Genomic DNA, 56,046 nt, shown 5'->3' with positions numbered 1-56,046 from the left:
GCCGCGCGCTGCTGATCGTCGCTGAAGGTGATTTTGGCAATCAACTCGTCGCGTGTGGCGTAGGCAAAGTCATCGTGCAGGTACTGATCGCCATCGAGGTTGATCTGGGTCGTCAGGTGGCGATGATCCGCTGCGGAAATGAAGAAGTGCACGTGCGCCGGGCGCTGGCCGTGACGGCCCAGTTGATCGAGCAGTTGCTGGGTCGGACCGTCCGGCGGGCAGCCATAACCCGACGGCACGATGCTGCGGAAACGGTAGCGGCCTTCGGCGTCGGTGACGATACGGCGACGCAGATTGAATTCCGATTGCGTGGTATCGAAGTAAGAGTAGGTACCACCGGTGTTGGCGTGCCAGACGTCAACGACAGCGCCGGCCAGGGGTTCACCCGCAGTGTTGAACACGCGGCCTTGCATGAACAGGGGCACGCCCGGATCGACGCCATCGTCGAGGCGCGCTTCGCCGACCGACAGTGGCGCGCCCGCCACATACAGCGGGCCTTCAATGGTACGCGGTGTGCCGCCGGACTTGCCGGCCTGTTCGTCTTCGGCGTCCATCAGCAGGTCGAGGTAATGCTCCAGACCGAGCCCGGCCACCATCAGCCCGGCCTCCTGGCGCGCACCCAGCACGTTGAGGTAGTTGACGGCTTTCCAGAACTCTTCCGGGGTCACCGCCAGGTCTTCGATGATGTTCACCGAGTCACGCAGGATGCGGTACACCAGCGCCTTGGTCCGCGGGTTGCCGGCGTCATTGAGCAGGCCGCTGGCCTCTTCGAGAAATTTCTGGACTTCGGCAGTGTGGGAAATCTTGACGTTCATTTTGCAGGTTCCTCATCTTGTAATTATTAGCGTAGCGCTGAGCAGGCTGGGCTCAGCGATCATCGTCACGGATGGAAGAAGGGTGCCGGCACATCGCGTCGATTTCGATGGCCATGTACGGAAACAGTGGCAATTGCATCAGCAGGTCATGCAGTTCCTGAACGCTGTCGACATCGAACACGCTGTAGTTGGCGTAGTGCCCGGCGATGCGCCACAGGTGGCGCCACTTGCCCTGCTCTTGCAGGCGCTGTGCCAGGGCCTTTTCGTCAGCCTTGAGTCTGGCGGCCGCTTCAGGATTCATGTCGACCGGCAGGTTCACGGTCATTTTTACGTGGAACAGCATAATGCTCTCCTCAGGCTTGATGAATGGTCTTGTCGCGGCGGAAGAACGCCAGGCGCTCTTCATCCAGGCTCAGGCCCAGGCCCGGCGTTTTCGGCACGTGCAGTTCAAAATCGCGATACACCAGCGGTTCGCTGAGAATGTCTTCGGTCAGCAGCAACGGGCCGAACAGCTCGGTGTCCCACGCCAGTTTGTTCAGGGTGACAAAGGCATGGGCCGAAGCCATGGTGCCCAAGCCGCCTTCAAGCATGGTGCCGCCGTACAGGGCGATGCCGGCCGCTTCAGCGATGGAGGCGGTGCGCAGCACGGCGCGTGGGCCACCGTTCTTGGCGATTTTCAGGGCGAACACCGAGGCCGCACCTTCGCGGGCCAGGTTGAACGCATCTTCCACGCTTTCGATGGATTCGTCGGCCATGATCGGCGCCGGGCTCATGGCGTTCAGGCGGGCCATGCCAGCGCGGTTGTTGCGTGAGATCGGCTGTTCGATCAGGTCGATTCCGTTGGTACCGAGGATTCGGCAGGCGCGTATCGCGACGGCTTCGTCCCACGCCTGGTTGACGTCTACCCGCACGCTGGCGCGATCACCCAGGGCTTTCTTGATGGCAATCACATGGGCCAGATCGCGATTGACCTCACCGGCACCGATCTTCAGTTTGAAGATGCGATGGCGGCGCAGGTCGAGCATTTTTTCCGCTTCGGCGATGTCTTTTTCGGTGTCACCGCTGGCCAGGGTCCAGGCCACGGGCAGCGAGTCGCGAACACGGCCACCGAGCAATTCGCTGACCGGCAGGCCGAGGCGTTTGCCCTGGGCGTCGAGCAGCGCGGTTTCGATACCGGATTTGGCAAAGGTGTTGCCACGGATGCTGCGTTCCAGACGCAACATGGCGGCGTTGACGTTGCCGCTGTCCTGGCCGATCAACAGCGGCGCGAAGTGCGTATCGATGTTGGTCTTGATGCTGTCCGGGCTTTCATTGCCGTAGGCCAGGCCACCGATGGTGGTGGACTCGCCGATACCTTCGATACCGTCGGCGCAACGCACGCGAATGATCACCAGGGTCTGGTTCTGCATGGTGTGCATCGCCAGCTTGTGCGGGCGGATGGTCGGCAGATCGACGATGATCGTCTCGATCGACTCAATGGCGGTTGCTAGCATTTCGATACCCGTCAGGTTCTTGAAGTTCTGAGTCGGATTCTCATACGGCTTTTTCCGGGCGGCCAATATAGAATTGGTCTTGTTTAATACCTTAAAGGTATTCAATTGAAAATCCGGAGGTCCCATGGAACTGCGTCACCTGCGTTACTTTCAGGTGCTGGCTCAAACCCTCAACTTCACCCGCGCCGCCGAGCGCCTGCACATTGCCCAACCGCCGTTGAGCCGGCAGATCCAGCAACTGGAGGACGAACTGGGGGTGATGCTGCTGGAGCGCGGCCGACCGCTGAAGCTGACTGACGCCGGGCGATTTTTCCATGAGCACTCCACCGCCCTGCTCGAACAACTGAACAAGGTCTGCGACAACACGCGGCGTATCGGCTCGGGTGAGAAAACCTGGCTGGGCATCGGCTTTGCGCCATCGACACTGTATGGCGTGCTGCCGGAACTGATCCGACGGTTACGCAGTGGCGAGCCGCTGGAGCTGGAATTGGGCCTGTCGGAAATGACCACCCTGCAACAGGTGCAGGCATTGAAGGCCGGGCGCATCGACATTGGTTTCGGCCGAATCCGTATTGACGACCCGGCCATCGTCCAGACCGTGCTCACCGAAGACCGCCTGGTCGCCGCCCTGCCCGCCGGGCACCCGTTGCTCGCAGGTCCCATCAGCCTGCGGGAACTGGCAAAGGAACCCTTTGTGCTGTACCCCGGCAATCCACGGCCGAGTTACGCCGACCATGTGATTGCCCTGTTTGAGTCCTACGGCGTGAGCATCCACGTCGCGCAATGGACCAACGAGCTGCAAACGGCGATCGGTCTGGTGGGGGCAGGAATCGGGGTTACGCTGGTGCCGGCCTCGGTGCAGTTGCTGCACCGCGACGACATCGGCTTCACCCCGCTGCTGGAAGACAACGCCACCTCGCCGATCATTCTCAGCCGACGGGTGGGCGATGTGTCGCCGGGGTTGAACCATTGTTTACGGATGATTGATGAACTGCTGCCGCCAGCGACTTGAGGCAATGAATACCTGTGGCGAGGGAGCTTGCTCCCTCGCCACAGAGCCAGTGTTGCCATCGGATCAGCGAGGTATCAGCCCGCAAAGATCCGGCGCCCTGCCTTCAGCTTGGTACGCAACTCGCCGACTAAATCGGAGACGGCGCGCACGCTGGTCAGTTCGGCTGTCGAAACACCGCTGACCAACAGCTCCACCCGCCTGGTGACAGGGTCGTAGACTTCGATGCGCAGCAATCCGAGACTCTCCGTGCACTCGCACGATAACGGCGCAAACCCGGACTCTACGATGTTGCAAAGAACTGAAATCGGAAGCATGGCCGGTCCCTCGGGCAACAGTCATTTCGATTCGTTTCAGGATAGATACACTTTGCCGATCCTGCTCCGGAAATCATTCGCAATGAGAGTTGTCCAGCACTCAAGCCTGCACGTATTCAATGGGTGTTTGCACCCCAGATCCAGTTCCAGAACCCCGGCAACTCGACAGGTTGCGAATCGTCGCGCACGGTTCGCGCCATGGCAGCCCGCAGCAACGCGGCCTGATCGTCGTAAAACGGCTTGTCCGCGGTTTTCACTCCGGTCTCCCGGGCGCTGTCGAGCAGTATCTGCAGGTACTCGCGGGTATGCCGGGCGGTATAACGGTTGAGGTCGTGGAAGGTCACCACCACCGGAATCACGCCATCGACCACCGGCAATTCGCCGCGGGCAATGCGCTCGCGAACTTCGGACATCGAGCGCAGCATGTGCGACCGGCGTCGGGGGCTGGCGTTGAAGCCCCAGATCTTGCCGTCATTGGCGCTCAAGTCCGTCAGCAGTACATGCAGGCCATGCTGCTGGTAGGCGGCGAAAGTGCGTTTGTCGTAGTTCCAGAATGGCGGGCGCAGCAGGATTGGGCGGGCGCCGGTGATCGCCGCTATGTCGACGCTGCCATCGGTCAGGGCCTGCTCCAGCGCTTGTGGCTCCAGAGAGCGATGGTTGGTGTGCCAGGGCGTCGCCGTGTGGAAGCCCAGAATGTGACCTTCGGCGTGTTCACGCCGCATGATGTCCCGGCCCAACTCGCTGCCGCCGGCTCGCGGTGCACGGGTTTGCACGAAGAACACGGCTTTGATGCCCAGTTGCAGCGGGTTTTGCGCCAGGCTCTCAAGCACTGTGACGGTCGGATTCCACCAACTCGATGCGCTGGGGCCGTCATCGAAGGTCAGCAGAAACCGGATGGGAGGTTGCTCGCGCAAACGCTGTTCGGTCTGCGGAGTCATTTCTATCGGTGCTGCGATACAGCCCAGCAGACCCACTGCCAGGGCGCACACCGTTAAACACTTGAACAACTGTTTCATCTTCTGCCTTGGGCCAGACCATCACGGTCGATACGTCAACTGGCAAGAATCCTTCGCCCGTTCATCCGTCGTCAGCTCACATCGAGACGGCGAGCCGAGGTTGGATAAGGTACACAGAGTTTGGTTCCAGTGCTTGCCAGCCCGTTTCGTCGCCACCGACTAAACTGAAAAAAATGCTCAACCAGAGTGTCAGGCCATGTGCGGACGACTGTCGCAATACCGTGGAATCCACGATTTCGTGAAGGTGCTGAGCATCCCCGACGCGCTGGTCAACCGCGTCGGCAACGAACCCCTGGCGCACTATAACGCCGCGCCCACCACGCAACTCGCCCTGTTGCACCTGGAAAATGAGCGGCTGCACGCCGACGCCGTGTGCTGGGGTTGGCGCCCGCACTGGGCGACCGATCGCGTGGCGCCGATCAATGCCCGGGTCGAGAAAGTCGCCCACGGCCCGTACTTCCGGGCGATCTGGCCCCATCGCGCGATCTGCCCGATTGATAACTGGTTCGAATGGGTCGACGCCGGTGACGGCGACAAACAACCGTGGCTGATTCGGCGACGGAACCGGGCGCCGGTTTTTTGCGCGGCCATCGGCCAGTACCCCATCGGCGGAGCCCCTCACAGAGAGCACGACGGTTTCGTCATCCTGACGGCCGACAGCGCGGGCGGGATGCTTGACGTGCATGACCGGCGCCCGGTGGTGTTCTCGCCCGAGCTGGCGCGGGAATGGCTGGACCCGGCCACACCCAAGGAACGAGCCGAGGAAATGGCGCTGTCCCAGGGCGAGGTCAGTAACGCATTTGAGTGGTACAAGGTCGACAAGGCCGTTGGCAATGTCAGGAACCAGGGCGCCGCACTGATTAAAGAAGTTCCATGAACCGATCAATAACGACAGTTGTGTCTACAAACTGAAATTCCAGGACGTCACATGACAAAGCCCCGCTCAATGGCGAGGCCTTGTGGTATTCGCACGCTGCTCAGAACTTGCGGTCTGGCTCTGACAATTCCTTGCCGTCGTCAGGATGCTTCCAGTCCGGTACCGAACGCTTCTGTTGCTCAATCTCTTCTTCCGTGGGTTCGTCCTCTTCTTCTTCCGGGTCCAGACGCTTGGGGTCATTGGCCATGTTCACCTCTCTTCCTGAAGGGATCGGTCATCCACTTTAAGCGTAGAACAGTTTCCGTCGACCGGCTCACAGCCACCAGCGCAGCAAAAAGAAGAACCCCATGCTCAACAGCATGCTGAGCAAGGTGTTGCGGGTGTAGAGCACCAGACCAACGGCGACCAGTGAGCTGATCAGATAAGGGTTGTCCCATTGCAGGTTCAGCTGTTTTTCCGGCATGAACACAATCGGCCCGCAGATGGCGGTCAACATGCCCGGTACGGCAAACCCGAGGAATTGCCGGGCATTGCTGCTCAGGCGCACCGGCAGTCGCGGTTCCAGAAAAACATAGCGGTTGAGGAACACCAACACGCCCATTCCGAAAATCACTGCCCAGACCATCATGTGCGTCCACCGTAGAATTTATTGCAGACAAACCCGGCGGTCATGCCCGCCAACCCCGACAGCACCAGCGCCGAGCCCCATTGCCAGTAGCTGAACAGCACCGAGCAGAACAGCGAGACTGCCACGCACACCACGGTCGGCACGTTGCGGACCACCGGGGTGATCAGGGCAATGAAGGTGGCCGCGATGGAGAAATCCAGGCCCAGATGTTCGAGGCCCGGAATGCTGCTGCCGAGCACAATGCCCGCCAGGGTGAACAGGTTCCAGGCGATGTAGAACGTCAGGCCCACGCCCAAGGCGTACCAACGGTTGAATTGCTGCTTGTCGTGCTGGCAGGTCAAGGCGAACAACTCATCGGTGAGCAAAAAACCCAGGCCTGCACGCCAGTGCCCCGGCAACGGAGAAATCACCGAGCGCATGCTCATGCCGTAAAGCAGATGCTGGGAGGTCAGCAGCAACGTGGTGAGCAAAATCGAAAAGATCCCGGCACCGCCCTTGAGCATGCCAATGGCCACCAGTTGCGCGGCCCCGGCAAACACGATGCTCGACAGCCCCTGGCCTTGCAGGGGCGTGAGGTTGGCCTCGATGGCCATGGAGCCGGCCAGCAAACCCCAGGGCGCAGTGGCCAGGGACAGCGGCATGATCGCCGCGGCGCCACGCAGAAAGGCACTGCGCGGCATCATTGAGTTGGACATGACGTTCTACAGACAGGGAAAGACCCCAGACTTTGCCAGCTATGGCGGCCAATGGCTTGAACAATCTTGCTCACTGATACGACGGCGTGCCATTCATCGGCTGCCCGCTTGATTCGGCAAAGTGACAGCAACATGATGGCGCTGCATTTTCATCGAGGCCAGGCCCTTCATGAGTTCAGTCGAAACCGACAGCGACGTTTACAAAACCCTGCTTGAGTCGACCAAAGCCATTCCCTGGCGCATCGACTGGAAAACCATGACTTTCAGCTACATCGGGCCACAGATCGAGGAACTGCTGGGCTGGAAGCAGGACAGCTGGACCACGGTCAACGACTGGGTCGAACGCATGCACCCGGATGACCGCGACTACGTGATGGACTTTTGCGTCTCGCAATCGCGGGCCGGTCTCGATCATGAGGCCGACTACCGGGCGCTGACCGACAGCGGCGAGTACGTGTGGATTCGCGATGTGGTGCACGTGGTGCGCAAGGACGGCGAAGTCGAAGCGCTGGTGGGTTTCATGTTCGATATCAGCGAGCGCAAGAAAACCGAAGAACACCTGATCCGCCTGCAAAAGCAACTCGAAGAGTATTCCTTCCAGGACGGCCTGACCGGCATCGCCAACCGGCGCATGTTCGACACCGTGCTGGAACGCGAGTGGACCAATGCCCAGCGCACGGGCTCGCCGTTGTCGGTGATCGTGCTGGATATCGATTACTTCAAGCAGTACAACGACCATTACGGCCACATCAAGGGCGACGAATGCCTGCGCCGCGTCGCGCAAACCCTGTCCCTGGCGGCGAACCGGCCACGGGACTTCATCGCCCGGATCGGCGGCGAAGAGTTCGTCTGGCTACTGCCGCAAAGCGATGCCGAGTCCGCCAGGCTGGTGGCGAACAAATGCCTGCACCTGATTCGCCAGCAGCAGATCCCCCATGAATTCTCGAACGTGTCGAACCTGCTGAGCGTCAGCCTGGGCGTCGGCACCACCGCCGCTTCTGAACATGCCACGGCGCTGGAATTCGTCGACCAGGTCGATCAATTGCTCTACAAGGCCAAGCACAAGGGGCGGATGCGCGCCGAGTTCGCTGATTTTCGTGATTGACAAACAGCGCGCCGGCTTTTAAAACTGGGCGCCTCACTCAGGGTGTAAGCAAGTATGTCCGCAACCTTCAACTTCAACTTTTCCGTCTTTGGCTTGATTGCCAAGGCGCAAGGTTGCGTTGCGCACACCCTCAAATCGAAGAAACAGTCGCTCATGTGACCGGGGCGCGCTGTCCCGTCAGATGAGCTGACTGGACATTGAGCGCGACGGACCACCCTCCCCTTGCTTACTCTCCTTCTACGCTCCTGACGGTGACGACATCGGTCAACCATCAGGAGAAAGTGCATGTCCGCGTTTCAAGGTATCTGGGTTCCACTGGTCACACCGTTCCACAACGGTGCCATCGATTTCGTAGGCCTGCGGCGGCTGGTCAGCCATCTGCTGGAAAAAGGCGTCGACGGCCTGATCGTTTGCGGCACCACCGGCGAACCGGCGGCGATGGGCAAACATGAGCAACTGGCGGTGCTCGATGCGGTGCTGGAACAGGCGCCAGCGCAACAGGTGGTCATGGGCCTGGCGGGTAACAACCTGACCGAGTTGTTGCAGTTCCAGAGCGAGATTCTCAAGCGCCCGGTGGCTGGCCTGCTGGTGCCGGCGCCGTATTACATCCGCCCTTCCCAGGCTGGCCTCGAAGCGTTTTTCCGCACGGTTGCCGATGCCTCCAGCGTGCCGCTGATCCTCTACGACATCCCCTACCGTACCGGCGTGGCCTTCGAACAGGCGACCCTGCTCAACATCGTCACCCACGAGCGCATCGTCGCCATCAAGGATTGCGGCGGCAATTTTTCGAACACCCTGGCCCTGCTCGATAGCGGCCATGTCGACGTGCTGTGCGGTGAAGACAACCAGATCTTCAATGCCCTGTGCCTGGGCGCCAAAGGCGCGATTGCCGCGTCGGCGCATGTCCATCCCGAACTGTTCGTGCAGTTGTACCGGCAGATCCGCGACAACCGGCTGGCGGACGGCCGCGCCACGTTTTTCCGTTTGCTGCCGTTGGTCAACAGCCTGTTCCTGGAGCCCAACCCGGCCCCGGTGAAAACCGCGCTGGCCCTGGAAGGCTTGATCGGTGACGAACTGCGTGCGCCGATGCAACGCAGCAGTGAATCGATGACCCTGCGTTTGAAAGGTGTGCTCAGCGCATTGGGCCGCGACAATCGATAGAGCGCCCGCCACCGGTCCGAGTACCATGGAGCGATTCGTTCAGCCTTCAGGGGCACCGATATGCTGTACCGAATCGCAGCCGATGGGCTGATGCTGTTTCACTTGTTGTTCATTGTGTTTGTGTTGTTCGGCGGGTTGCTGGTGCTCAAATGGCGCCACCTGATCTGGTGGCATCCGCCCGCAGCGCTGTGGGGTATGGCGGTGGAGTTCCTCCACTTGCCCTGCCCGCTGACCGACTGGGAAAACCGTCTGCGCCACGGGGCCGGGCAATCCGGCTATGGGGGTGGATTCATCGAGCATTACCTCTGGCCGGTCATCTACCCCGCCGGCCTGACACCCGGCATTCAGTTGGGATTGGGCGCCGTGGTGCTGGTGATCAACGTGCTGGTCTATCTTCGATTGATCCGGCAATGGGCCGCCTGACTCTTCAACCACCCGCCAAGGACTGAACACATGTTGTCGACCGAAGACCTGGCGCTGCTCGAAGCCATCCGCGAAACCGGCAGTCTGTCGCGGGCGGCGGCCCACCTGGGCAAGGCGCCGTCGACCGTGTCCTATGCGGCGCGGCAACTGGAGGAGCGTTTCGATGCATTGCTGTTCGACCGCCGCCGCTACCGTTTGCAACTGACCCCGGCGGGTGAGTTGCTGGTCAACGAAGCGGCGCGATTGATGCAGGACGTCTCGCGCCTGACCCAGCGGGTCCGGCAAGTCGCCAACGGCTGGGAGAGTCGCTTGTGGATAGTGACCGACGAACTGCTGGAGTTCGAAACCTTGATCCCGGTGATCGACGAATTCGATGCACTGCAATCCGGTGTACCGCTGCGCATCACCCAGGAAGTGCTCAAAGGGGTCTGGGAAGCCCTGCGCGAAGGCCGCGCAGACCTGATCATCGGCGCCACCAACGAGCCTCCGGCGATCCCGTCCTTGCGCTGGATGCAACTGGGTGAAATGGAATGGGTGTTTGCGGTGTCGCCCAAACACCCGCTGGCCAAGGCCAAAGGCCCGATTACCCGGGCCATGGTCGCGCAGCATCGGGCGATTGTGGTGGCCGATTCATCCAGAGCCACCGAGGGCAGCACCTACGGCGTCACCGGGGGGCAACCGGTGCTGGCCGTGCCGACCATGCGCGCGAAAATCCTCGCTCAGTGCAATGCGCTGGGGGTGGGTTGGCTGCCACGACACCGGGTTGGCTCGCTGTTGAAAAACGGCACGCTGATTGAAAAACCGATGGCCGACCCGCGCGAACCGAACATTCTGTACGCCGGCTGGCGTGGCGATCATGACGGTCGCGCCCTGGGCTGGTGGCTGGAGCAGCTTGAAAAACCCAACCTGGCTACCCGGCTGGTTCAGGGAACGGACCGGTTTGTCTGACGCCAGACGTTCAGTTGGCGATCACGCTCATGTTGCGCCCACTGGCCTTGGCCACGTACAGCGCCTTGTCTGCCGCACCAATCAGGTCTTCAGGGCGAACCTGGGAAGCGGCATTGCTGGCACACACGCCAACACTGACCGTCACGCTGCCTTCCGGGCTGTCGCTGTGGGCAAATTCAGCCTGTAGCACCGCGCGGCGGATTTTCTCCGCCATCAGAAATGCCCCCACGTAGTCGGTGTCGGGCAGCACCACGGCAAACTCTTCGCCACCATAACGGGCGGCCAGGTCAACGGGGTGCTTGATGTTGTCCGTGATGATCGCACCGACCTTGCGCAAACACTCATCACCGGCCAGGTGGCCGTAGCGGTCATTGAACGGTTTGAAATGGTCGACATCAATCATCAGCAGCGCCAACCCGGTCTGGCTGCGCCGGGCATGCCCCATTTCCGCATCGATGTACGCGTCGAACTGACGCCGGTTGGCCAGCCCCGTCAGCGCATCCTTGAGGGCCAGGCCTTCGAGGTTGCGATTGACCTCCAGGAGCTTGTCCTGGGTGTCCAGCAACTCGACCTGCACCAGATTCTGCTGCTTCATCAACTTGATAAGCCGCAACCCCAGCACCCCGAGAACACTTAGCAACAGCGTGACGATGCACACGCTGAGCAGGGTTTCCCGGCGCCAACTGGCCAGCACTTCATCCTTGTTCAACGCGGCAAAAACGATGAGCGGATAGCCCTCGACCCGGCGGTACCCCGTCACCCGCTCGACACCGTCGACGACCGAAGTGATCGTGGCCGTGCCCGCGTCGCCCTTGGGCAACAACCGGGTGAACAACGGGCTTTTGGCAAGGCTGGTGCCGATATCCGTCTCCTTGAAGGGTCTGCGAATGACAATGCTGGCATTGTCGGCGATCAGGTTGATCACGCCGTTACTGCCCATGTCGATGCTGTCGTAGAGTTGCAGGAAGTGGCTGAGGTAAATCGACGCCAGTGCCACGCCGGCAAAGCTGCCATCGGGATGATTGAGCCGGCGTGAAACCGTCACGATCCATTCACCGCTCGAACGGCTCTTGATCGACGGCCCGATGTGTGGCCCGCGGCTGGGGTTGTCGCGATGGAAGATGAAGTATTCGCGGTCGGCGTTATTGACACCGGTTTGGCCGACGCCATTGGAATTGGCGACCCACCGCCCTTTTTCGTCGAAAACGAACAGGCCGTGGAGCTGGCTCAACTCGCTGCGCTGGGCATTGAGCAACAGTGGCAGCCGGGACCGATCCATCCCGTCGTGCTCCAGACGATCGACCAGCGTGAACAGCAGCGTGTCGGCCTGCTTGATCGTTGCCTGCGCTTGCGAAGCCAGGGTCTGAGCAAGGTTGGACATCACCACTTCCTTGTCATGCAGACGGTACTGGCGTGAGCTCCAGGCTTCCCAGATCACGATAATCACCATCGACAGGCACACAGCGACCAGCAGGATCACCGCCGAGCGGACCTTGAGCCGGGGCACCACTGGCCGGAGCATTTCAATATGATCGTTGATCGACGGATGTCCCATGGTGCTCCCTGATTGTCTGTGACAGGGCGAGTCTTCCTGATCGCCGCTTTTGTTCACTATGCCTGATACAGGCTCGCAATGATGCTAGCGCGACGCCTGCTTTACCGCCTCCAGCCACGCCGGATCCAGCCGCGTCTGCCCGGTTTCGATGCCCAGCGCCTGCATCCGTTCACTGTGCTGATCCATTTCGCGGATCAACTGGCTGTGGTCACTGGAGTTGCCGTCCAGCTGATGCATCTGGTTCAACCCCAAATGGTAGAAACGCAACAGTTTCATGGCCACCGGATCATGCTTTTCCACGGCTGCGGTGACATGATGCATGACATTGGTGACGCTCATCAGGCTGCGCTTGAGCTGCCAACCGTAGACCGCCGACGCCATCCACTCCTGGTGCCAGAACACTTTGCGCATCAGCGCCGCCATCGCCAGCACCGCAACAAACACGCCACCGACGTTGAAGCGCAGATTGTCGCCCCCTGCCGTGCCGAACAGAGCCACCGCCGCCGTAGACAGGCCCATCGCCAGCGCCAGAAAGATCAGGGCAATGATGACCGTGCTGCGCCGCGTCTGTTGCCGGTAGGTATCGGCGTTCATCGGCTGGATTTCGAACATCGCGTCGGGTTTCCTGAGCTTCAATGGTAAAAAGGGGTCTGAGGCAAAAAGACTGCGGGCCATTATCGCCTCTGCGAGGGATTTAGCTATGCTGGGGCTCCTTTTCATCTTTTCATCGTCAAGCGGGGACATGGCGAGACCGTGCAGTTCGTGCCATCTTCTTTCATGAATACACATTATTCGGATGCCATTCGTGGTTGCTTTGTGAATGACATCGTTTTAAGGATCATTGAATGACCCAACGCCAAGTTATCAACGCCTCCGTCAGCCCCAAAGGCAGCCTGGAAACGCTCTCGCAACGGGAAGTCCAGCAATTGAGCGAAGCCGGTTCCGGCAGCACCTACACCCTCTTCCGCCAGTGCGCCCTGGCCATCCTCAATACCGGCGCCCATGTCGACAACGCCAAGACCATTCTTGAAGCCTATAAAGATTTTGAAATCCGCATTCACCAGCAGGACCGCGGCGTACGCCTGGAGCTGCTGAACGCCCCGGCCGATGCCTTCGTTGACGGCGAAATGATCGCCAGCACCCGGGAAATGCTGTTCAGCGCCCTGCGTGACATCGTCTACACCGAAAACGAACTCGACAGCCAACGCATCGACCTGAGCAACTCCCAGGGCATCAGCGACTACGTCTTCCACCTGCTGCGCAACGCCCGCACCCTGCGCCCCGGCGTCGAGCCGAAGATCGTGGTGTGCTGGGGCGGGCACTCGATCAACACCGAAGAATACAAATACACCAAGAAAGTCGGCCACGAACTGGGCCTGCGCAGCCTGGACATCTGCACCGGTTGCGGCCCCGGCGTGATGAAAGGCCCGATGAAAGGCGCGACCATCGCCCACGCCAAGCAACGCATCCACGGCGGCCGCTACCTGGGCCTGACCGAACCCGGAATCATCGCCGCCGAAGCGCCGAACCCGATCGTCAACGAACTGGTGATCCTGCCGGACATCGAAAAACGCCTGGAAGCCTTCGTCCGCGTCGGTCATGGCATCATCATCTTCCCGGGTGGCGCCGGGACGGCCGAAGAGTTCCTGTACCTGCTCGGCATCCTGATGCACCCGGGCAATGAAGGCCTGCCCTTCCCGGTCATCCTCACCGGGCCGAAACATGCCGCGCCGTACCTGGAACAACTGGACGCGTTCGTCGGCGCCACCCTGGGGGACGCCGCCAAGCAGCACTACCAGATCATCATCGATAACCCGGCCGAAGTGGCGCGGCAAATGACCCTGGGCCTCAAAGCGGTCAAGCAGTTCCGCCGCGAGCGCAACGATGCATTCCACTTCAACTGGCTGCTGAAAATCGACGAAGGCTTCCAGCGCCCGTTCGACCCGACCCACGAAAACATGGCCAACCTGAAACTCAGCCTCGACCTGCCATCCCATGAACTGGCGGCCAACCTGCGCCGCGCGTTTTCCGGCATCGTCGCCGGCAACGTCAAGGACAAGGGCATCCGCCTGATCGAAGAACACGGGCCGTACCAGATCCGCGGCGACGCGGCGATCATGCAGCCGCTGGACCTGCTGCTCAAGGCCTTCGTCGCCCAACACCGGATGAAACTGCCGGGCGGCGCGGCGTATGTGCCGTGTTATCGGGTGGTGGCGTAACAAAATCTGTGTAACAACACCAACATGAGCTTTACCGTCGCGAACCGCAGTGAAAGCTGCGGTTCGCGGCACTCTATGGAAAGAAAAAATGCGCCAACGCAAATCCGCCAGACTGCTGGTGATCAATCCCTCGCAACAGGTTCTGTTGTTTCACTTCCAGCACACAAATGATGCCCTCGCCGGCCAAAGTCACTGGGCGACACCCGGTGGTGGGCTCGAGCAGGGTGAATCCTTTGAGGCTGCGGCGGTTCGTGAACTGTTTGAAGAAACGGGCCTGCACGTCGACACCATAGGTTCGAGCGTTGCCGATCGCAGTTTTCCAATGATGCTGCCAAGCGGCGAAACGGTGTTGTCCGTTGAGCGCTATTTCGTGGTTCATACCGACAGTGAACGCCTGTCCCGTGAGGGGTGGACGGCTCACGAGGTTCGGGTGATGGCGGACCATAAATGGTGGTCGGTGGCAGAGCTACGGGAGACCCGCGAAACGGTGTGGCCGGAGCAGTTGATCGAAATGCTGGAAAGCGTCTGAAGATCGTACAGACATCCCCAACCTCAGTGGCGAGGGAGCTTGAAGATTTTCGTTAGATGCCAGGCCGCCTTCGCGAGCAAGCCTGCTCGTGATGGCGGGGTGTTGGGTGACGTGTCTTTTACCGGTGTACATATCCGTTTCTGCGGTCACGGCCACCTATGGTTCCGCCCTTACGGCGGGTTACTTGGAAAAGCCCCAAGTAACCAAGGGCTCTTGCCCCTTTCGTTCGGTGCCTCGCCAAGGCTCGGCATTCCCTTGCTCCGGTCCTGCTCCGTGGGCCCGCCGCGATCGGCCATCCATGGCCGTACGCGGCTAACCCGGCATCCATGCCGGGTTGCCCACTACGCAGAACCTGCGCTCAGCCTCTCGAGGGGGCAAGAAGATCAAAAGCCAAAGCCAAAGCCAAAGCCAAAGCCAAAGCCAAAGCCAAAGCCAAAGCCAAAGCCAAAGCAAAAGCAAAAGCAAAAGCAAAAGCAAAAGCAAAAGCAAGGCGGCCTGCTGGCCGGCCTGATCGCAATTGAACGCGTTTCCCTGTAAGAGCGAGCTTGCTCGCGAAAAACGCCAGGACACCGCGGGGATTCAGACAGCCCGCGTCATCGTTGACGTCCATCGCGAGCAAGCTCGCTCCCACAGAAGAGCAGAGCAAAGGAAGGGCGGCGTACACCCACGCTCTTCACCACTCAACAGGCCGAGCGTTAGCTCGCCTGCCGCTCTTGATCTTGATCCACCCGCCCCCTCGGCAGGCTGAGTGGAGGTGTTCATCCGGGGATGGGCGCGCAGCGCCGTTCGACGCAGTCGAACACATTGCATGTAGGTGCAGCGAAGCCAACCGGAGGGCAATGCCCCCGGATGAATGCCGGAGCGAAGGAACCCCGAGCCTTGGCGAGGGGCCGGACGTTCGGGGCGAGACCTTTGGTTCCTTTGGGGCGTTTGCCAAAGGGACTCGCCGTAAGGGCGAAACCGCCAGTCGCCGTTACCAAAAAAACGGATATGTACTCAGTCAGGCCGCCTTCGCGGGCAAGCCCGCTCCCACAGAAGAGCAGAGCAAAGGCAGATCGGCGTACACCAATGCCGCCAACCAGTGACGATTCATGGCTGCAATGCCTGGGGCCCGGTGGACTGTGCTTTCGGCGGCCCCTCGGTGTCCTCGATGGAGGCATTCTCGGCCACGAACTGCCAGTCCTTGTAGCTGGCCATGCCGTTGAAATCCGACCACTGGCTGGGAAAATTCACCTGCTTGAGCGGCTTCTCTGTGGAGGGGCAGTACACACCGCTGATACGTCCGTCGATACCGCGAATCAGCTCCCATTCGCCACCTGTCATCGGCTCCGGGTACAACTGCCGGATATGATGCCTGGCCGACGGGAAACGCTCGTCCTGCAACAGGTCCGCGAGTTCTTTCGGGTACTGGGCCACTCCGGGCGAACTGCGGTAATAGCTGCGCAGCGCCTGGGCATACTGCGTACCGACCCAGAGCAACTGGTTTTCGCGATCCCGGCGCGCGGCGGTGGCCCACAACTCGCCGGCACTGGCCAGGCCCATGCCCATCACGACGATCAGAAACAGCACGCCCAGGTAGGTGAAGCCGTCCTGGCCCGAAGGCTTACCACTGGGAATAAAGGCTGCCATCACGTGCCCTCCCTGAGGCCCCACTCTTGATATCGGCCACCCCGCCCGCCACGCCATCCGGTGGCGCGACCACGACCCAGGCGTCCTTGCGCTCGACAATCGGGTCCAGCGGCAGGTTACGCAGGTAGCGCAGTTCGACCAGCTGTTCGATGGAGTCGGGATAACGCCCGGTGTCCCCGTAATAGTGATCCAGCGCCTCGCGCATGGACGACAGGCTCTGGTGCAGGGTGGTCTCTTTCGAGGCCTCCAGGCTGGTGAAGTAGCGTGGCAAGGCAATCGTCATCAGGGTCGCGATGATTGCCAGGACCACCATCAGTTCAATCAGGGTAAAACCCTTTTGCCGACGCATATGCTCACCACTCTCGATAGGCGACGCCGTTGAGCCCCTTGCCCCGGGCCTTGGAGTAAACGTCAAAGACGTCCTGGCCCTCCCGCGGGTTCTCAGCCGAACTGTCATAGGAACGCAGACCCCAGCCACCATCGTCGTCACGCTTGACGGTGGCCAGCGGGTCACGAGGGATGCGCCGCAGGAAATAGAACTTGGCCCCCTTGGCGCTGCGCACGTCACGCACACCGTCGACCAGCACTTTCAGGTTCGGCGGATAACCGTTGCTGTCGAGTGACTTCTCGATGTAGCCGGCATCGAAAGCGCGTTTGTAGGCATCGATGCCATCGCGGATCTGGTACAGCGCCGTCCGCAGTTCCTGCTCTTTGCCCCGACGCACCACGGTCTCGGTCAGCGGTGCGGCCATGCTGGCCAGCAAGCCCACCAGGGCGAGTGTCACCACGACTTCGATCAGGCTGAAACCGCGTTGCGAGGCGTTCATGATCAAGGCTTCCCGACAGTGACCGTGGTGGCGATCGGTGCGCTCATGGGGTTGCTCACGGGGGCAGCCTGAACCGTCGTGCTCATCGAACGGTCCGGTGCCTGGATGTGCATGCTGGTTTCGGTACCGGTCGAGAACTCCATGTCCGACGGGCTCTGGTACGGCAGGTTGCGCACGATCCGCGGAGTGATCGACAGCACCAGTTCGGATTTGCTGACGTCGTCCTTGTTGCTGCCGAACAGACGGCCCAGGCCAGGAATGTCGCCAAGGCCAGGGATCTTGTTACCGCTGGCGCCGTGGTCGTTGCGCACCAGACCGGCGAGGATCTGGGTTTCGCCATCATGCAGACGCAAGGTGGTCTGGGCATTGCAGTATCGACCTGGACTGGAATGGTGCCCTGAGCGGTCGGCGTCAGCGGCGTGGCGTTACTGACTTCCAGCGCGACCTTGATCGCCACTTCGTTGTTCAGGTGCACGATCGGTTGCACTTCGAGCTTGAGACCGACGTCGAGGTAGGTCACGCTTTCGGTGATCACCGGGCCCTGGGTCGAAGGCACCGAGGTGGCGCTGATGATCGGCACACGCTGACCGATGTGGATGCGCGCCTGTTCGCGGTTGCTGACCCGAATGACCGGGCTGGCCAGGGTGTTGATGTCCTTGTCCTGGGCATTGATCTTGGCCTGTGGCGATGGCGAGATAGTGATGCGGCTGGAGTCGATGCCCTTGAGTTGATCGAGAATGGTCACCGCCGATCCGTCGCTGTTGACCACACCGAAGGTGTTGGGCCATTGCAGGCCAAGGTCGAGAATGCGTTGACGGGCGACTTCCATCACTTCCACTTCCAGCACCACTTCCGGGTTGGACTGGTCCTGGGATTGCAGGAGTTTTTCCGCCATGCGCACCGCGTCACCGGTATCGCGCATGGTCAGGGTGTTAAGGCGCTCGTCAACGAACACATCGCGGGTCTTGAGCATGGTCTTGATCATGTTCAGCGCAGTGTTGGCATCGATGCTGGTCAGGTAGAAGGTGCGCATCACCAGCTCCTGATAATCCTTGAGCTTCTGCGGCGAGTCCGGGTAGATCAGCAAGGTGTTTTCATTCACCACTTTCTGATGCAGCTGATTCTGTTGCAGCAGCAGCTCTACGGCGTCTTCGATACGTACATCGCGTACGAAGATTGTGGCCTTCATGTCCGGGCGCAGATCCTTGTCGAAGATGAAGTTCAGGCCGGCGACCTGGGACAGCACTTCGAAAATGGTCTTGAGGTTGGCATCGCGAAATTCCAGGGTCACCGGCCGGTCCAGGCGCGTACGCAGCTGCGGGTACTGCACCACGTTGCGGCTCTGCACCAGGCGGATGCTGTCTTGCAGCTCCAGGGCACCTTCATTCTTCGGGTCCAGTTCGAGAATCTGCTTGACCTGGCGGTCGGCACCGTAGATGTCCCCGCGACGCAGGTCGCCACGGGCCAGTTCGAGTTTCTCATCCATGCTGCGCAGGTAGTCCAGCTGGCGCAGGGAATCCTGGGCACGACGGTTGTTCGGTTCGATGTTCAAGACCCGGCTGTAAGTCATGCGGGCCCCGGCGAAATTTCGCTGGGCCCGGTCCATGTCGGCCTGGGTCAGCAGCGCCGTCACGGCGCGGGCCCGACCGTTGTTGAGGGCCATGTGCAGATCGGTATCGCGAGGGTTTTCACGCAATCCCTGTTCGATGCGGGCCAGACCGGCTTCGTACTGTCCCGATTCCATCAGGGCGGAAGCTTCGTCCTTGGCCACCTGCGCCGAGCTGCATGCGGCCAGCCCTGCGCACAGACACAGGCTCATCAGCAAACGGGATTTGTTCATTCCGTACTCCCCACAGACAAAGTCTGAGCTAAATGCAGAGGCAGGTAGACCAGGCTCAGTTCCTCATCGGAAATCCGCTCGATCCGCCAGGTTTCGTCGATGACATCCCCTTTGCGCACGACGTAAATTTTTTCGCCGTTCTGCAAAAACACCTGCAGATCGGAACGGTCATCCAGCCTGCCGACAAACTGGAAGGGCAACGGCGGTGCAGTGGGGGTTTGCACCACCGGATTAACGATTACCGGTTGTTCAGTGACGGTGCCGGGGGCCGGGGCCGCTTTCCAGCTGCGGGCGGCGAACAGGTCGCCGGCCGGGCTCAGGTCCTTGATCGGCGTCACCGCAATGGCGCTCGATGCAGCCGTCGATGCGCCAGGGGTCTTGCCTTTGGTTGGCGTGGCCACGGTGGCCACCGCAGGGTCGCTGTCGTCAGCCTGTTTGAAGTATTCGGGGAACCAGGCGAGCGCTGCCGCTACACCGAAGAACGCCACCCAACCCACCACTCGTTTGGTATTCATCATGACCTCGACAGGTAAAGGGTCATGCGGATCCGCCCGGTCAGGTCGGTATCGGCGATGTTCTTGCGCTGGAACTCCACATCCTCCAGCACCACCGCCGGCAACTGGCCAAGCAAGGCATGCAGGAAACGCCGCAGTTGCGGATAGCTGCCACGTACCGGCAGCAGAATCTGATAACGGGCCAAGTGCGTCTTGGGGTCCACGCCCAGGGAGTATTCACCCCGGGACAGGGTGATGCGCTCCTGGGCGGCCAGGGCGTAGATCTTGTCGATGGCCACCGTGGCCTGAGGCTGGGACGGTAACTTGCTGCGAAAGTCGTCGAGCTGCCGCTGCGGCACAACCGGTGCAGCCACGGTGCCGTCTTCGACCTTGGCCAGGTACTCGGTGGCTTCGCGGGTCTGCTGGTTGAGGCTTTGCAGCGACTCCCAGTCCGGCAGCAACCCGACCAGGCCATAGCTCAGCGCCAGCACCAGCATGCCCAGCCCTGCCAGCCCCGGAACGCCCAGGCCTTGCAGGTATTCGTGGACGATCAATTTATGGATTTGCATCGCCGATCTCCCAGGTAGCCGACAGGTTGAACTGCACCGGGTGTTCCGGCACGTTGGCGACAATTTCGTGGTTCAGCAGCGACACATCGGACAGTTCGTCGCTGGCTTCGAGGCGGCGGTGGAAATCGAGCATGGCGTCCAGGTCCAGCGCCTCGGCGCTGATCCGCACCTGGCCTTTGCGGGCATCGGGGGTCAGGCTCAGCAGGGCAATGTTGTCCCGCGGCATGGCTTCAAGGGTGGCGAACAGGCGTTCCCAAGGACGGCGCAGCTGCTGCGAGACCTTGCGCATTTCAGCCAGGTTCTGTGCCTGCTCGCGTGTTTCCGCCGGGGTCAGGCTGACCTTGCTGCCGTTGTCACCGGTAAGCACCCGCTGTGTGGTTTGCAGGTGGCCTTGCTGTTGTTCGGCCTCGTTGCTCAGGTGCTGTTGCGCCAGCAGGCAAGTCAGTGTCAGCACTACGCCACCGGCCAGCAGGCTCCAACCCAGAGGACCGGACCAGCGGCGCGGCTGAAAGTCGAGCATCAGGGGGCGCATGTCAGGCCACCGCCCGAGACATGACGTACAGGCAATCGCGTACGGCTGTCCGGTCTTCTTCGAGGGTGCGCAGATGCACACCGGGCACGTCAGGGGGCGAATCGATGCGCGCCGGTACATGCAGGTAGACATTCAACGGCCGATCGCTGGTGGATGCCTGCAACTGGTTTTCACGGCCGATCAGCGCGCTCAGCGCGGCATCGCTGTCGCTGCTGCCCACCGAACGCACCGAGGTCCAGCGCCCCTCCCGAGCCAGCAGCAACACGCTGCGTACCGGTTCGGCGACCACGAACAGAAAGTCTCCGGCATCAAAGCTTTTATCGAAATGGTTGAACGCCGCCATCAGGTACGGCTGCACTGAACGCAAGCGCAGGCCGCGAGCGCTGACCAAGGCGCGCAGGCGTTCGAGCAGGTCCTGCGGCAGCGCGGTGGCGATACGGTCGTAACCGGCGGGTTCAGGCGAGAGCACCAGGCTCCAGGGTTGCGTCGGGGCACCGTAGAGGTCTTCGAAACACAATTGGGCGAAGCCGAGCAATTCGGCCGGGCTGCTGATCTGCTCGCTCCATGGCACCAGGCAATAGCGGCTGAAGTGGCCGGAGATCACCACGGTCAGTTCCGCCCTGGCAACGGTGTGTTCGGCCAGTAAACGGTCGAGGGTGTCGAGGGCCACCGTCCACGCATGGAAACCTTCGTCGATGTAGCCGACGCTGCCCAGCCAGTGGGTTGCACTGCCTTGCCGTTGCCCCAGGCCGACACCGCTGGCGCCGAGCACGGCGACAAATTGCTCACGAGATAAAAGTGACACGATTGATCTCCTCGAGAGTGGTCCGGCCTTGTTCCACCATTTCCAGCGCCGACTCGCGCAGCAGACGCAAGCCACGCTTGCAGGCATGGGCCTTGATCCTGGAAATGGGTTGGCGCTCGACGATCATTTGCCGCAGTTCGTCGTCCAGGTGCAGCAGCTCGGCAATCGCGCTACGCCCGCGATATCCGGTGCCGCGGCAATGCCCGCAGCCCTTGCCATGGACGAACTGGAAGTGAGCAACCTTTTGCGGATCGAGCCCCGAGACCTCCAGCTCTTCGACTGTCGGGCTGTACGGGGCGCTGCAACTGGTGCAGACCAGGCGGATCAAACGCTGGGCCAGCACGGCATTGAGCGCCGAGACCAGGCTGTAGGGGTCGATTTCCATCTGGGTGAAACGGCTGATCACGTCGAACACGTTGTTGGCGTGAATGGTGGTGAAGACCAGGTGACCGGTGAGCGCCGATTGCACGGCGATCTGTGCGGTGTCCGGGTCGCGGATCTCACCGACCATGATCTTGTCCGGGTCATGACGCAGGATCGAGCGCAGGCCCCGGGCGAACGTCAGGCCTTTTTTCTCGTTGACCGGGATTTGCAGCACGCCCGGCAGTTGATATTCCACCGGGTCTTCAATGGTGATGATCTTGTCCACGCCGTGGTTGATCTCGGTGATCATCGCGTACAGGGTGGTGGTCTTGCCGCTACCGGTAGGCCCGGTCACCAGCACCATGCCGTAGGGTTCGGCGGCCAGCCGGCGCAGCTGGCGCAGGGTTTCGTCTTCAAAGCCCAGGGCCTGCAGTTGCACGCCACTGACTTTGTCGGCGAGGTCCTGTTTGTCGAGTACCCGCAGCACCGCGTCTTCGCCGAAGATGCTCGGCATGATCGACACCCGGAAGTCGATCTGCCGGCCGCTGATGCCGATCTTGAAACGACCATCCTGGGGCACGCGCTTTTCGCCGATGTCGAGTTCGGCCATGACCTTGACCCGGGAAATCACCTGCTCGGCGAACTCGCTGCCCTGGATCTTGCTGATGTTGTTGAGCACGCCGTCAATCCGGTACTTGATCACCAGGCCGCTGCCGGTGGTGCCGAGGTGGATGTCGCTGGCGTGCATTTTCAGCGCGTCGTACAGGGTCGAGTTGACCAGCTTGACCACCACGCTGGCGTCTTCGCTGATGCTGGTCAGGGACAGGCTTTGCACGGTGTCGATCTCGGTTCCGGCCTCGGCCTGGGCGTTGAGCGACTCCACCGCATGGAAGCTTTCTTCGTGACGCGCCAGGTAGGCCTTCAGGTCATCGGCATGCACCAGGTACAGCGGCGCGCCGTGCAGGCACTCATCGATCCAGGCCAGCCGTGCACTGTCGAAAGGGTCGGCGAACGCACCGATGACCACATCATCACGACGCAGCAGGATGAATTCGCGCTTGAGGCATTGGGCCAGGGTCACCCGGTCGAACACCGGGGTGGAATTGAACAGGCTGTCGGTGTCAAGCACCGGGTAGTGCAGGGTCACACCCAGGCACTGGATGAAAGGCATGGGAGCCAGTCCACTCAACTCCCCGAGGGTGTCCAGCATCCGCTCGCCGGAACTGGTGGCCTGGGCCCGGGCCTGGGCCAGTTGTTCACTGCTGAAACGAGTCGGTACACATTCCTGTTGCGCCGGTTCTACAACAAGGGATAGACGGTCCATGGCATGCTCTCCAACGCCCGGGGCTTTGTGAGCCCTGTCGGCGCGACGAGCAATTTCGGCGGAGCCGGAACGTCGTGTCGCGCCACTACTCCCCGGTGAGCAATTGTTCGTCGTCCGGTGCCATGGAGGCCGATGTATTTTTTCGGCGATCTGCAAGCACCCAACTACCGTCGTACAACTGCAGCGGGAAACTTTCGGTCCTGCTCTGGCGTCGTTCGACGAATCCTTCGCAAGTGCTCACACCCGGCCTGGGTTCGCGCTTCCTGCCCAGAAGATCAAGCACTGCACGGGCCAACTCCGCCAGTGGAAACGGTTTGAACAGGATATGGCTGACGCCCAGTTGCCGGGCCCGCTCGCAAACTTCCGCGGTTGGATGCCCTGTGATCAGCACAAAATGACAACTCCTGTTCTGGCGGACGGCATCGAGCACCTGAAAGCCTTCCATATCGGGCAAGCGGTAATCGAACACCATCACATCGGGCGCGAAATCGTCAGCTTCGGCGATTCCTTGTGCACCGTCGTGAGCAATCCGGACTTCCAGTGCTTGCGCCTGCAGGTAACCCTGGAGGTTTTCCGCCAGCAACTGTTCGTCATCAACAACCAGTACTTTGTTTAACAAGGTGGACTCCTTGAAACCGCAGGTCCGGGATTGAACCTGGCCGAGTGCACGCCTTGACAGGACTTACGCACACTTCATGCCAGGCTGAACGACGGTAATGTCAGGTCTTCATGTCCTTGAATTTAAAAACAATGCCTTCTCGTACAGGCATTCCATTCCCCCAAACACGGGGAAAGCGATCGGATCGCCATTGACGTTTTTTCCCCACTTTTGGGGAAACCCCCTATTCATCGTCCATCCGCTCGATTCGATTGCGCGAGCGCAATTGCGCCAATGCCTGCAAGCGAGCTTGAACCTGTTGTTGCCGGGCAAGGTAAGCCCGAACCATCTCAAGTCCTTGCTCCTGTGGGACATTGGTCGCCTCCATGTGGTTTTCCAGATAAATCAAATGCCAGCCCACCGACGTACGCACGGGGTCGCTGACAGCCCCCGGTGCCAGGGCAAACGCGGCAGCCTCGAACTCCGGCAGCATCCGTCCACGGGGAAAGTAGCCCAGGTCGCCACCTTCGCTGGCCGATGCGTCTTCGGAACCGCTGCGGGCAATGCTGGCGAAATCGGCCCCGGCAACGATGGACGCCCGCATTCCCATCAAGCGTAGCCGCGCAGCTTCGACAGTGGAAGCGTTTGCGCCGGGCGCTACCTTGACCAGAATATGCCGGGCCTGCACTGCTTCGGGCCGGTTCAGCTCGGCACGGTGTTCTTCGTAGAACGCCCGGACCTGTTTTTCGTCCGGCTCACCGGACTGGGTGAGATCATTGAACACTTGCCGGGCCGCCAGTTCACGGCGGGTGTATTCGGTGTAACCGGCCTCGTCAAAACCGGCATCTTCGAGACGCCTGGCAAACACCTCGGCACCGCCCATCGCCTGGCGGGCCTGATCGACCTGGGCCTTGACCACGGCATCACTGATCACCACGCCGCGCTTGACGGCTTCCTGCCACAACAATTCGCGGTCGATCAAGGCGTCCAGCGCGGCCTTGCGCAGTTGCTTGTAGGCCTTCGAATCGCGAAGGCTGCCTGCCGCCCGGCCCTGATCTTCCATGTATTCGGCGAAGTAGCGCTCCAGGCGTAACCGGGAAATTTCCTCGCCATTGACCCGCGCCGCGGCCGGGCCATTGCTGCACCACGCCACGGGCAGCCACAACGTCAACAGGATCAGCAAAGTGTTGAGTTTCATGATCGGCCTCCCGTCAGGGCGTGGCAGCAACGGGTTTGTAGGGGGCGACCAGATAGAAGCGCTGGTCCGGCAGATCCACCGTGACGATATGGGCACCGCTCAAGCCCAGGCGCCGGCCAGGTCCAAAGCTCATCAGTGGCGTCAGCCCGGTATCGAAGTCATGCAGGCCCTCCAGGGCACTGACCAGCTTGCCGCGGCTGGCATCCCGCCCGGCCTGTTTCATGCCTTCACTGAGCAGCATCATCGAACTGAACGCGCCCACTTGCAGCACCGCGTGCTGGCCACCAAGGCCCTGGTGTTCGCGCAATTGGGTCAGGGCCAGGCGCCCGGCCAGGGTCCAGTCGCTGGGCACGAACGGATAGGCCAGGAACACCCGCCGGGAAAATCCGCTGGGCACCTGCGTCAGATTGCCCGCCACCTGGTTCGAGGTGGCGAACAGGTAAGGCACCTGCCCCGCCGTTTGCAAGCGCTCGGCCAGTCGACTGAAACCGCTGCTGCTGCCCAGGTAAAACACCGAGCGCGACCCCAAGGGCAAATCATCCCCGGACGGGTCATAGGCTTGCAGGCGCACCTTTTGCCAGGCGTGCCCCTGCAAGTACCGGCCGAGTTCCTGCGCCGCTAGCCGTTGGCCGGATTCGTCCGGATAGGCGATCAGCGTCGGCCCCTGAAGCACCCGCAGGCTGGCAGCGGCGTAATCGGCCAGGGCGATCAATTGCTCGCGGAGCCCCGGCAGCGGTTCGAATATCTGCGGGCTGGTGTGGGGCGTGCCCTGCAGGGACAGCGGCCCGATCAGGGGAATGCCGGCTTCTTCCAGACGCGCGGCAAGGTCCATGTCCAATGCTGGCGCCAGCGGTGCTATCAAAGCAAACACCTGCTCCTCATCAATCAACCGGTCCAGCGCCTTTTCGGCACTGGTGCGGTCGGTGCCGGGGTCGAGGATGGTCAGGCGCAGCTGACGGCCATGAATTCCGCCCGCCTCGTTGATACGCGCCACGCAGCCGTTGAGCACCGCCGCCACCGTGGCACCCTCCTCGCTCAATGGCCCGGCACCCGGCAACAATGTGCCCAGGTGCAGACTGTCGGGGCTCAGGCCCGGATCGCGGTCTTCGGCCAGACGCTTGAGGTACGCCGTGAGGTTGTGTTGATCGTTCATCGACAACACGAACCGTGGCATCGTCGGATCTAGCCGATTGTTGCCGGGGTCGCGCCCCTCCTGCACCGCCCGCGCCAGGGTGCTGTCGCTGTAGGCCGGATAACTGCGGCCGTTGACCTGCTGCTGGCCTTGGGTGCTGGCCAGCCGTGACCAGCTCAGGTCCGGCGCTCGCACCCCGCCTTCCGGGCGACCGAGGCCGTCTTCGCCATGACAATTGGCGCACGGCAGGCCGGTGGCCGGCAGCACCCTGCTGGATACGCCCACCCGGGCCATGACCGGTTCGCCGCTGGTCGACACACCTTCGCGGTACAACCGCTTGCCGGCACTTTCGCTGAGGCTCAGCGGCAGCGCCTGGGCGCTGAACGTAAGGCTCCCAAGGAGCAGCAGGCCAAGGACGAGGGCATTATTCATGGCCGTGGCTCAGCGACCGGCCACGGGCATTGTCAACAACTGCAAGCGCTGGGCAATGGCGGCGGCCGGGGCATCGGGACGGATTGTGCTCCAGCGCTTGTTCGCCACGTCACCGACGATCAACCGGGTGGAGTGCTGCTCGGGGTTCGGCACGGTCTGGCCGATGCGATCCAATACAAGGTCCATTTGCGCCTTGTCGCCGGTAAGAAAAAACCAGTGGGGCCCATCGATGCCCTGTTTCAAGGTGTAAGCCTTGAGTACCGCCGGGGTGTCCCGCAGCGGATCACTGGTAAGGGAGATAAAGGTGATGCCGTCGGCCTTGTCGCCCAACGCTTCACGGACTTCCTTGAGCTTGCGGGTAATCAGCGGGCAAGCATCGTCGCAACGGGTGAACATCACATTGAGCAGCACTACCCGGTCCTGCAACACGTCACTGTAGAAACGCAGCGTGTTACCGTTCTGGTCCTGCAACGGCGTGTCGGTGAACCAGGTTTTCGAATCGTTGGTGCCAGTGGACGGTTGCACGGCCGCCACCGAAGACGCGGCCTGTTCATGCCCTTCATGGGCAAGCGTCACTGAACTGAACACGCAGAAACAGATGCTCAGGGCAAACCAGTCGATGGCTCTCATGGCTGCTGCTCCATGGCGATGGCGGTGTGCTTGGCGTGGGTATTGCGTTCACCACTGAGCTTTTCGACGGCCCGGGCCAGCTCTGTCGGGTCGGTGAAACCGTAGTAGCGGGTCCAGAAACGGTTGTTGCCGTCCCCCACCAGAATCTGCGGCGAGTGGTGCTTGAAGTCACCGCTGTAGGCGCCCAGCCCCTTGAGGGTGGCATCGACCGACTGCGGCGAACCGGTCAGCCAGCTCCAGCCCGGCCCCGTCTGGAAGGTGCGAGCGTAGTCGTTCAGGCGTTGGGGATCATCACGCTGCGGGTCGATGCTGATCGACACCAGTTGCACCTCGGTGCCGACCCGCGCACCCAACTGTTTCTGCACCTTGCCCATGATCGAGGACACCATCGGGCAGACCGTGGTGCAACGGGTGTAGATGAAGCCAATGACCACGATCTTGTGCCTCACCAGGTCTTTTTCCAGACTGACGACCTTGCCGTTCTGGTCCAGCAGGTCCACGTCGGCAAACTTGATCCGGGTGGTCTCCGGACTGGCCTTCCCGGCTGCCATGTCGTGCCCGTCATGTTCATCCGACGAGTGAGACAGCGCCTGGCCGATACCGATGGCCAACAGGCAGAACGTCAACAGGCCGCGATGTACGAATCGGTTCATGTCAGCTTCCTCTTGGTGGGTATCGCCGGGTATGACCCGAACGCTGGCAAAGGTCTTGTCGTCGAAACTCGAACCGAGGGACACCGCCCGCACGTGCAGGTACCAGGCACCGTTCTGGTCGAGGGTCACCGGGGCTTCATGAATACCGTCGCTTGCGCTCGCAACGTGCATCTGCGCGGGCAATCCCGATGCCGGGCATCGATGTCACCAACAACGGCAAATCAATCAGGGACGGGGCGCGGGATATGCCGATCATAGTCACGGGCCTCGTTGCGGATCATCCGGGGTAAGCTTCTCGATAAATCGTCCAGAGCAATCTGCATGCCACAATAAATTACGTTATTAATCATATAGTTATAATAATGACTTGATAAACCGGGGGGGATATTCCCCACCCAACACCCACTTTCTCGCTGGGGCCACTATTCCCCACTATTGGGGAAAACCACCCCGGGGTCTCGATCACAGCGGCGCATCCGCGGACAACCCCTGCAAACGCCGATACTGGTTCAGCACGCTGGGCACATAACGCTGGGTTTCGGCGAACGGCGGGACCACATTGCCCCGGCTGAGCACCGCTTGCGGACCGGCGTTGTAGGCCGCCACGGCGAGGCGGATATCGTTGTCGAACATCGTCATCAGGCGCTTGAGATAGCGGGCGCCTCCCTGGATGTTGGCCTTGGGGTCGTAGACGTTGGTCACGCCCATTTCGCGGGCGGTGTCGGGCATCAATTGCATCAGCCCGCGAGCGCCCTTGGGTGAGGTCGCGCGGGCGTTGTAGCTGGACTCGGTCTTGATCACTGCGTGCAGCAGCGCCGCCGGAAGTTCGTTGGCCGTGGCCGCCGCCGACACCAGCTCGGCGTAGGGTTGCGCGGCGATCATCTGCGGTTGCTGGTCGAGGCTGACGACCGCCGCATCGGGCTCATGGATCACCCGTTCATAGTGGCGCCCGGGGCGGTGGACATTGGACAGGACGTAGCTGCCATTGGCGTCCACGGAAACAAACACATCGGCCTGTGCGGCGCCGGTCAACACAAGCAGACCCAGCAACCCGGTGGTGAGTGATTTCATTGTTATACCTCCCCTTACCGGCCCCGAAAAATGGGGGTAATGCCCCAATGGCCAGTCGTGCTACAGCCATACGCAAGCACTGTGCCGTAAGTGAGAAGGCCCGTAGTACGGGGGGTGCAGAAGGATCACCAAACGTGAGCATGGCAATTGCATGCGTATACATGACAACTGTGCCGCCGACTGTGTGAGGTCATCATGAATCAGCGACTGTGTTATGCCCGGCGGACCCAAAGCGGGTTCACCCTGCTCGAACTGTTGGTGGTGCTGGTGGTGCTGGGGTTGTTGGCTGGCATCGTGGCGCCGAAGTATTTCGCCCAACTGGGTCGTTCCGAAGTGAAGGTGGCCAAGGCGCAAATAGAAGGCTTGAGCAAAGCCCTGGACCTTTATCGCCTGGAGGTCGGCCATTACCCGTCGACCGAACAGGGTTTGCAGGCGCTGGTCACTGCCCCCGCCGACGAACCGCGCTGGACCGGCCCATACCTGCAGAAAAAACTCCCGCTAGACCCGTGGGGCCATAACTACACCTATCGCTACCCCGGTGAAAACAGCGAGTACGACCTGCTGTCCATGGGCAAGGACGGACAACCCGGCGGCGAAGGCGAGAACGCCGAAGTCACCAACTGGAACTGACGGGAACGGCGACCATGCGCTTTCATCTCAAAGCGGTCGGCAAGGCAGGTGTCGTGTCAATGACCGTCGAGGCACCGGGGCACGGCGAAGCCAGGCGCATCGCCGAAGACCAGGGTCTGCGCGTCGTCAGCCTGCACGCCGAGCGACATTGGCGCGCGTTGCGCCTGCACAGGCGCGAAACGTTCAACCTGGTGTTGTTCAGCCAGGAACTGACCACCTTGCTCAACGCCGGCCTACCGCTGATCGACGCACTGGAAAGCCTGGCGGAAAAAGAAACCGCGCCACAGGCCCGTAAAACCTTGAGCGAGCTGGTGCGTTTGCTTTACGAGGGCAAATCGTTTTCCCAGGCCTTGAGTCAGCTGTCGGCCGTTTTCCCTGCGCTTTACGTTGCACTGGTGCAGTCCAGTGAAAAGACCGGTGCCGTGGGCGATGCCCTGGGCCGATATGTCAGCTATCGCCAGCGCATGGACGAAGTTCGCCAGAAGATCATCAGCGCGTCGATCTACCCCATGCTGTTACTGGTGGTGGGGGTGGCGTGGTGTTGTTTTTGATGGGCTACGTCGTACCACGCTTCAGCCTGGTGTTCGAAGGGCTGGGGTCGAACCTGCCATGGATGTCGCAGATCCTGATGAGCAGCGGCATGTTCCTTCACGCCCACCAGGGCGAATTCTTCGGTGGTTTGCTGGCCATCATCGTCGCCCTCGTCCTGCTCCAGCGCCAACCGGCCTTTCGTCGGGGGCTGAACCGCCTGATCGAAAAACTCCCCGCGGTGCACCAGCGCATCTTCATGTATGAGCTGGCGCGCTTCTACCGTTCGCTGGGGATTCTGCTGCAAGGCGGCATTCCCCTGGTGACCGCCATGGGCATGGTCCGTGGCCTGCTCTCCGTCGCCTCCCGCGCGCGCCTGGACCAGGCATGCGAGCGGGTGCGCGAGGGACAGTCACTCTCTACCGCACTGGAACTCAATCACCTGGTGACCCCCGTATCGCTGCGCCTGCTGCGCGCCGGCGAACAGTCCGGCAACCTCGGGCAGATGATGGAGCGCAGCGCCGACTTCTACGACGAAGAAATCAGTCGCTGGATCGAATGGTTCGTGCGCCTGTTCGAACCCTTGCTCATGACCTTCATCGGCCTGTTGATCGGGGTGATCGTGATCCTGATGTACATCCCTATTTTCGAACTGGCCTCGAGCATTCACTGACCTTATGCAACAGGGCCGCGCTGCCCGTTGCATTGTTTCAACCTCCATTTGAATAAATCAGTCCGGCGAGGTGTTTAACAAGTTCCCATGGGAAGAAAGCGGCACGTAGCAATGCTCATCAACGTTCCAATCTGAATAAGAGACGGAGAACGACATGCACATCAATAAGCTTTTACTCGCAGTAGCTATTGGCGCGGTTCTGTCGGCGTCTACCGTATTGATTCCGGACAGCCTGTCCGGGGTATCCAGTGCACATGCCAAGGAAGGGGGTAGTGGCGGTGGGGGTGGAGGCAGTGGTGGAGGCGGTGGCGGCGGAAGCGGCGGTGGCGGCGGTGGCGGCAGCGGTGGCGGCGGCAGTCACGGTGGAAGTGGCAGTGGTGGCAACAGCGGCAGCGGCCACAGTGGCGACCATGGCAGTGCCAACAGCGGTTCGGGTCACTCCGGATCGGCTTCGTCCTCAGGACGGAGCGGCACCCATAATGAACCCGGGGATGACCGTGGCGTACATCGGGCTGGTGAGATCGGTGACGATCGCGGCGTTCATGCCAATGGTGAGGTCGGCGATGACCGTGGCGTTCATGCCAATGGCGAAGTTGGCGATGACCGTGGTGTCCATGCCAAGCCCGGGGATGACCGAGGTGTCCATGCCCAACCCGGCGATGACAAAAGGAGCTGATCCGCGCTGATTCCCATACAACACAAAACCATTGTGGGAGCGAGCAAGTCGGATCGCCGCACCGCCGCTCTCACAATCGATTGTGTGAACCGTCTAATTACCCCCCACCTTCAACCCGATCCAGCCGCTCGCGCAAGAACTCAACCAGCGCCTGCACCGGCCGCGAGCTCTGCCGGTGTTGCGGATAGACCGCAGACAACGTCAGCGGCTCCGGCCGGAATTCTCCCAGCACTTGCACCAGCCTTCCATCCTTCAGTGCCGAATCGACAATGAACGTCGGCAAATACGTGATCCCCAGCCCGGCTATGGCCGCATCCTTGAGCACTTCGCCATTGTTGACCCGCATCCGCCCGCTGACATTGACAGTCAGCGGCTTGCCCTGCCCCGCAAAACGCCATTGCACCTGTCGACCATGGCCGTACGGCAGACAGTCATGACCGAGTAAATCCTCAGGTTTGAGCGGAGTACCGCGTTCGGCCAGGTACGCCGGGCTCGCACAATACACCCGCTGGATCGACGCGATCCGCCGGGCAATCAACGTCGAGTCCTCGAGCGTGCCGATGCGCAACGCCAGGTCGTAGCCCTCACCCAGCAAATCCACAGGTCGATCGCTCAAATCCATCTCCACCGTCACGTCGCGATAGCGCTGCAAAAACACCGGTAACAGGCACCCCAGATGCGCCAGTGCGAACGACAGCGGTGCACTCACACGAATGGTCCCCCGTGGCTCGGTGGTCTGGCCGGCAATGCCCTGTTCAACTTGTTCGACTTCGCTGAGCAGGCGCAAGGCTGACTCGTAATAGCTTTGCCCCAGCGGCGTGACATCCAGGCGCCGGGTCGAGCGATTGAGCAAGCGCACGCCCAGGCGCTCTTCAAGTTGCATCAAGCGGCGGCTGACAAACTGCTTGGACAGGCCCAATTGATCGGCGGCCGAAGTGAAGCTGCCGGAGTCCATCACCTGGCAAAAAATACGCATATCTTCGAAGGGGTTCATTGTCACTTCCCGGTTGACAGTCAACCACTTTATAGCCGCTTTTTCCCTTCCAGACACCCTATTAATCTGTGTTCAAGGTGCGGTGTGGTGACGGGCTTTTCTGTGGTGGCTGTACGCTGCGCGAGTGCTCACCGACGTGATTGGCCTGGTCCTGATGTGGAGCATCGGCCACAGCGGCCGGCTGTAGCAGAATGTCAGCGGCGCACTCGGTGGAGGTCAGGAAAGGTGGTTTACTGGGGTAGTTGCAGAGTCGCTGAGCCATTGCCTGCAAAAAACCTGTGGGAGCGAGCTTGCTCGCGATGGCGGTGTGTCAGGCAACATTGCTGTGACTGACACCCCCTCTTCGCGAGCAAGCCCGCTCCCACAGGTCAGGTCTTACTTGGCGGTAAATTTCGTGTAGCTGTTGATCAGGTTGCGATAGTTCGGCAGGCGTTCCGACAGCAGGTTGGCCAGGCCTTCCATGTCGTTGCGCCAGTCGCCTTGCAGCTCGCAGGCCACGGAGAACCAGTTCAACAGTTGCGCACCGGCGGCCGACATGCGCGCCCAAGCCGCTTGTTGCACGGTGGTGTTGAAGGTGCCGGAAGCGTCGGTCACCACAAACACGTCAAAGCCTTCAGCAATGGCCGACAGGGTCGGGAACGCCACGCAGACGTCGGTCACCACACCCGCGATGATCAGTTGCTTGCGGCCGGTAGCCTTGATCGCCTTGACGAAATCTTCGTTGTCCCAGGCATTGATCTGGCCCGGGCGGGCAATGAACGGCGCGTCCGGGAACTGCGCCTTGAGCTCCGGCACGATCGGGCCGTTCGGACCGCTGTCGAAACTGGTGGTGAGGATGGTCGGCAGCTTGAAGAACTTGGCGATGTCGCCCAGCGCCAGCACGTTGTTCTTGAACTCGTTGGGCGAGAAATCCTGTACCAGCGAGATCAGACCGGTCTGGTGGTCGACCAGCAGCACAACGGCATCGTCTTTGTTCAGGCGTTTGTAAGGAACGTTGCTCATTTGAAACTCCTCGGAGGGTGGTGAGGTGCAGCGTCGACCACGATGACCGACGCTTTGTTGAGACTCAGAACGCGAAGCAGGAACAGCCGAAGGCACCCCAGAAACCGGCGAAGTCACTCACCGGCACATTCGACATACGGGCCTTCTCATGGCTGTGGGTATGCACGGCGCACGGGCCGCTGCACTGGTGAACCTGTGCCTGCAGCGGCGCGTTCGGCCGCCAGTGTCCCGGAACCTTCGCCACCGGCGACCAGTCCGGCAGCACCGGCAGGCTGACAGGCCCGAGTTTTTCGAAGTCGCCGGCACCGTAGACAATCTTGCCGCCGACCACGGTCAGTACCGATTCGATCCACTTGATCGCTTCTTCCTCGACGCTGAAGAAGTCCGCGCTCAGTACGGCCAGGTCCGCCAGTTGTCCGACCTTGATCTGGCCTTTCTTGCCCTGTTCCGACGAGAACCAGGCGCTGCCGTGGGTGAACAGCTCCAGTGCCGTGGTGCGCGGCAACCCTTCCTCGTACAGCGCCAGACCGCCGACGGTACGGCCGCTGACCATCCAGTACAGCGAGGTCCATGGGTTGTAGCTGGAGACTCGGGTGGCATCGGTACCCGCACCGACCGGCACACCTTCGGCGAGCATGCGCTTGATCGGTGGCGTGGCTTCGGCGGCCTGCTTGCCGTAGCGGTCGACGAAATATTCACCCTGGAACGCCATGCGATCCTGAATCGCGATGCCGCCCCCCAGCGCCCTCACCCGCTCGATGTTCTGCGGGGTGATGGTTTCGGCGTGGTCGAAAAACCACGGCAAGCCGTTGAACGGAATGTCGCGGTTGACCTTCTCGAACACATCGAGCATGCGGCTGATGGATTCGTTGTACGTCGCGTGCAGACGGAACGGCCAGCGTTGCTCGACCAGATGGCGCACCACTGGCTCCAGTTCGGCTTCCATGGTTTGCGGCAAGTCCGGACGCGGTTCGAGGAAGTCTTCGAAGTCCGCCGCCGAGAACACCAGCATTTCCCCGGCGCCGTTGTGCCGCAAGAAATCGTCGCCCTGGTGCAGCTTCACGCTGCCGGTCCAGTTCTTGAAGTCGGTCAGCTCTTCCTTGGGTTTCTGGGTGAACAGGTTGTAGGCGATACGGACGGTCAGTTGATCGTCCTTGGCCAGTTGCTCGATGACCTGGTAATCGTCCGGGTAGTTCTGGAAACCGCCGCCGGCATCGATCGCACTGGTGAGGCCCAGTCGATTGAGTTCGCGCATGAACTGACGGGTCGAGTTGACCTGGTATTCCAGCGGCAACTTCGGCCCCTTGGCCAGCGTCGAGTACAGAATCATCGCGTTAGGCCGTGCCACCAGCATGCCGGTCGGCTCGCCATTGGCGTCACGCACGATCTCGCCACCCGGCGGGTTCGGCGTGTCGCGGGTGTAGCCGGCTACGCGCAACGCGGCGCGGTTGAGCAAGGCGCGGTCGTACAGGTGCAATACAAACACCGGTGTGTCCGGTGCAGCCTGATTGAGCTCCGCCAGGGTCGGCATGCGCTTTTCGGCGAACTGGAATTCGTTCCAGCCACCGACCACCCGTACCCACTGCGGCGTCGGCGTGCGGTCAGCCTGATCCTTGAGCATGCGCAAGGCATCGGCCAGGGACGGCACGCCTTCCCAACGCAGTTCGAGGTTGTAGTTCAAGCCGCCACGGATCAGGTGCAAGTGCGAGTCGTTGAGCCCGGGGATCACACAACGACCCTTGAGGTCGATCACCTGGGTGTTCGCGCCACGCAGGGCCATGGCTTGTGCATCGTTGCCGACCGCGACGAAACGCCCGTCGCTGATCGCTACGGCACTGGCGAGCGGTTTTGCGCGGTCAACGGTATGGAATTGACCATTGAACAGAATCAGATCGGCGTTCATCACGGTTCCTCGTGTAAAGCGGCGGGAGACAGCCAGGGCGCGAACAGGCGCGTCGCCATGGGCATGAACAGGTAAACCACCGACAGCACGATGGTCAGGGTGATCAGGAACGTGGCAACCACGTAGTTGGAGAGAAATGCGTTAAGCCGAAGCAGTGGCCCCCAGATCAGCGGCACCAGCAAGGTGTGCGGCAGGATCACCAGCAGCGTCACCACGGCCTGCTTCCAGCGCGGCGGTGGCGTACCGGCTTCGGCCTGGGGCGAAAACCAGAACTCGTTGACCGGATTGACCTCGGTCTGGTCGCCATCGGCCAGCATCGGCGCGGCTTCGTCAACCAGCGCCTGGCGCTGCGGTGAATCGAGCCAGTTCTGCATCGCTTCGGTCGAGCAAAAGCGCAACACGCAGGTGTAGGTGTCGAGGCCGGCGTTCTTGCCGCGCACCACATCCACGCCCAAGTGCCCGACGTTCTGCGCGGCCACCTTGACGATGTTGCGCAGCCAGGCTGCATAAGGCACTTCAAAACCGGCCTTGACCCGGTGTTTGACGATCAGGGTCACCACCTCATCAGGCCCAGGACTTGCCGGCTCACGGCGATTGGATTCAGACATAACGCAAGGCTCCGGCAAAACGGACATTGAGCGCCAGGCGTCCCGGCCCGGCGATGAAAATGCTGGTGAATACAATCAACAACAGCCAGCCGAACTGGCCTTCGAAGAGTGTCCACTCTGGATGCACGAGCAACATCGACACCCACAGCAGAAACAGGATAGGCAAACACGCCAGACGCGCCAGCAAACCGGCGACGATCAGCAGCGGGCACACGACCTCGGCGAAAATCGCCAGCACCAGCGTCAGGTTCGCGCCCAGATGGAAAGGGTCTTCGATGTTTTGCAACTCGGCACTGTAGTGCAGCAGCTTGGGCAAGCCGTGTACCCACAACAGGAACAACCCGCCGCTGACCCGCAGGAACAGCAGCCCCCAGTCTTGCGCCCGATCATCACGTCGCGAAGCGTCCATGGCCCACCCGCACAAATGAAAAACCACCGGCGACGAGCCGCCGGGACAGGACTAGATAGTGCCGGGGCAGGACGAGGAAAAATTGAATGCACGTGCTCTGTTTCCCGGTGTGGACCGAGAACGGCCCATCGACACTGATCACTGTGGGAGCGAGCTTGCTCGCGATGGCGGGATGTTGGGCGACGTATCTTTTACCGGTGTACATATCCATTGCTGCGGTAACGGCGGCTGACGGTTCCGCTTTTACAGCGGGTTACTTGGAAAAGCCCCAAGTAACCAAGGGCTCTTGCCCCTGACGTTCGGTGCCTCGCCAAGGCTCGGCATTCCCTCGCTCCGGTCCTGCTCCGTGGGCCCGCCGCGATCGGCCATCCATGGCCGTACGCGGCTAACCCGGCATCCATGCCGGGTTGCCCACTGCACAGAACCTGCGCTCGGCCTCTCGAGGGGGCAAGAAGATCAAAAGCCAAAGCAAAAGCGAGGCGGCCTGCTGGCCGGCCTGATCGAAATTGAACGCGTTTCCCTGTAGGAGCGAGCCTGCTCGCGAAAAACGCCGGGACAACGCGGGTATTCAGGCCGCACGCGTTATCGTTGACGTCCATCGCGAGCAGGCTCGCTCCTACAGAAGAGCAGAGCAGAGCAAAGGCGGATCGGCGTACACCCACGCTTCTCACCACTCAACAGGCCGAGCGTTAGCTCGCCTGCCGCTCTTGATCTTGATCCACCCGCCCCCTCGGCAGGCTGAGTGGAGGTGTTCATCCGAGGATAGGCGCGCAGCGCCGTTCGACGCAGTCGAACTCATTGCATGTAGGTCGTCGCGAAGCCGACCGGAGGGCAATGCCCCCGGATGAATGCCGGAGCGAAGGAACCCCGAGCCTAAGCGAGGGGCCGTACGTAAGGGGCGAGACCTTTTGGTTCCTTTTGGCTGGGCACACCGGGCGCTTGCCAAAAGGGACTCGCCGTAAGGGCGAAACCACCAGCCGCCGTTACCGCAGAAACGGATATGTACTCAATCAAAAAAGCAGCCTGGTCGGCCCAGAGGCCGCCAAGGTCAATACCTAGGAAACATCCAAAGCCACAGACATGAACTGACTGATCCGCGACCGCAACCACCGCTCCGCCGGATCATTGTCATGCACCCCGCTCCAGGCCATCGACAACTGCGCCGCCTCGATCTCGAACGGCGGATCCTCAGCCCGCAACCCACACCCCTCCACCAACGCACACGCCGCATAATCCGGCACCGTGGCAATCATCTCGGTGCCCGCGAGCAACGCCCGCAACCCACTGAACTGCGGCACCCCCAGCACCACACGACGACTACGCCCGACCTTCGCCAGATCGAGGTCGATATTGCCGCTCAAGTCCCCCGAGAACGACACCATCGCATGGGGCCGCTCACAGTACTCGTCCAGGGTCAGCGTCCCCGGCCGGGTGTCGCCACGCAGCACTTTGCAGGGAATATCGCGCAGCTTCTTGCGCTTGGCATTGGCCGGCAGATCCGTGGTGTAGCTCACGCCCACCGATATTTCCCCCGAGGCCAGCAGCGCCGGCATCAACAGGTAATTGGCCCGCCGCACGACCACGACGATGCCCGGTGCTTCCTCTTGCAACTGGCGCAACAACGGTGGAAACAGGCCGAACTCGGCATCGTCCGACAGCCCGATGCGAAACACGTCGCAACTGGTCGCCGGATCGAATTCCCTGGCCCGGCTGACCGCGCCGGAAATGGTGTCCATCGCGGGCTGCAACTCCTTGAGAATCGCCAACGCGCGCGCCGTCGGTTCCATGCCGCGACCGTTGCGCAGCAGCAACGGGTCGTCGAACAGATCGCGCAAACGCCCCAGCGCGGCACTCACCGCCGGTTGCCCCATGAACAGTTTCTCCGCGACGCGGGTCAGGTTCTTTTCGAACATCAAGGCTTCGAAAATCACCAGCAGGTTCATGTCGACGCGACGCAGATCGTTACGGTTCATAGGCACGGGTTCCTTGTGTGTTCGGCCAGGCGCAAGTGCGGTGGACTTTACTCGATCAACGGCACGTTTGCCGCTCGTTTGTACGGCCCGTATTCCACCGGCACCCACTCGAAATGCTTGCCTTGGGCGCTGATATGACCGATGCCGGGGAACGGCAAATGCGCAGCCGTCACCCAGGTCTTGCTGGCGGCCGCGGCACTGAACACCTGGTTGCGACTGTTGATCGCTTGCTGGCTGTTGACGTCGAAACCGATTGATACCTCAGGGTGCAGGAACTGCACGGCGAGGTTGTGCACCAGGTCCCCCATGAACAGGATGCTTTGCCCTCCGGAGGTGAAGCGGTACGTGGTGCTGCCCGGCGTGTGCCCGGCCTCCAGTTGCGCCTCGACCACACCCGGCAGCGGTGACTGGCCGGGGGCGAAGGTCTTGAACCGGCCGGCGGCAACGTAAGGTGCTGTGGAATCCTGGGCGATTTTGAAGTAGCCCTTGGCCGCTTCCGGCGCCTTGGCCAAGGCCTGCGGGTCGAGCCAGAAGTCGGCTTCGGCCTTGGCCGCATACACCGTGGCGTTGGCGAACACCGGTTGTTGCTGGCCGTCCACCAGACCGCAGACGTGATCCAGGTGCAGGTGAGTGATCAGGATGGCGTCCACCTGCTCCGGTTTGTAGCCGGCCGCTTGCAGGTTGGCCGGGAGCTGGCCTGCGGTAGGACCGATGCACTGCCCTGCCCCGGTATCAATCAGCACAAGCTGCTTACCGGTGTTGACCAGAAACGCGTTGAAGGCGGTCTGCACACCCGGGGTTTCAATCGAGCGACGGGCCAGCAGAGCGCGGATCTGGCTCTGGCTCATGCCCTGCAACAACTTCGGCGACAGGTCGTTGTAGCCGTCGAACAGCGCCGTCACTTCGTAATCCCCCAGCGCCAGCCGGAAGTAACCGGGTACTTGCGTGCCCACCTGCGCGGGCGCCTGGGCCAGCGCGCTGGCGGATATCAGCACCAGGCCGATGGCCCCCAGCGTTCCCTGCCATGTCCGTTTCATCTGCTCACCTTTTCAAGCCAACCGGCGGTCCGTAATGGCCCGCTCCAGGCTGTGCATCTTGGACCCACCGCCGCTGCCCGCACTTGCAGCGATGTGCTGTGTTCACAGCTTCGGGGATGGAATTAACAACGTTTAACTCGTCAAGCACTGAGGCAACTCCAACAATGAAGTCCTCAGCGCAGAACAGTTTTTTCCAGAGTAACGGTGCTGATCGCTCAAACCGGGCGCCAGTGCTTTTCCTCCTCCTACCGGACAATGGCCATGGCTTACCCACAGCACACCACCGCCCGCGCACCTGCCAGCGAACCTCGCAAGACCAGCATCGGCGGCCTCAGCCCGCAGCGCGAACGATTGGTTAAACAACTGATCCTCGAACGCCTGGGCGACAGCCTGGAAGTCACCGAGCTGGCACAGGCGTGCGCCCTCTCGCGCAGTCACTTCTCCCGCGCGTTCAAGTGCAGCACCGGTCTCTCGCCGCAGGACTGGATTCGCCAGCAACGCGTCACCCTGGCCAAGCAATTGATCCAGTACACCGACATGAGCCTTACGCAGATCAGCCTCGAATGCGGCTTCTGCGATCAGGCGCACTTCTGCCACATCTTCACCCGCAGCGAAGGTATCAATCCGTTTGCCTGGCGCTGCCGGGTGGTGCCAGGCCTTAAAAGCAAAAGATCGCAGCCTTCGGCAGCTCCTGCGGGTATGCACGCTAACGTGTAGGAGCCGGCGAAGGCTGCGATCTTTTGATCTAGCTTTCTAGCCTTTCAAAAACGCCAACAGATCCGCGTTGAGCTGATCCTTATGGGTGTCCGTCAAAACCGTGCGGGGCGCCCGGGTAAATCTTCAGCGTCGAGCCCTTCACCAGTCTGGCGCTGGAGACGCCCGCCGCCTCGTACGGCACAACCTGATCCGCGTCGCCGTGCACCACCAGCGTCGGCACGTCGAACTTCTTCAGGTCTTCGGTGAAGTCGGTTTCCGAAAATGCCTTGATGCAGTCATAGGCGTTCTTGTGGCCGGCCATCATGCCCTGCATCCAGAACCAGTCGATCATGCCTTGGGACGGTTTTGCGTCAGGTTTGTTGAAGCCGAAGAACGGGCCGCTGGCGAGGTCGATGTACAGCTGCGAGCGATCGACCAGCGAGGCCTGGCGGATGCCGTCGAACACTTCCAGCGGCAGGCCGCCGGGGTTGGCTTCGGTCTTGAGCATCAGGGGTGGCACGGCGGAAATCAGCCCGGCCTTGGCCACGCGGCCGGTGCCGTGGCGGCCGATGTATCGCGCCACCTCGCCACCGCCAGTGGAGAAGCCGAACAGCACGGCGTTTTGCAGATCGAGCAGTTCGATCAACTGCGCCAGGTCGTCGGCGTAATGGTCCATGTCATTGCCCGACCATGGCTGGCTGGAACGCCCATGACCGCGACGGTCGAGGGCGATGACCCGGTAGCCCTTGGAGGCCAGGAAGATCATCTGCGATTCCCAGCTGTCAGCGTTCAATGGCCAGCCGTGACTGAAGACAATCGGCTGACCGGTGCCCCAGTCCTTGTAGTAAATCTCGACGCCGTCGCGGGTAGTGAAGGTGCTCATGGGTGATGCCTCCTTAACGAGGGTTGGGGGGTGTATCAAACCGGTAGCTGGTTCATGCGATCCGCCAGGCGCGCCACTCGCTCGCCCAGGTGCGCGGCGGTGCAGCGATCCTCGGGCGGAGGGGCATCGTCGGGGGATTGCTCGACATTCGACTGGGCCATGGCGCCCAGTGAGCTGCCCAAGCGATTGAGTTGGCCGTTGAACGCGCCGGTGCTGGAGCGCGCCGGCAGCAGGTCGAGGCCGACCCAGATCATCGAGTGCTGGGCGGCGAACACCGCCATCTGCAGCAAGGTGTTGAGCTTGTCGCCGCACAGGCAGCCGGAATTGGTGAAGCCCGCGGCGAGTTTGTCGCGCCAGGGCTGGGCCAGGTAGAACGCCGCCGTGGCCTCCATGAACGCTTTGAAGGCCGCCGAGGCGCTGCCCATGTAGGTCGGCGCGCCGAAGATAATGGCATCGGCGTTGTGCAGGCGCTCCCAGTGCTCGTCCACGTCCTCGACCGGAATCAACTGGCAGGTGCTGCCCAGGTGCCGTTCCACGCCCCCGGCCACGGCTTCGGCCATGACCCGGGTGTGCCCGTAGCCACTGTGATAGACCACCACCACGTTGCTCATTGGTTTGTCCTTGAGAGGGGTTAAATCCATTTGTAGGAGCGAGCTTGCTCCGGGCGGCGTTCCGACGATGGTGTGTCAGCCACATTGGTGTCGACTGATACTCCATCGCGAGCAAGCTCGCTCCTACATGGGAAGAGAGTTTTGGGCGCAGACCGGACGCAGGACGAGTTAAACGTTGTTAATTTTCCATGGCGCACAAAAAGCCCCGGCAATCGCTGTCCATCTGTCGCGCCCAATGATCACCGGGCTGACGGTCCCTGGCCGATACGCTAGAGTCAATGCCTGCACCCGATAGTCCCCCGGGCGGCGCATTGCGCTGGTTCAAAAACCTGAGGAATATGCTCGGAAACCGCGAACCAGACGGATTCAACAGGAGCGACTCGTTGACCCTTTCCCCCGAGCAGGCTGTGCGTTTCGGCCCCTACCGGGTCTACCCCGGACAACGCCTGGTGATGGAGGCTGACCAGCCCTTGCGCCTGGGCCGGCACGCCATGGACATCCTGTTGATCCTGCTGGAACACGCCGGCAACGTGGTCAGCAAACAACAATTAATCGCCCGGGTCTGGCCCAACAGCGTGGTCGAAGACATCAACCTGCGGGTGCACATGGCCGCGTTGCGCAAGGCGCTCGGCGACGGCCAGGCGGGCCAGCGCTACATCGTCACCGTGGCCCAGCGCGGGTACAGTTTTGTCGCACCGCACTCACTGGATCAGGCCGGGCAACCGCCGGCACCCGTGGCCTGCGCGCCGAGCCGGCATAACCTGCCCGTGCGCCGTACGCGCATGATCGGCCGGCAGACGCTGGTCGACAATCTGATGGAACAACTGCCACGCCAGCGCTTCATCACCCTCGTCGGTCCCGGCGGCATCGGCAAGACCACCGTGGCCCTGCGGGTTGCCGAACAGATGATCGGTCGCTACCGGGATGGCATTCGCCTGCTGGACCTGGCCCCGATCAATTGCCCGCTGATGATCGACGGCCATCTGGCGACGTTGCTCGAACTGGCCCTGCACGACGATGAACCCCTGAGCGGGCTTGCAGACCATCTGCGCGACCGCCACATGCTGCTGGTCATCGACAACTGCGAGCACCTGGTCGACGCCATCGCCCAGCTCTGCGAAAACATTCTGCGCAGTGCGCCGCAAGTGCATATTCTCGCCACCAGCCGCGAGAGCCTGCGGGCCGAAGGGGAATTCGTCCAGCGTCTGGAATCACTCGACTGCCCGCCGCCCATCGCCGTCCTCGACCGCGCCCAGGCCATGACCTTTTCCGCCCTGCAACTGTTCGTCGAACGGGCCATGGCCAGCCATGACAGCTTTGAACTGACGGACGGTGAGCTGCCGCTATTGATCGACATCTGCCACCGACTGGACGGCATTCCACTGGCCATCGAACTGGCAGCAGCGCAAGTGGGCAACTTCGGATTGCACGGCTTGCTGGCGCAGTTGCAAAGCAGTTTCCGGGTGCTGACCCAGCCCTGCCAGACGCCCCTGGCACGGCATCAGACCTTGCGCGCAACCCTGGACTGGAGCTTCGAACTGCTCAGCGCCTGCGAAAAGACCTGCCTGCGTCGACTGAGTGTGTTTCGCGGTGGCTTCACCCTGGAGTCGGCAGCGGCGGTGATTGTCGGCGAACACATCGAACCCCGCGAGGTGTTCGGTTCAATCACGCAATTGGTCGCCAAGTCGTTACTGAACGTGGAAGTCGGCGACGAAGACGTGTACTACCGCTTGCTCGATACCACCCGCCACTATGCCCTGGAAAAACTCGCGCAAACCGCCGACCTGCCCGGCACACGGGAACGGCACGCCGAGCACTGTCTGGCGCTGATGCAACAGGCGCAGGACGACTGGGAGAAAAAGTCGACCGGCCTGTGGATCGAGCGCTATGGCCGGGCCCTGGAGGATATCCGCGCGGCCCTCGACTGGGGTTTGCACGCACAAGGGCCAAGGGCCCTGGCGATACGCCTGGCCGCGACGTCCACCCCCTTGTGGCAGGAGTTGTCACTGGTCAAGGAACATGGCGGTTATGTGCGCAAGGCGCTGGCTTTGCTCGATCAAACACCCGAGCCTTGCCCGCGCTTGAAGATGGCCCTCAAGCTGGCCCTGGGCAGTGCCTGTTACCACGCTCAGGGTGGTAGCGCCGAAACCGTTGGCGCCTTTGTCAGCGCCAGAGCCCTGGCCAGACAACTCGATGATGTGGCCGGTCAGCTGCGGGCGATTTCCGGTCACCTGGCCGTCAATCTCAGCTGCGGTCAATACCAGATGGCCCTGGAGCAGAGCCGACAATTCGATCAGCTCGGGCTGCATGACGACGCCCTGATGTCCCTGAGCACGCACCGATTGCGCGTGCTGGCCCTGCACTTCTCCGGCGACCAGCATCAAGCTCGCAAGCATGCCGAACAGGTGCTGCAACGCATGGCCCACAGCGGTCATCTCAACCGTTTCACCCATGGTTTCGGCGTGCAATACGACCAGAGCGTCGCGGCGCTGACCCTCCACGCGCGCATCCTCTGGCTGCAAGGCCAACCGGAACAGGCCTGGCGCACGGCCCGGCAGGCGCTGGACATCGCGTTGCAGATCAACCACGGCACGTCGATCTGCTACACCCTGGCGCTCTCCGGCTGCCTGATCGCCTACTACAACGGCGACACCCGCAGTGCCCGCGAACTCCTGCGCCTGCTGCTGGAACAGGCGCAGAAACATTCGGTTCCACTGTTTTACAACTGGGCGCAACACTACGCGAAGGTGATTGGCGGCACCGAAGTTCGGCCATCCGGCCGTCAAAGTGCCGGTTTGATCAAAGACATCATGGTCACGCTGGATTCGACCTGCGTCGACGATGATTTGCTCGAACGCGCGCAAAGCGGTGCTTCGGGCTGGAGCACGGCAGAGATTTTGCGAGCCAGGGCCAAGACGTTGCTGGCAACGGATTGTCCAGTCAAGGCCGCGACGGCCGAAACGGTACTGCTCAAGGCACTCGACGTGGCAAAGGCCCAGGGTGCCCTGGCCTGGGAGCTGCGCAGCGCCACCTCACTGGCGCAGTTGTGGCAGCGTCAGGGCCGCCCCCAACGGGCGTATCAATTGCTGGCACCGGTCTACCAGCGCTTCACCGAAGGTTTTGCCACGCCAGACCTGATGACGGTTCGCCGGCTACTCGACGAGCTGCAATGCCACCTGCCCGCCTGAAGGCCAGCGCATTTGCCTGATGTAACCGGCATAACGCACTTCGAGGGTGCGCAATTCCCCACTGAGTTCGAGTTTTTCCAATGCGTAGGTGCGGGTGGTGTTGAGGAAGCGGTAACGGGTCACTCCCCCTCCCTGCTCCCGGGACAGCAGTGACTTGAATGCCAGGCTTTCCAGCACCTTGATCAGGTCGGCGGCGGGCAGCCTGTCGCAACAGATCACGCCAATCGCTGCGTCCTGGGTAAACGCCATTTTGAACACCGCCAGGCGCTGCAACACGGTTTGCTCCACTGCAGTCAACCGTTCGTAGCTCCAGTCCAGCGCGGCCTTGAGGGTCTGATGCCGGGGAACGGCCGTGCGACGGCCCTGGATCAGCAACTGAAAACAGTTGTCGAGTTGGGCCTGCAACCCCACCAGCGCCAACGCATCGATCTGCGCCGCGGCCAGTTCAATCGCCAGCGGCAGGCCATCCAGGCGCCGGCAGATTTCGCGCACGACCTTGAGGTCCTGTTCGCGCAGGCTGAAGCCTTGCTGACGGGCCCGGGCACGGCTGACAAACAACTGCACCGCCGAATAGCCCATGACCTCGGCGACACTGTGCAGCGCTGATGCCGGCGGCACCGCCAGCGGTGGTAGACGCAACACCGTTTCGCCCACCGCCTTGAGCGGCTCGCGGCTGGTGGCGAGGATCGACAGTCGAGGCATCGATTGCAGCAGTGTCTCGATCAGCGATCGGCAGCGTTCGAGCAGGTGCTCGCAGTTGTCCAGGACCAACAGGGCATGCCGTTGCGACAGCGCCTCCAGCGTGGTGCCGACCTTCAGTTCAAGGGTTCGTGTGAGGTAGTCGGTCACTTGCGCCGGGTCATCGATCGCCGCCAGATCCACCAGCCACACCCCGTGCCGATAGTGCTGCAACAACAGTTCGGCTACACGCAGGGCCACCGTGGTCTTGCCGATCCCGCAAGGCCCGACCAGGGTCATGAATCGCCGCACCGGCAACTGCCGCACCAGGCTGCCGACAACGGCATCGCGCCCGGTGATCGACGTGAGCCGTGCCGGCAGGTTGTGCAGGGGCTTTTGTACGGTCTCGCTCGGGAACGACACGGGCTCTGGCGAGTGCAGCACCGGGGCGACAAAACTGTAGCCGCGCTGGGGAATGTTGACGATGTAGCACTGGCCGTTCTGTCCGTCGCACAGGGCACGGCGCAGGGCGGCAATGTGCACGCGCAGGTTGATCTCTTCGACCACCGAGCACGGCCAGACCTGCGCAATCAACTCCTCCTTGCTGACCACCGAGCCCGCGTGCTCGACCAATACCTGCAACACATCAAGGGCACGGCCGCCCAGGCGCAGCGGTCGATCGCCGTCCAGTACCAGCCGCTGACTGAGGTGGAAGGCATAGGGACCAAATTGCAGCACCGCTTCGCTGTTTATATCTCTGAGGCTGTTCATGGGCTGTCACCCGCGGGAAACCTGACTTCCATCCTGGCTCCGCACCGTCCTTGCAATGAGTTCACCGGTATCTTGGCAGGCCTCGGTGACCGTACAACTGTCACGGGGGGAGCATCACGGCCATTGCGGTGCGCGCGACGGACACACGCCTGCTAGCTGAACTGCTCGCGGTATTGAGTCGGGGTCAGGCCAAGTTTTTCACTGAACAGAAAACGCATGTGCCGCACGCTGCCGAAGCCGCTTTTGAACGCCACGGTCTTGAACGGCAACTCCGTGGTTTCCAGCAGGTTCCTGGCGCAATCGATACGGGCGCTTTGCAGAAACTCCATGGGCGTCATGTTCACATCCCGGGCGAACACCCTGGCGAAATGACGCGGGCTCATGTTGGCCAGCCCTGCCATGGACTCGATGCTGTAGGTTTCATCGAGGTGCTCAAGCACATGGTTCTGCACACGGGTAATCGCCGTTTCGTGGGGCGCCACCGCTGCCATCAACGGGCTGAACTGCGCCTGCCCGCCCTGGCGCTTCATCACCACCAGCAGCACCTTGGCCACGTCCTGGGCGACCTTCTTGCCGTGGTCCTGCGCCACCACCGACAACGCCAGGTCGATCCCGGCAGTCACGCCGCCGGAGGTGATCAGGCTGCGGTCCTGAACAAAGATCTGATCGGTCTCGACAGTCGCTTTCGGAAAGGCCTTGATCAGCCGCTCGGTGTAGTGCCAGTGGGTGGTGACGCGGTAGCCATCGAGCAAACCGGCATGCCCCAACACGAATGCCCCGGTGCAGATGGAACCATAACCGGCAGACCGGCTGACGTTGTGCCTGAGCCAGTTGAGCAATGGTGGATGCTTTTCGTTGTAGGCACCGGGGCCACCGGGTACGAGCAGCAAATCAAAACCCTCGCAGACCTGATCGATGTGCCGGTCGGCATGCACGCTCACCCCGTTGGACGCCCGCAGAGCGCCGGGCTCGGTGCCGATGGTCGACAGCACATAGTGATCTTCGGGTTTCAGATAACGATTGGCGATGGAAAACACCTCCATGGGCCCGGCCATGTCGAGCAGGAGAAAGTCGGGAAACAGCACCATTGCCACGGTTTTCATGGATTGGAATTCACTGGGATCTATAGGGTCGGTACACCAAACCTTGTGGGAGCGGGCTTGCTCCCACAGGTTTCGGTGCTGTGCATTATGACCAGACACACGCCAAAGTCGGTAAAGAATAGCTGATTGGCGCCTGCCAACTGTCAACTTGATAGAGACAGTATTTCAATTTTCATCTACTTATTGAACCAACCAGTAAACATTAACCTTCTCCTCAGTCGGACGAATTCACGTCCCCACAGGAGATTTCATCATGCTGACACTTCGCAAAGCCTCGGATCGTGGCCTGGCCAATCACGGCTGGTTGAAGTCGTTCCATACCTTTTCCTTCGCCAACTATCGCAACCCGAAAGAGCAGGGTTTTTCTGACCTGTTGGTGATCAACGACGACCGCGTTGCCGCCGGCAAAGGCTTCGGCCAGCACCCGCACCGCGACATGGAGATTTTCTCCTATGTGCTTGAAGGTGCCCTGGAACACAAGGACACCCTGGGCACCGGTTCGGTGATCCGCCCCGGCGACGTGCAACTGATGAGCGCCGGCAGCGGCGTGGCCCACAGCGAGTTCAACCACTCCGGCACCCGGCCGGTGCACTTTCTGCAAATCTGGATCGTGCCTGATGTCAGCGGCGCCAAACCGCGCTATCAGCAAGAGCACTTCAGCACCCAGAAGAAACGCGGACGCCTGCAACTGATCATCTCGCCGGACGGCGCCAAGGGTTCGCTGAAGGTGCGTCAGGATGCACGGGTGTATGCCGGCCTGATCGACGGCAAGGAAAGCGCCACCCTGGAGCTCGCCGCCAACCGCTACGCCTATGTACACGTGGCTCGGGGCAGCGTCGAACTCAACGGAGTGTTGTTGCAGGAGGGCGACGGTGTGCGGGTCCGCGAAGAACAGGCGCTGACCTTGAGCAACGGCGTGGACGCTGAAGTGCTGGTCTTCGACCTGCGCCCACAGGAACTGCCGGAAATGCCATGACAAAACCCTGTGGGAGCGGCGGTGCGGCGATCCGACTTGCTCGCGAAGGCGGTGGGTCAGACGACATCTCTGTTGAATGACACCGCGCTTTCGCGAGCAAGCCCGCTTGTATGGTAGGACTTGAAGGGAGGAGGAGGGACAAAGCCCGATTCTGACTGTTGACGCAGTACAGATCCGTGGGAGATTTCGCCCCTCCTCCTTTCACCCAAGCGCCGATAAAGAATGCATCTGGCTAGACCGACGATAGGAACAAGCCTGCGCCTCTGGGTGAGCCCTTCAAGTGCTCAAAACCATATCCCGGAGGAAATTTAATGGCAATGCCGGTTTCTGTCTCAAAGCCGATCGCAGGCGTGGATGTCGCCAAGAATGAACTGGTGATTTATCACGCCGAACTTGACCTGCTTGAAACGATTCCCAACAACAAGGCAGCCATCAAGCAGTGGCTGAAGGACTTGCCGAGGACAGTGGCCATCGCCATTGAGTCGACCAATATCTATCACCTGGAGTTCGCCGATCTGGCCTACGAGGCCGGCTGCGTGATTTACATGGTGGGTGGCTATGAGCTGAGCCATTACCGCAAAGGGGTGAATGTCCGCGCCAAAACCGACGCGCTGGATGCCAGGCTGCTCGCTCGCTACCTGAAGAACGAAGGTGACGATCTTCATCCCTGGACCCCGCCATCACCGCTGTACCGTCAGCTCTTGAGCCTTTTTCGCCGCCGGGCGGCTCTGGTTCAGGCACGAGTGGGCCTGGTGCAAAGCTGGGCGAATGAACCGCTGTTGAAGACCGCTTTCGCCGAGCAAGTGAAATCCATGCAACAGCTTGAGGCGCTGGTCGAAAAGACGATTAAGGATTATCTGAAAGAAGCCGGTTTGCTCGGTCAGTTGAAGCGCTGTCTGAAAGTTGAAGGCATCGGATTTTTGACCGGAGCCCGCTTGATCGCAGCATTCCAGCGAGGCGATTTCAGAAACGCAGATGCCTTCATCGCCTTTCTGGGAATGGATTTGCGGGTGGCGAAGTCAGGACAAAAAGACGGTCGCCGAAGCTTGACCAAACGAGGTGATCCGGAAGCTCGCCGACTTCTGCACAACGCAGCCATGTCGGCCAGTCGTACACCAGCCTGGAAAGATTTTTACGCGGCACAAAGAGCTCGAGGGTTCAGCACCACTCAGGCACTGGTGATACTGGCTCGCAAACTTGCTCGGGTCGTATTCGCCTTGCTCAAGGGGCAAAGCGAATACCAGCCAAAAGTCGGTTGAGGGCTTCCCCTCAACCATAGAATCTCCCACAGGTTGTGTGGTCCCCGGGTTTACTCGCCGGTGCCGGCGAACCCCGCGACAATCTCATCAATCACCGCCCGGACCCTGGCCGTATGCCGCAGGTCCGCGTGGGTCACCAGCCAGATGTCATAGGGCAACGGCCGCGAGCGCTCCGGCCAGAGCCTGACCAGACCTTCCCGCTCCCCCAGGTACACCGGAACCTCCCCGACCCCGATCCCCGCCGCAATCGAACGGCGCACCAGCAGGCTGGAACTGAGGCTCGCGACAATCCGCCCGCGCGCCACCGGTTCCGAGACCAGCGTCAGGTCTTTGTTGCCCTGCAAGTACGGTTGATACACCACCAGATCATGCCCGGCGAACGCCGAGCCAGGCTCCGGCACGCCGTGGGCATCGACATAGGCTTGCGAGGCAAACAGCCCCACCGGCCAGCGCGCGATGCGCCGGGCGATCAGGTCCGGGTTGTCCGGTCGGGTGTTACGCACGGCAATGTCCGCCTCACGCTTGGCCAGGCTGAGTATCTGTGTGGTGGCGTCCAGTTGCACCCGTACATCCGGGTGTTGTCGATGCAGGCGGGCAATCGCCGGGATCAGGAAATCAATCGCCAGGGTATCGGTGGTACTGACGCGAACCGTGCCGCTCAAGCGATCGTCCAGGCCCTGGATCTGGCGTTGCAGCTCCAGGGCCGAATGCTCCATTTTCTCTACCGCCTTGAGCGCCGCTTCGCCGACAGCCGTGAGCGCGTAACCTTCGGAGGTGCGCAGGAACAAGGTCGCGCTCAATGACTTCTCCAGCGCCGTGATGCGCCGGCCGACCGTGGCCTGATCGACTCCCAATACCCGCGCTGCGCCACGCAACGTGGATTCGCGGCAAACCGCGAGAAATACCCGGGCGTCATCCCAGTTCATAACGCTCTCCTGACGATGCAATTAAGCATCAGCATAGCGCGTAATCGCTGCATTAATGCTTCGATGAATCTCGATATGCTGAAAGCCTGAGTGACTCCACAGGACAATGCACATGCACGGTTCATCGCATCCGGTTACCCCTGCACGCAGCGCGATCTGGCTACCGATCTTCGCCGGCCTCTGCGCCAGCCTGGTCAGCATCGGCCTGGCGCGTTTCGCCTACACACCGTTGATACCTTCGCTGATCCAGGCTCACTGGTTTTCCGCCAGCGACGTGGTGTACCTCGGTGCCGCCAATCTGGTGGGTTACCTGATCGGCGCACTGATCGGCCACCCACTGGCACGCCGGACCTCGAACAAGACCGCCCTGCGCCTGATGATGCTGGCAGTGACGCTGGCGTTTTTCGCCTGTGGTTTTCCGTTGTCGGTGAGCTGGTTCTTCGGCTGGCGCCTGCTGTCGGGGATTGCCGGTGGCGCGATCATGGTACTGGTGGCGGCAACCGTACTGCCCCACGTACCGGCAGCCCGCAAAGGCCTGGCCAGCGGCGCGATATTCCTGGGCATCGGCCTGGGCATTGCCGGGTCGGGGACGATCGTGCCGCCGCTGCTGAGCCTCGGTTTGCAGCAAACCTGGTTCGGCCTTGGCTTGCTGGCCCTGGTGCTGACCGCTGCCAGTTGGTTTGGCTGGCCAGGCGCCGCGCACCCGGCAGCCGCTGCGCCGTCGAATACATCGTCGTCGAGCCCAACCGACCCGAGCGTTTACCTGCTGTTCGCCCAATACGCGTTCATGGCGGCCGGGCTGGTGCCAGCCATGGTGTTCCTGGTGGATTACGTCGCCCGCGGGCTCAATGCCGGGGCACATGTCGGCGCGCTGATCTGGGTGATGTATGGCCTGGGCGCGATTGTCGGGCCGGTGAGCTACGGTTTTCTGGCCGACCAACTGGGCGCGAAAACGGGTATCCGCATCGTGCTGGCGGTGCAGGCTCTGGCGGTTGGCCTGCTATCGATCAGCAGTTCGTTCGCGGCGCTGGCTTTACTGGCGGTGATCCTCGGCTCCTTCCCACCAGGCATCGTGCCGCTGGCATTGGCGCGGGTGCATGAGCTGATCCCCGGGCATCACCGGCAACAGGTTGCCTGGAGTCGCGCCACCGTGTCGTTCGCTACCTTCCAGGCCCTCTCCGGGTTCGCTTATTCGGCGCTGTTCAACGCCAGTGGCGGCCATCATGCCCTGATGTTCGTGATTGCCGCCGGCGCCATTGTTGTAGCGCTGTTGCTGGAACTGGGCAGCAGACTGTTCAGCCGTTCGACCGAATCATTAACACTCAATACAGGTATATGAAATGACACTGCCCCAGACCATGACCCTGATCGAAATCACCGAACCCGGTGGCCCCGACGTCCTGCAACCGCGCCAGGCGCCTGTGCCCGTTGCCGAGGCTGGCGAGATTCTGATCCGCGTGCACGCCGCCGGGGTCAATCGCCCGGACGCACTTCAACGGGCCGGCAAATACCCGTTGAAACCCGGTATGAACCCGATTCCGGGGCTGGAAGTGGCCGGTGAAGTGGTGGCGATTGGCGCGGGTGTCAGCGAATTCAGGCTCGGTGACAAGGTCTGCGCCCTGACCAATGGCGGCGGGTACGCGCAATATTGCGTGGTCCCGGCCAGTCAGGCCCTGCCGATCCCCGAAGGGATGGACTGGTTGCAGGCAGCGGCCATCCCGGAAACCTACTTCACGGTGTGGGCCAACCTGTTCGGCCTTGGCGGTGCACGCCAGGGTCAGCGTGTATTGATCCACGGTGGCACCAGCGGCATCGGCACCACCGCGTTGATGCTGTGCCGCGAGCTCGGCATCGAAGCGTTCGCCACCGCCGGCAGCGAGGAAAAATGCGCAGCGATTAGCGAATTGGGCGCCAAGGCGATCAACTATCGCGACCAGGACTTTGTGCAGGTCATCGCGGAAAAAACCGCCGGCCAGGGCGTCAACGTGATCCTGGACATCATGGGCGGCTCGTACCTCAACAACAATGTGGCAGCCCTGGCTCTGGAAGGTCGGCTGGTGATGCTCGGTTTCCTCGGTGGCGCGCACGCCAGGGATGTCGACTTGCTGGCGATCATGGCCAAGCGCGCCGTTGTCACCGGCTCCCTGCTGCGCTCCAGGACCCGGGAAGAAAAAGCCGACATCGCCCGCCAATTGCGCGAACACCTATGGCCGGTGCTGACCGCCGGACGCTGCTTGCCGATGATCGACAAGGTTTACCCGCTCACTGACGCGGCACAGGCCCATGCCCGGATGGAAGCGGGAGAACACATCGGCAAGATCGTCATGCGCGTGGGCACTTGATGGCCTGCTGAAAGCCCCCCCCTTCAGGTGGCCGGGCCGGCGGTGGTTCAGGGAGCGCAGGACTCCTGACGGTTGGCCACTTCTGCGCCCCGCTCCCCCTGATAACGGGCCCGATAGCGCCCCGGACTTTCCCCGGTCCACTTCTTGAATGCCCGATGGAAAGCGCTGGGTTCCTGGAAACCCAGTCGCTCGGCGATATCGCTGATGCTCGCATCGCTCTCACGCAATTGCTCGAAGGCCACACCGCGCCGTACCTCGTCCTTGATCTCCTGATAGGAACAGCCTTCACGCTCCAGTTTGCGGCGGAAGGTGCTGGGGCTCAGGTGCTGTTCCAGGGCAAAGGCCTGCAACGTCGGCCATTCACTGTAGTGACTGCCGCGCAAGCGCTGATGAACCTGCGATGCCAGGCCATGCTGGTTTCGGAAGCGGATCACCAGCCATTGCGGCGCGGTACGCAGGAACACTTTCAGCGATGCCAGATCCTGAACCACCGGCAGGCGCAAGTAATGGCTGGCAAATTCGATTTCGGTGCGTTCGGCACCAAAGGTCAGGTTGGGCCCCCACAGCAGGCGGTCGTCGCCAAGCGACAGGCGCGAATGGCGGAAGTCCGCACGGTCTATGGGAATGCGTCGGCCGCCCAGCCAGCACATCAGACTGATCATCAACACCAGGAACGTTTCTTCACCGAAGCGGCTGGCATCGTTGTCCGTCGAGCGGGTTTCCAGGCTGATGACCGCACGCTTGCCCCGTACGGCCAGCGAGCCACGAAAATCGCGCAGGAACAACCCGAAGTTGGCCAGGCACTGACGCATGGCCCTGTGCAGATCGGGTTCCTGAATCAAGGCTCGGCAAATCAGGGCGAAGCTGCCCGGCGGCATGCCATGGGAGTCGAGCCCGAAAAACTCGTCATCGAGTTCGCGGATCTGAATCAGCCACAACGCGGCAAACGCATTGGCCGGCACCCGTGCCGTGGGTTCATTCATGACCGACGGATCAATGCCCGCCTGTTCGAGCACCGCCGTCACGCGCTGCGGATCATCCCTCAGCCCATGGATCATTGCCTGCACGAAATAGGCGGCAACCGAGTCCTTTTCCCGCATTGGTTCGCTTCTCTCTCATCACCCGAATGGCAAAAAACATCATTGCCGTTGAACAGTTTTGGCATAGGACAACCGCCCTGCCGGCTCTAGACTCGCGGCAATAGTACGCCTTCGGCCGCCCTCGCGGCCAAGGTATCGCAGGGTTTGATCGAAGGATGGGAACATGAATCTGCAAAATATCGGGGTGATTGGTGCGGGCACCATGGGCAATGGCATTGCACAAGTCTGCGCCATGGCCGGTTTCAACGTGACCTTGCTCGACATTTCCGAAAGCGCCTTGCAAAAAGCCGTCGCAACGGTCGGTAAAAACCTTGACCGGCAGATCGCCAAGGAAACCCTGACGCCGGAGCAGAAACAGGCCACCCTCGACAAAATCCGCACCAGCACCGACTACAGCAGTCTGCAAAACGCGCAGCTGGTCATCGAAGCGGCGACGGAAAATCTCGACCTGAAATTGCGCGTGCTGCAACAGATCGCTGCGCAAGTCAGCGGCGAATGTGTCATTGCCTCCAACACCTCGTCACTGTCGATCACCCAACTCGCCGCCAGTGTCAGCCAGCCTGAGCGCTTCATCGGCCTGCATTTCTTCAACCCGGTGCCGGTGATGGGCCTGATCGAAGTCATCCGCGGCCTGCAAACCAGTGACGCGACCCACAAACTGGCGCTGGACATGGCGACCGCCCTCGGAAAAACCGCGATTACCGCCGGCAACCGCCCGGGCTTCGTGGTCAACCGGATCCTGGTGCCGATGATCAATGAAGCGATCCTGGTGTTCCAGGAAGGCCTGGCCAGCGCCGAAGACATCGACGCCGGCATGCGCCTGGGTTGCAATCAGCCTATCGGTCCGTTGGCCCTGGCGGACCTGATTGGTCTGGATACGCTGTTGTCAATCCTCGAAGCCTTCTATGACGGTTTCAACGACAGCAAATATCGTCCGGCGCCGCTGCTCAAGGAAATGGTCGCGGCCGGTTACCTGGGGCGCAAGACGGGGCGCGGCTTCCATGCCTATGCCTGAGCGTTGCTCGCGCTTTGCCGAGTACCGGGACAAGGTCCTGGAGCTGTTTGCCTGCAAGGGATTCGGCCAGGTCGGCATGCGTGAGCTCGCGACGTGCCTGGGGCTCTCTCCAGGCTCGTTGTATCACCATTACCCCAGCAAACAGCATCTGCTGCTCGACCTGATCGAGGAGTTCTACGAGGAGCTGCTGGCCACCCTGGGACGCATCCAGCAAAAAGCTCCGGCCAAACGCGACAAACTCAATAGCCTGATCCGCGCGCACCTGAATCTGCATCGGGAAATGCCTTGGCATTTCCGCCTGGTGGAGCGCGACAGCGGTTGTCTGAACGAAGAGCAGCAGGCTCGGGTTGAGCAATTGCGCGAGCAATACGAACGCACGTTGCTGAAGATGCTGGGCGCGAAGTCCCGTTTCAGCGAGCAGGGCCTGCTGGCCGCCGGGCATGCCATTGGCGCTCTGCTCAACAGCGCTCCCAGTTGGCTGACGCCCCATGTGCTCGACGAGCAGGAACGTGATGAGCTGCTGGAAAGCATGGTCAGCGGCGCCATCGAACGTGTACTTGCGCCGCGGCGTGCGCCGGAGGCGATAAGCCTGGCGCGACCTATAGAAAAAATGTCTAAAGAAATCCAGGCTCCAGCGACGATTTAGCGCTTTGCTTGTCGGCTCGACACAATCGGAATTCGCCGACAAACCCGGCGTCCAAACCGATGTGTGTACTTGAGCACCTGGAGCCGACCATGAAAATCAATCCCTACCTTATCTTCAACGGCGACTGCAAAGACGCCTTCACGTTCTATGCGCAGTGCCTGCAAGGCCAGCTCGAAGCCATGTTGACCTTCGGTGAAACGCCGGCCGGTGAGCATGTCCCCAAGGATCTGCACAGCCTGATCATTCATACCCGCCTGATAGTGGGCGATCAGGCCATCATGGGGTCAGACACCACACCGGATCGCCCCGTCGATAAAATGAGCGCCTGCTCGATTTCACTCAACGTCGACAGCATTGCCGAGGCCGAGCGGGTCTTCAAGGCGCTGGCAGGCGGCGGCACAGTGCAAATGCCACTGGAGACCACGTTCTGGGCGGCGCGCTTCGGCATGCTGGTCGACCGCTTTGGTGTGTCGTGGATGGTTAACTGCGAAAAGGATCAGTGAAAGACCTTAGTCGATTGACCGTCTTCAAG

The 56,046-nt window shown here is 61.4% G+C and carries 56 protein-coding genes and 3 pseudogenes (1 of these 59 only partly in view); 20 read left to right on the top strand and 39 right to left on the bottom strand.

Translation table 11 applies throughout. The features are described from left to right. The 3 genes in view from catA to RS887_RS29375 are tightly spaced (at most 52 nt apart) and all read right to left on the bottom strand, a layout consistent with a single transcriptional unit that may run on beyond the window. Positions 1-815 carry the 5' portion of a catechol 1,2-dioxygenase gene (catA, locus tag RS887_RS29385; RefSeq protein WP_322618147.1) on the bottom strand. It extends 115 nt beyond the left edge of the window, so 815 of the gene's 930 nt are visible here — the first part of the coding sequence; the start codon lies at positions 813-815; its stop codon lies beyond the left edge, outside the window. A 52-nt stretch (positions 816-867) separates the two neighbouring features. Then, positions 868-1,158, bottom strand: coding sequence for a muconolactone Delta-isomerase (gene catC / locus RS887_RS29380; protein ID WP_007978984.1), 291 nt, complete (start codon positions 1,156-1,158; stop codon positions 868-870). 10 nt (positions 1,159-1,168) lie between these two features. Further along, positions 1,169-2,308: a muconate cycloisomerase family protein gene (locus tag RS887_RS29375; protein WP_322618146.1), complete on the bottom strand. Its 1,140-nt coding sequence runs from the start codon at positions 2,306-2,308 to the stop codon at positions 1,169-1,171. A 124-nt stretch (positions 2,309-2,432) separates the two neighbouring features. Between RS887_RS29375 and RS887_RS29370 the strand changes: the two genes are divergently transcribed. Continuing rightward, a complete protein-coding gene (locus RS887_RS29370; RefSeq protein WP_322618145.1) occupies positions 2,433-3,320 on the top strand; it encodes a LysR family transcriptional regulator in 888 nt (295 codons plus the stop codon). A 74-nt stretch (positions 3,321-3,394) separates the two neighbouring features. Here RS887_RS29370 and RS887_RS29365 read toward each other — a convergent pair whose 3' ends face one another. Next, positions 3,395-3,634, bottom strand: coding sequence for a DUF1652 domain-containing protein (locus RS887_RS29365; protein WP_322618144.1), 240 nt, complete (start codon positions 3,632-3,634; stop codon positions 3,395-3,397). 116 nt (positions 3,635-3,750) lie between these two features. Then, complete coding sequence (locus tag RS887_RS29360; RefSeq protein ID WP_322618143.1) at positions 3,751-4,650, bottom strand: polysaccharide deacetylase family protein; 900 nt, start codon at positions 4,648-4,650, stop codon at positions 3,751-3,753. 196 nt (positions 4,651-4,846) lie between these two features. Here RS887_RS29360 and RS887_RS29355 point away from each other — a divergent pair, with 196 nt between their 5' ends. Further along, positions 4,847-5,527, top strand: a complete 681-nt coding sequence (locus RS887_RS29355) for an SOS response-associated peptidase family protein (protein WP_322618142.1) — start codon at positions 4,847-4,849, stop codon at positions 5,525-5,527. Between the two features lie 100 nt (positions 5,528-5,627). On the opposite strand, the gene RS887_RS29350 is transcribed toward RS887_RS29355, so the two are convergent. The 3 genes from RS887_RS29350 to RS887_RS29340 form a co-directional block, all read right to left on the bottom strand. Next, positions 5,628-5,774 carry a hypothetical protein gene (locus RS887_RS29350; RefSeq protein WP_322618141.1) on the bottom strand — a complete coding sequence of 49 codons (147 nt, stop codon included), beginning with the start codon at positions 5,772-5,774 and terminating at the stop codon, positions 5,628-5,630. Between the two features lie 66 nt (positions 5,775-5,840). Next, positions 5,841-6,152, bottom strand: coding sequence for an AzlD domain-containing protein (locus tag RS887_RS29345; RefSeq protein ID WP_322618258.1), 312 nt, complete (start codon positions 6,150-6,152; stop codon positions 5,841-5,843). Beyond that, positions 6,152-6,850 (bottom strand): AzlC family ABC transporter permease, encoded by a 699-nt coding sequence (locus RS887_RS29340; protein WP_322618140.1) that lies wholly within the window; start codon positions 6,848-6,850, stop codon positions 6,152-6,154. The genes RS887_RS29345 and RS887_RS29340 overlap by 1 nt, the downstream gene beginning before the upstream one ends. A gap of 169 nt (positions 6,851-7,019) precedes the next feature. Here RS887_RS29340 and RS887_RS29335 point away from each other — a divergent pair, with 169 nt between their 5' ends. The 4 genes from RS887_RS29335 (at position 7,020) to RS887_RS29320 (ending at position 10,487) form a co-directional block, all read left to right on the top strand. Then, on the top strand, positions 7,020-7,955 hold the full coding sequence (locus RS887_RS29335) for a sensor domain-containing diguanylate cyclase (protein WP_322618139.1): 936 nt from the start codon (positions 7,020-7,022) through the stop codon (positions 7,953-7,955). Between the two features lie 285 nt (positions 7,956-8,240). Further along, positions 8,241-9,116 (top strand): 4-hydroxy-tetrahydrodipicolinate synthase, encoded by an 876-nt coding sequence (dapA, locus tag RS887_RS29330; protein WP_322618138.1) that lies wholly within the window; start codon positions 8,241-8,243, stop codon positions 9,114-9,116. Positions 9,117-9,176: 60 nt separating this feature from the next. Continuing rightward, positions 9,177-9,539, top strand: coding sequence for a DUF2784 domain-containing protein (locus RS887_RS29325; protein ID WP_322618137.1), 363 nt, complete (start codon positions 9,177-9,179; stop codon positions 9,537-9,539). 30 nt (positions 9,540-9,569) lie between these two features. Further along, positions 9,570-10,487: a LysR family transcriptional regulator gene (locus RS887_RS29320; RefSeq protein ID WP_322618136.1), complete on the top strand. Its 918-nt coding sequence runs from the start codon at positions 9,570-9,572 to the stop codon at positions 10,485-10,487. A 10-nt stretch (positions 10,488-10,497) separates the two neighbouring features. Here RS887_RS29320 and RS887_RS29315 read toward each other — a convergent pair whose 3' ends face one another. Both RS887_RS29315 and RS887_RS29310 read right to left on the bottom strand, forming a co-directional pair. Then, positions 10,498-12,042 carry a sensor domain-containing diguanylate cyclase gene (locus tag RS887_RS29315; protein ID WP_322618135.1) on the bottom strand — a complete coding sequence of 515 codons (1,545 nt, stop codon included), beginning with the start codon at positions 12,040-12,042 and terminating at the stop codon, positions 10,498-10,500. Between the two features lie 84 nt (positions 12,043-12,126). Then, positions 12,127-12,654, bottom strand: a complete 528-nt coding sequence (locus RS887_RS29310) for a DUF3087 family protein (protein WP_322618134.1) — start codon at positions 12,652-12,654, stop codon at positions 12,127-12,129. Between the two features lie 233 nt (positions 12,655-12,887). Here RS887_RS29310 and ppnN point away from each other — a divergent pair, with 233 nt between their 5' ends. Together ppnN and RS887_RS29300 are read left to right on the top strand one after the other, a co-directional pair. After that, on the top strand, positions 12,888-14,261 hold the full coding sequence (gene ppnN, locus RS887_RS29305; RefSeq protein WP_111285213.1) for a nucleotide 5'-monophosphate nucleosidase PpnN: 1,374 nt from the start codon (positions 12,888-12,890) through the stop codon (positions 14,259-14,261). An 88-nt stretch (positions 14,262-14,349) separates the two neighbouring features. Further along, positions 14,350-14,790, top strand: coding sequence for an NUDIX hydrolase (locus RS887_RS29300; protein ID WP_322618133.1), 441 nt, complete (start codon positions 14,350-14,352; stop codon positions 14,788-14,790). 358 nt (positions 14,791-15,148) lie between these two features. Here RS887_RS29300 and RS887_RS29295 read toward each other — a convergent pair whose 3' ends face one another. The 16 genes and pseudogenes from RS887_RS29295 to RS887_RS29220 form a co-directional block, all read right to left on the bottom strand. Further along, on the bottom strand, positions 15,149-15,400 hold the full coding sequence (locus RS887_RS29295; RefSeq protein WP_322618132.1) for a hypothetical protein: 252 nt from the start codon (positions 15,398-15,400) through the stop codon (positions 15,149-15,151). A 479-nt stretch (positions 15,401-15,879) separates the two neighbouring features. Beyond that, the gene (locus RS887_RS29290) at positions 15,880-16,419 is read right to left on the bottom strand and encodes a type II secretion system protein (protein ID WP_322618131.1); all 540 of its coding nucleotides are present in this window, start codon (positions 16,417-16,419) and stop codon (positions 15,880-15,882) included. Further along, complete coding sequence (locus RS887_RS29285) at positions 16,394-16,768, bottom strand: type II secretion system protein (protein ID WP_111285221.1); 375 nt, start codon at positions 16,766-16,768, stop codon at positions 16,394-16,396. Before RS887_RS29285 ends, RS887_RS29290 begins: the two co-directional genes overlap by 26 nt. A gap of 4 nt (positions 16,769-16,772) precedes the next feature. Further along, the gene (locus tag RS887_RS29280; protein WP_111285223.1) at positions 16,773-17,246 is read right to left on the bottom strand and encodes a type II secretion system protein; all 474 of its coding nucleotides are present in this window, start codon (positions 17,244-17,246) and stop codon (positions 16,773-16,775) included. Positions 17,247-17,248: 2 nt separating this feature from the next. Then, positions 17,249-19,086 (bottom strand): annotated as a pseudogene (locus RS887_RS29275) (secretin N-terminal domain-containing protein). Then, complete coding sequence (locus RS887_RS29270; RefSeq protein ID WP_322618130.1) at positions 19,083-19,601, bottom strand: hypothetical protein; 519 nt, start codon at positions 19,599-19,601, stop codon at positions 19,083-19,085. The pseudogene RS887_RS29275 and the gene RS887_RS29270 overlap by 4 nt, the downstream one beginning before the upstream one ends. After that, entirely contained in the window at positions 19,601-20,149 is a 549-nt protein-coding gene (locus RS887_RS29265) for a hypothetical protein (RefSeq protein WP_008023604.1), read from the bottom strand. Before RS887_RS29265 ends, RS887_RS29270 begins: the two co-directional genes overlap by 1 nt. Then, the gene (locus RS887_RS29260; protein ID WP_322618129.1) at positions 20,136-20,681 is read right to left on the bottom strand and encodes a PilN domain-containing protein; all 546 of its coding nucleotides are present in this window, start codon (positions 20,679-20,681) and stop codon (positions 20,136-20,138) included. Before RS887_RS29260 ends, RS887_RS29265 begins: the two co-directional genes overlap by 14 nt. Position 20,682: 1 nt before the next feature. After that, the gene (locus tag RS887_RS29255) at positions 20,683-21,486 is read right to left on the bottom strand and encodes a hypothetical protein (RefSeq protein WP_322618128.1); all 804 of its coding nucleotides are present in this window, start codon (positions 21,484-21,486) and stop codon (positions 20,683-20,685) included. Beyond that, positions 21,467-23,173 (bottom strand): GspE/PulE family protein, encoded by a 1,707-nt coding sequence (locus tag RS887_RS29250; protein ID WP_322618127.1) that lies wholly within the window; start codon positions 23,171-23,173, stop codon positions 21,467-21,469. Before RS887_RS29250 ends, RS887_RS29255 begins: the two co-directional genes overlap by 20 nt. Positions 23,174-23,258: 85 nt before the next feature. After that, positions 23,259-23,792: a response regulator gene (locus tag RS887_RS29245; RefSeq protein WP_057397276.1), complete on the bottom strand. Its 534-nt coding sequence runs from the start codon at positions 23,790-23,792 to the stop codon at positions 23,259-23,261. 223 nt (positions 23,793-24,015) lie between these two features. Further along, complete coding sequence (locus RS887_RS29240) at positions 24,016-24,969, bottom strand: peptidylprolyl isomerase (RefSeq protein WP_322618126.1); 954 nt, start codon at positions 24,967-24,969, stop codon at positions 24,016-24,018. Positions 24,970-24,982: 13 nt separating this feature from the next. Continuing rightward, the gene (locus tag RS887_RS29235; RefSeq protein WP_322618125.1) at positions 24,983-26,533 is read right to left on the bottom strand and encodes an ABC transporter substrate-binding protein; all 1,551 of its coding nucleotides are present in this window, start codon (positions 26,531-26,533) and stop codon (positions 24,983-24,985) included. Positions 26,534-26,542: 9 nt separating this feature from the next. Continuing rightward, complete coding sequence (locus RS887_RS29230) at positions 26,543-27,163, bottom strand: SCO family protein (RefSeq protein WP_322618124.1); 621 nt, start codon at positions 27,161-27,163, stop codon at positions 26,543-26,545. Further along, positions 27,160-27,816 (bottom strand): SCO family protein, encoded by a 657-nt coding sequence (locus tag RS887_RS29225; protein WP_322618257.1) that lies wholly within the window; start codon positions 27,814-27,816, stop codon positions 27,160-27,162. Before RS887_RS29225 ends, RS887_RS29230 begins: the two co-directional genes overlap by 4 nt. Before the next feature lie 462 nt (positions 27,817-28,278). Further along, positions 28,279-28,887, bottom strand: a complete 609-nt coding sequence (locus RS887_RS29220) for a lytic transglycosylase domain-containing protein (RefSeq protein ID WP_085718841.1) — start codon at positions 28,885-28,887, stop codon at positions 28,279-28,281. A gap of 195 nt (positions 28,888-29,082) precedes the next feature. On the opposite strand from RS887_RS29220, the gene gspG reads away from it, so the two are divergent. From gspG to RS887_RS29205, 3 genes and pseudogenes are all read left to right on the top strand, one after another. Then, complete coding sequence (gene gspG, locus RS887_RS29215; protein ID WP_085718840.1) at positions 29,083-29,517, top strand: type II secretion system major pseudopilin GspG; 435 nt, start codon at positions 29,083-29,085, stop codon at positions 29,515-29,517. Between the two features lie 14 nt (positions 29,518-29,531). Beyond that, positions 29,532-30,718 (top strand): annotated as a pseudogene (locus RS887_RS29210) (type II secretion system F family protein). A 154-nt stretch (positions 30,719-30,872) separates the two neighbouring features. Next, the gene (locus RS887_RS29205; protein WP_322618123.1) at positions 30,873-31,394 is read left to right on the top strand and encodes a hypothetical protein; all 522 of its coding nucleotides are present in this window, start codon (positions 30,873-30,875) and stop codon (positions 31,392-31,394) included. A gap of 97 nt (positions 31,395-31,491) precedes the next feature. On the opposite strand, the gene RS887_RS29200 is transcribed toward RS887_RS29205, so the two are convergent. From RS887_RS29200 to RS887_RS29170, 7 genes are all read right to left on the bottom strand, one after another. Continuing rightward, on the bottom strand, positions 31,492-32,388 hold the full coding sequence (locus RS887_RS29200; RefSeq protein WP_322618122.1) for a LysR family transcriptional regulator: 897 nt from the start codon (positions 32,386-32,388) through the stop codon (positions 31,492-31,494). A 375-nt stretch (positions 32,389-32,763) separates the two neighbouring features. Next, positions 32,764-33,390 (bottom strand): isochorismate family cysteine hydrolase YcaC, encoded by a 627-nt coding sequence (gene ycaC / locus RS887_RS29195; protein ID WP_322618121.1) that lies wholly within the window; start codon positions 33,388-33,390, stop codon positions 32,764-32,766. Positions 33,391-33,454: 64 nt separating this feature from the next. Beyond that, positions 33,455-35,293 carry an amidohydrolase gene (locus RS887_RS29190; RefSeq protein ID WP_322618120.1) on the bottom strand — a complete coding sequence of 613 codons (1,839 nt, stop codon included), beginning with the start codon at positions 35,291-35,293 and terminating at the stop codon, positions 33,455-33,457. Further along, positions 35,293-35,901, bottom strand: coding sequence for an antibiotic biosynthesis monooxygenase (locus RS887_RS29185; protein WP_322618119.1), 609 nt, complete (start codon positions 35,899-35,901; stop codon positions 35,293-35,295). Before RS887_RS29185 ends, RS887_RS29190 begins: the two co-directional genes overlap by 1 nt. After that, complete coding sequence (locus tag RS887_RS29180) at positions 35,894-36,310, bottom strand: DoxX family protein (RefSeq protein WP_111285255.1); 417 nt, start codon at positions 36,308-36,310, stop codon at positions 35,894-35,896. Before RS887_RS29180 ends, RS887_RS29185 begins: the two co-directional genes overlap by 8 nt. 1,055 nt (positions 36,311-37,365) lie before the next feature. Further along, the gene (locus RS887_RS29175; RefSeq protein ID WP_322618118.1) at positions 37,366-38,283 is read right to left on the bottom strand and encodes a LysR family transcriptional regulator; all 918 of its coding nucleotides are present in this window, start codon (positions 38,281-38,283) and stop codon (positions 37,366-37,368) included. Between the two features lie 47 nt (positions 38,284-38,330). Next, the gene (locus RS887_RS29170; protein ID WP_322618117.1) at positions 38,331-39,320 is read right to left on the bottom strand and encodes an MBL fold metallo-hydrolase; all 990 of its coding nucleotides are present in this window, start codon (positions 39,318-39,320) and stop codon (positions 38,331-38,333) included. A gap of 261 nt (positions 39,321-39,581) precedes the next feature. On the opposite strand from RS887_RS29170, the gene RS887_RS29165 reads away from it, so the two are divergent. Beyond that, positions 39,582-40,037 (top strand): AraC family transcriptional regulator, encoded by a 456-nt coding sequence (locus RS887_RS29165; RefSeq protein ID WP_322618116.1) that lies wholly within the window; start codon positions 39,582-39,584, stop codon positions 40,035-40,037. Positions 40,038-40,073: 36 nt separating this feature from the next. Here RS887_RS29165 and RS887_RS29160 read toward each other — a convergent pair. Beyond that, positions 40,074-40,899 (bottom strand): annotated as a pseudogene (locus RS887_RS29160) (alpha/beta fold hydrolase). Between the two features lie 35 nt (positions 40,900-40,934). Beyond that, positions 40,935-41,510: a flavodoxin family protein gene (locus RS887_RS29155; RefSeq protein ID WP_322618115.1), complete on the bottom strand. Its 576-nt coding sequence runs from the start codon at positions 41,508-41,510 to the stop codon at positions 40,935-40,937. 383 nt (positions 41,511-41,893) lie between these two features. On the opposite strand from RS887_RS29155, the gene RS887_RS29150 reads away from it, so the two are divergent. After that, on the top strand, positions 41,894-44,698 hold the full coding sequence (locus RS887_RS29150; protein WP_322618114.1) for an ATP-binding protein: 2,805 nt from the start codon (positions 41,894-41,896) through the stop codon (positions 44,696-44,698). Here the strand turns inward: RS887_RS29150 and RS887_RS29145 are convergent. Both RS887_RS29145 and RS887_RS29140 read right to left on the bottom strand, forming a co-directional pair. After that, a complete protein-coding gene (locus RS887_RS29145) occupies positions 44,663-46,147 on the bottom strand; it encodes an ATP-binding protein (protein WP_322618113.1) in 1,485 nt (494 codons plus the stop codon). The genes RS887_RS29150 and RS887_RS29145 overlap by 36 nt on opposite strands. 152 nt (positions 46,148-46,299) lie before the next feature. Beyond that, positions 46,300-47,250, bottom strand: a complete 951-nt coding sequence (locus RS887_RS29140) for a GlxA family transcriptional regulator (protein ID WP_322618112.1) — start codon at positions 47,248-47,250, stop codon at positions 46,300-46,302. A gap of 253 nt (positions 47,251-47,503) precedes the next feature. Here RS887_RS29140 and RS887_RS29135 point away from each other — a divergent pair, with 253 nt between their 5' ends. Next, complete coding sequence (locus RS887_RS29135) at positions 47,504-48,226, top strand: pirin family protein (protein ID WP_322618111.1); 723 nt, start codon at positions 47,504-47,506, stop codon at positions 48,224-48,226. Positions 48,227-48,537: 311 nt separating this feature from the next. Continuing rightward, positions 48,538-49,485: a transposase gene (locus RS887_RS29130; RefSeq protein ID WP_322614560.1), complete on the top strand. Its 948-nt coding sequence runs from the start codon at positions 48,538-48,540 to the stop codon at positions 49,483-49,485. A 50-nt stretch (positions 49,486-49,535) separates the two neighbouring features. On the opposite strand, the gene RS887_RS29125 is transcribed toward RS887_RS29130, so the two are convergent. Then, a complete protein-coding gene (locus tag RS887_RS29125; RefSeq protein WP_322618110.1) occupies positions 49,536-50,411 on the bottom strand; it encodes a LysR family transcriptional regulator in 876 nt (291 codons plus the stop codon). Between the two features lie 112 nt (positions 50,412-50,523). On the opposite strand from RS887_RS29125, the gene RS887_RS29120 reads away from it, so the two are divergent. Both RS887_RS29120 and RS887_RS29115 read left to right on the top strand, forming a co-directional pair. Continuing rightward, a complete protein-coding gene (locus RS887_RS29120) occupies positions 50,524-51,750 on the top strand; it encodes a YbfB/YjiJ family MFS transporter (RefSeq protein ID WP_322618109.1) in 1,227 nt (408 codons plus the stop codon). A gap of 1 nt (position 51,751) precedes the next feature. Beyond that, complete coding sequence (locus RS887_RS29115) at positions 51,752-52,753, top strand: NAD(P)H-quinone oxidoreductase (RefSeq protein WP_322618108.1); 1,002 nt, start codon at positions 51,752-51,754, stop codon at positions 52,751-52,753. Positions 52,754-52,800: 47 nt separating this feature from the next. Here the strand turns inward: RS887_RS29115 and RS887_RS29110 are convergent, their stop codons facing one another. Then, complete coding sequence (locus tag RS887_RS29110) at positions 52,801-53,853, bottom strand: AraC family transcriptional regulator (protein WP_322618107.1); 1,053 nt, start codon at positions 53,851-53,853, stop codon at positions 52,801-52,803. A gap of 163 nt (positions 53,854-54,016) precedes the next feature. On the opposite strand from RS887_RS29110, the gene RS887_RS29105 reads away from it, so the two are divergent. The 3 genes from RS887_RS29105 to RS887_RS29095 all read left to right on the top strand — a co-directional run bounded on the left by RS887_RS29105 (position 54,017) and on the right by RS887_RS29095 (position 56,017). Continuing rightward, positions 54,017-54,868 (top strand): 3-hydroxybutyryl-CoA dehydrogenase, encoded by an 852-nt coding sequence (locus RS887_RS29105; protein ID WP_322618106.1) that lies wholly within the window; start codon positions 54,017-54,019, stop codon positions 54,866-54,868. Then, complete coding sequence (locus RS887_RS29100; protein WP_322618105.1) at positions 54,855-55,514, top strand: TetR/AcrR family transcriptional regulator; 660 nt, start codon at positions 54,855-54,857, stop codon at positions 55,512-55,514. Before RS887_RS29105 ends, RS887_RS29100 begins: the two co-directional genes overlap by 14 nt. Before the next feature lie 89 nt (positions 55,515-55,603). Continuing rightward, the gene (locus tag RS887_RS29095; RefSeq protein WP_322618104.1) at positions 55,604-56,017 is read left to right on the top strand and encodes a glyoxalase/bleomycin resistance/extradiol dioxygenase family protein; all 414 of its coding nucleotides are present in this window, start codon (positions 55,604-55,606) and stop codon (positions 56,015-56,017) included. Positions 56,018-56,046 lie beyond the last annotated feature (29 nt).

This window comes from Pseudomonas sp. BIC9C (genome assembly GCF_034541995.1).
Classification (GTDB): Bacteria; Pseudomonadota; Gammaproteobacteria; order Pseudomonadales; family Pseudomonadaceae; genus Aquipseudomonas; species Aquipseudomonas fluorescens_CC.
The sequence above is the reverse complement of the archived record's forward strand: the minus strand, read 5'-3'. Positions and strand labels throughout refer to the sequence as shown.

Coding starts and splice junctions, on each gene's coding strand:
- catC (WP_007978984.1), bottom strand. CDS start 1,158: ATGCTGTTCCACGTAAAAATGACCGTGAACCTGCCGGTCGACATGAAT.
- RS887_RS29375 (WP_322618146.1), bottom strand. CDS start 2,308: ATGCTAGCAACCGCCATTGAGTCGATCGAGACGATCATCGTCGATCTG.
- RS887_RS29370 (WP_322618145.1), top strand. CDS start 2,433: ATGGAACTGCGTCACCTGCGTTACTTTCAGGTGCTGGCTCAAACCCTC.
- RS887_RS29365 (WP_322618144.1), bottom strand. CDS start 3,634: ATGCTTCCGATTTCAGTTCTTTGCAACATCGTAGAGTCCGGGTTTGCG.
- RS887_RS29360 (WP_322618143.1), bottom strand. CDS start 4,650: ATGAAACAGTTGTTCAAGTGTTTAACGGTGTGCGCCCTGGCAGTGGGT.
- RS887_RS29355 (WP_322618142.1), top strand. CDS start 4,847: ATGTGCGGACGACTGTCGCAATACCGTGGAATCCACGATTTCGTGAAG.
- RS887_RS29350 (WP_322618141.1), bottom strand. CDS start 5,774: ATGGCCAATGACCCCAAGCGTCTGGACCCGGAAGAAGAAGAGGACGAA.
- RS887_RS29345 (WP_322618258.1), bottom strand. CDS start 6,152: ATGGTCTGGGCAGTGATTTTCGGAATGGGCGTGTTGGTGTTCCTCAAC.
- RS887_RS29340 (WP_322618140.1), bottom strand. CDS start 6,850: ATGTCCAACTCAATGATGCCGCGCAGTGCCTTTCTGCGTGGCGCCGCG.
- RS887_RS29335 (WP_322618139.1), top strand. CDS start 7,020: ATGAGTTCAGTCGAAACCGACAGCGACGTTTACAAAACCCTGCTTGAG.
- dapA (WP_322618138.1), top strand. CDS start 8,241: ATGTCCGCGTTTCAAGGTATCTGGGTTCCACTGGTCACACCGTTCCAC.
- RS887_RS29325 (WP_322618137.1), top strand. CDS start 9,177: ATGCTGTACCGAATCGCAGCCGATGGGCTGATGCTGTTTCACTTGTTG.
- RS887_RS29320 (WP_322618136.1), top strand. CDS start 9,570: ATGTTGTCGACCGAAGACCTGGCGCTGCTCGAAGCCATCCGCGAAACC.
- RS887_RS29315 (WP_322618135.1), bottom strand. CDS start 12,042: ATGGGACATCCGTCGATCAACGATCATATTGAAATGCTCCGGCCAGTG.
- RS887_RS29310 (WP_322618134.1), bottom strand. CDS start 12,654: ATGTTCGAAATCCAGCCGATGAACGCCGATACCTACCGGCAACAGACG.
- ppnN (WP_111285213.1), top strand. CDS start 12,888: ATGACCCAACGCCAAGTTATCAACGCCTCCGTCAGCCCCAAAGGCAGC.
- RS887_RS29300 (WP_322618133.1), top strand. CDS start 14,350: ATGCGCCAACGCAAATCCGCCAGACTGCTGGTGATCAATCCCTCGCAA.
- RS887_RS29295 (WP_322618132.1), bottom strand. CDS start 15,400: ATGGACGTCAACGATGACGCGGGCTGTCTGAATCCCCGCGGTGTCCTG.
- RS887_RS29290 (WP_322618131.1), bottom strand. CDS start 16,419: ATGGCAGCCTTTATTCCCAGTGGTAAGCCTTCGGGCCAGGACGGCTTC.
- RS887_RS29285 (WP_111285221.1), bottom strand. CDS start 16,768: ATGCGTCGGCAAAAGGGTTTTACCCTGATTGAACTGATGGTGGTCCTG.
- RS887_RS29280 (WP_111285223.1), bottom strand. CDS start 17,246: ATGAACGCCTCGCAACGCGGTTTCAGCCTGATCGAAGTCGTGGTGACA.
- RS887_RS29270 (WP_322618130.1), bottom strand. CDS start 19,601: ATGAATACCAAACGAGTGGTGGGTTGGGTGGCGTTCTTCGGTGTAGCG.
- RS887_RS29265 (WP_008023604.1), bottom strand. CDS start 20,149: ATGCAAATCCATAAATTGATCGTCCACGAATACCTGCAAGGCCTGGGC.
- RS887_RS29260 (WP_322618129.1), bottom strand. CDS start 20,681: ATGCGCCCCCTGATGCTCGACTTTCAGCCGCGCCGCTGGTCCGGTCCT.
- RS887_RS29250 (WP_322618127.1), bottom strand. CDS start 23,173: ATGGACCGTCTATCCCTTGTTGTAGAACCGGCGCAACAGGAATGTGTA.
- RS887_RS29240 (WP_322618126.1), bottom strand. CDS start 24,969: ATGAAACTCAACACTTTGCTGATCCTGTTGACGTTGTGGCTGCCCGTG.
- RS887_RS29235 (WP_322618125.1), bottom strand. CDS start 26,533: ATGAATAATGCCCTCGTCCTTGGCCTGCTGCTCCTTGGGAGCCTTACG.
- RS887_RS29230 (WP_322618124.1), bottom strand. CDS start 27,163: ATGAGAGCCATCGACTGGTTTGCCCTGAGCATCTGTTTCTGCGTGTTC.
- RS887_RS29225 (WP_322618257.1), bottom strand. CDS start 27,816: ATGAACCGATTCGTACATCGCGGCCTGTTGACGTTCTGCCTGTTGGCC.
- RS887_RS29220 (WP_085718841.1), bottom strand. CDS start 28,887: ATGAAATCACTCACCACCGGGTTGCTGGGTCTGCTTGTGTTGACCGGC.
- gspG (WP_085718840.1), top strand. CDS start 29,083: ATGAATCAGCGACTGTGTTATGCCCGGCGGACCCAAAGCGGGTTCACC.
- RS887_RS29205 (WP_322618123.1), top strand. CDS start 30,873: ATGCACATCAATAAGCTTTTACTCGCAGTAGCTATTGGCGCGGTTCTG.
- RS887_RS29200 (WP_322618122.1), bottom strand. CDS start 32,388: ATGAACCCCTTCGAAGATATGCGTATTTTTTGCCAGGTGATGGACTCC.
- ycaC (WP_322618121.1), bottom strand. CDS start 33,390: ATGAGCAACGTTCCTTACAAACGCCTGAACAAAGACGATGCCGTTGTG.
- RS887_RS29190 (WP_322618120.1), bottom strand. CDS start 35,293: ATGAACGCCGATCTGATTCTGTTCAATGGTCAATTCCATACCGTTGAC.
- RS887_RS29185 (WP_322618119.1), bottom strand. CDS start 35,901: ATGTCTGAATCCAATCGCCGTGAGCCGGCAAGTCCTGGGCCTGATGAG.
- RS887_RS29180 (WP_111285255.1), bottom strand. CDS start 36,310: ATGGACGCTTCGCGACGTGATGATCGGGCGCAAGACTGGGGGCTGCTG.
- RS887_RS29175 (WP_322618118.1), bottom strand. CDS start 38,283: ATGAACCGTAACGATCTGCGTCGCGTCGACATGAACCTGCTGGTGATT.
- RS887_RS29170 (WP_322618117.1), bottom strand. CDS start 39,320: ATGAAACGGACATGGCAGGGAACGCTGGGGGCCATCGGCCTGGTGCTG.
- RS887_RS29165 (WP_322618116.1), top strand. CDS start 39,582: ATGGCTTACCCACAGCACACCACCGCCCGCGCACCTGCCAGCGAACCT.
- RS887_RS29155 (WP_322618115.1), bottom strand. CDS start 41,510: ATGAGCAACGTGGTGGTGGTCTATCACAGTGGCTACGGGCACACCCGG.
- RS887_RS29145 (WP_322618113.1), bottom strand. CDS start 46,147: ATGAACAGCCTCAGAGATATAAACAGCGAAGCGGTGCTGCAATTTGGT.
- RS887_RS29140 (WP_322618112.1), bottom strand. CDS start 47,250: ATGAAAACCGTGGCAATGGTGCTGTTTCCCGACTTTCTCCTGCTCGAC.
- RS887_RS29135 (WP_322618111.1), top strand. CDS start 47,504: ATGCTGACACTTCGCAAAGCCTCGGATCGTGGCCTGGCCAATCACGGC.
- RS887_RS29130 (WP_322614560.1), top strand. CDS start 48,538: ATGGCAATGCCGGTTTCTGTCTCAAAGCCGATCGCAGGCGTGGATGTC.
- RS887_RS29125 (WP_322618110.1), bottom strand. CDS start 50,411: ATGAACTGGGATGACGCCCGGGTATTTCTCGCGGTTTGCCGCGAATCC.
- RS887_RS29120 (WP_322618109.1), top strand. CDS start 50,524: ATGCACGGTTCATCGCATCCGGTTACCCCTGCACGCAGCGCGATCTGG.
- RS887_RS29115 (WP_322618108.1), top strand. CDS start 51,752: ATGACACTGCCCCAGACCATGACCCTGATCGAAATCACCGAACCCGGT.
- RS887_RS29110 (WP_322618107.1), bottom strand. CDS start 53,853: ATGCGGGAAAAGGACTCGGTTGCCGCCTATTTCGTGCAGGCAATGATC.
- RS887_RS29105 (WP_322618106.1), top strand. CDS start 54,017: ATGAATCTGCAAAATATCGGGGTGATTGGTGCGGGCACCATGGGCAAT.
- RS887_RS29100 (WP_322618105.1), top strand. CDS start 54,855: ATGCCTATGCCTGAGCGTTGCTCGCGCTTTGCCGAGTACCGGGACAAG.
- RS887_RS29095 (WP_322618104.1), top strand. CDS start 55,604: ATGAAAATCAATCCCTACCTTATCTTCAACGGCGACTGCAAAGACGCC.